General features: G+C 61.1%; 43 protein-coding genes. 41 read left to right on the forward strand and 2 right to left on the reverse strand.

Translation table 11 applies throughout. The annotated features are described in order from the left end of the window. The first annotated feature begins 234 nt into the window (after positions 1–234). The 40 genes from aspS to hemW all read left to right on the forward strand — a co-directional run bounded on the left by aspS (position 235) and on the right by hemW (position 47,599). A complete protein-coding gene (aspS, locus tag HMPREF2712_RS06875; RefSeq protein WP_049354685.1) occupies positions 235–2,007 on the forward strand; it encodes an aspartate--tRNA ligase in 1,773 nt (590 codons plus the stop codon). A 191-nt stretch (positions 2,008–2,198) separates the two neighbouring features. Next, complete coding sequence (locus tag HMPREF2712_RS06880) at positions 2,199–2,726, forward strand: P-loop NTPase family protein (RefSeq protein ID WP_070634028.1); 528 nt, start codon at positions 2,199–2,201, stop codon at positions 2,724–2,726. A 106-nt stretch (positions 2,727–2,832) separates the two neighbouring features. After that, on the forward strand, positions 2,833–3,267 hold the full coding sequence (dtd, locus tag HMPREF2712_RS06885) for a D-aminoacyl-tRNA deacylase (RefSeq protein WP_049327228.1): 435 nt from the start codon (positions 2,833–2,835) through the stop codon (positions 3,265–3,267). A gap of 164 nt (positions 3,268–3,431) precedes the next feature. Further along, the gene (locus HMPREF2712_RS06890) at positions 3,432–4,946 is read left to right on the forward strand and encodes a replication-associated recombination protein A (RefSeq protein ID WP_070819591.1); all 1,515 of its coding nucleotides are present in this window, start codon (positions 3,432–3,434) and stop codon (positions 4,944–4,946) included. A 696-nt stretch (positions 4,947–5,642) separates the two neighbouring features. Next, positions 5,643–6,275 carry a 30S ribosomal protein S4 gene (rpsD, locus tag HMPREF2712_RS06895; RefSeq protein ID WP_005505914.1) on the forward strand — a complete coding sequence of 211 codons (633 nt, stop codon included), beginning with the start codon at positions 5,643–5,645 and terminating at the stop codon, positions 6,273–6,275. 306 nt (positions 6,276–6,581) lie between these two features. Further along, positions 6,582–7,019: a DUF948 domain-containing protein gene (locus HMPREF2712_RS06900; protein ID WP_012903480.1), complete on the forward strand. Its 438-nt coding sequence runs from the start codon at positions 6,582–6,584 to the stop codon at positions 7,017–7,019. Further along, positions 7,019–7,516: a peptide chain release factor 4 gene (locus HMPREF2712_RS06905; protein ID WP_070616387.1), complete on the forward strand. Its 498-nt coding sequence runs from the start codon at positions 7,019–7,021 to the stop codon at positions 7,514–7,516. Before HMPREF2712_RS06900 ends, HMPREF2712_RS06905 begins: the two co-directional genes overlap by 1 nt. Before the next feature lie 132 nt (positions 7,517–7,648). Next, positions 7,649–10,336, forward strand: a complete 2,688-nt coding sequence (gene alaS / locus HMPREF2712_RS06910; RefSeq protein WP_070604321.1) for an alanine--tRNA ligase — start codon at positions 7,649–7,651, stop codon at positions 10,334–10,336. 2 nt (positions 10,337–10,338) lie between these two features. After that, positions 10,339–10,902 carry a Holliday junction resolvase RuvX gene (gene ruvX, locus HMPREF2712_RS06915; RefSeq protein ID WP_012903482.1) on the forward strand — a complete coding sequence of 188 codons (564 nt, stop codon included), beginning with the start codon at positions 10,339–10,341 and terminating at the stop codon, positions 10,900–10,902. After that, the gene (gene mltG, locus HMPREF2712_RS06920; protein ID WP_070819592.1) at positions 10,899–12,092 is read left to right on the forward strand and encodes an endolytic transglycosylase MltG; all 1,194 of its coding nucleotides are present in this window, start codon (positions 10,899–10,901) and stop codon (positions 12,090–12,092) included. The genes ruvX and mltG overlap by 4 nt, the downstream gene beginning before the upstream one ends. A gap of 224 nt (positions 12,093–12,316) precedes the next feature. Continuing rightward, positions 12,317–13,252 carry a shikimate dehydrogenase gene (locus HMPREF2712_RS06925; RefSeq protein WP_070819593.1) on the forward strand — a complete coding sequence of 312 codons (936 nt, stop codon included), beginning with the start codon at positions 12,317–12,319 and terminating at the stop codon, positions 13,250–13,252. Between the two features lie 119 nt (positions 13,253–13,371). Continuing rightward, entirely contained in the window at positions 13,372–14,589 is a 1,218-nt protein-coding gene (gene aroC / locus HMPREF2712_RS06930; protein WP_070819594.1) for a chorismate synthase, read from the forward strand. Continuing rightward, positions 14,589–16,151, forward strand: a complete 1,563-nt coding sequence (locus HMPREF2712_RS06935; protein ID WP_070819595.1) for a shikimate kinase — start codon at positions 14,589–14,591, stop codon at positions 16,149–16,151. Before aroC ends, HMPREF2712_RS06935 begins: the two co-directional genes overlap by 1 nt. Before the next feature lie 25 nt (positions 16,152–16,176). Then, entirely contained in the window at positions 16,177–17,307 is a 1,131-nt protein-coding gene (aroB, locus tag HMPREF2712_RS06940; protein WP_049352486.1) for a 3-dehydroquinate synthase, read from the forward strand. Between the two features lie 211 nt (positions 17,308–17,518). Beyond that, the gene (gene efp / locus HMPREF2712_RS06945) at positions 17,519–18,082 is read left to right on the forward strand and encodes an elongation factor P (RefSeq protein WP_005505932.1); all 564 of its coding nucleotides are present in this window, start codon (positions 17,519–17,521) and stop codon (positions 18,080–18,082) included. Then, positions 18,082–18,492, forward strand: a complete 411-nt coding sequence (gene nusB, locus HMPREF2712_RS06950; protein WP_005505934.1) for a transcription antitermination factor NusB — start codon at positions 18,082–18,084, stop codon at positions 18,490–18,492. Before efp ends, nusB begins: the two co-directional genes overlap by 1 nt. A gap of 560 nt (positions 18,493–19,052) precedes the next feature. Next, complete coding sequence (locus tag HMPREF2712_RS06955) at positions 19,053–19,748, forward strand: hypothetical protein (protein WP_005508727.1); 696 nt, start codon at positions 19,053–19,055, stop codon at positions 19,746–19,748. Between the two features lie 238 nt (positions 19,749–19,986). Next, positions 19,987–20,655 carry a bifunctional pyr operon transcriptional regulator/uracil phosphoribosyltransferase PyrR gene (gene pyrR, locus HMPREF2712_RS06960; protein WP_070819596.1) on the forward strand — a complete coding sequence of 223 codons (669 nt, stop codon included), beginning with the start codon at positions 19,987–19,989 and terminating at the stop codon, positions 20,653–20,655. Further along, a complete protein-coding gene (locus HMPREF2712_RS06965; protein ID WP_049352494.1) occupies positions 20,652–21,653 on the forward strand; it encodes an aspartate carbamoyltransferase catalytic subunit in 1,002 nt (333 codons plus the stop codon). Before pyrR ends, HMPREF2712_RS06965 begins: the two co-directional genes overlap by 4 nt. 30 nt (positions 21,654–21,683) lie before the next feature. Beyond that, the gene (locus HMPREF2712_RS06970; RefSeq protein ID WP_070506251.1) at positions 21,684–22,985 is read left to right on the forward strand and encodes a dihydroorotase; all 1,302 of its coding nucleotides are present in this window, start codon (positions 21,684–21,686) and stop codon (positions 22,983–22,985) included. 144 nt (positions 22,986–23,129) lie between these two features. After that, complete coding sequence (locus HMPREF2712_RS06975) at positions 23,130–23,669, forward strand: PH-like domain-containing protein (protein ID WP_070819597.1); 540 nt, start codon at positions 23,130–23,132, stop codon at positions 23,667–23,669. A 165-nt stretch (positions 23,670–23,834) separates the two neighbouring features. Beyond that, a complete protein-coding gene (carA, locus tag HMPREF2712_RS06980) occupies positions 23,835–25,022 on the forward strand; it encodes a glutamine-hydrolyzing carbamoyl-phosphate synthase small subunit (RefSeq protein WP_049327218.1) in 1,188 nt (395 codons plus the stop codon). Next, complete coding sequence (gene carB / locus HMPREF2712_RS06985) at positions 25,023–28,343, forward strand: carbamoyl-phosphate synthase large subunit (RefSeq protein WP_012903495.1); 3,321 nt, start codon at positions 25,023–25,025, stop codon at positions 28,341–28,343. Then, on the forward strand, positions 28,343–29,218 hold the full coding sequence (pyrF, locus tag HMPREF2712_RS06990; RefSeq protein ID WP_070819598.1) for an orotidine-5'-phosphate decarboxylase: 876 nt from the start codon (positions 28,343–28,345) through the stop codon (positions 29,216–29,218). Before carB ends, pyrF begins: the two co-directional genes overlap by 1 nt. Before the next feature lie 391 nt (positions 29,219–29,609). Beyond that, entirely contained in the window at positions 29,610–29,990 is a 381-nt protein-coding gene (mihF, locus tag HMPREF2712_RS06995; RefSeq protein ID WP_005508715.1) for an integration host factor, actinobacterial type, read from the forward strand. Between the two features lie 41 nt (positions 29,991–30,031). After that, positions 30,032–30,589 carry a guanylate kinase gene (gmk, locus tag HMPREF2712_RS07000; RefSeq protein ID WP_005505951.1) on the forward strand — a complete coding sequence of 186 codons (558 nt, stop codon included), beginning with the start codon at positions 30,032–30,034 and terminating at the stop codon, positions 30,587–30,589. Positions 30,590–30,856: 267 nt separating this feature from the next. Next, entirely contained in the window at positions 30,857–31,315 is a 459-nt protein-coding gene (gene rpoZ / locus HMPREF2712_RS07005) for a DNA-directed RNA polymerase subunit omega (protein ID WP_005508713.1), read from the forward strand. Between the two features lie 30 nt (positions 31,316–31,345). Continuing rightward, positions 31,346–32,770, forward strand: coding sequence for a bifunctional phosphopantothenoylcysteine decarboxylase/phosphopantothenate synthase (locus tag HMPREF2712_RS07010; RefSeq protein ID WP_070819599.1), 1,425 nt, complete (start codon positions 31,346–31,348; stop codon positions 32,768–32,770). Positions 32,771–33,109: 339 nt separating this feature from the next. After that, positions 33,110–34,024 (forward strand): RNase adapter RapZ, encoded by a 915-nt coding sequence (gene rapZ / locus HMPREF2712_RS07015; RefSeq protein ID WP_005505957.1) that lies wholly within the window; start codon positions 33,110–33,112, stop codon positions 34,022–34,024. A 109-nt stretch (positions 34,025–34,133) separates the two neighbouring features. Beyond that, complete coding sequence (gene yvcK, locus HMPREF2712_RS07020) at positions 34,134–35,186, forward strand: gluconeogenesis factor YvcK family protein (protein WP_049345462.1); 1,053 nt, start codon at positions 34,134–34,136, stop codon at positions 35,184–35,186. Positions 35,187–35,293: 107 nt separating this feature from the next. Continuing rightward, the gene (gene whiA / locus HMPREF2712_RS07025; RefSeq protein WP_005505961.1) at positions 35,294–36,259 is read left to right on the forward strand and encodes a DNA-binding protein WhiA; all 966 of its coding nucleotides are present in this window, start codon (positions 35,294–35,296) and stop codon (positions 36,257–36,259) included. Between the two features lie 221 nt (positions 36,260–36,480). Then, positions 36,481–37,728 (forward strand): ComEA family DNA-binding protein, encoded by a 1,248-nt coding sequence (locus HMPREF2712_RS07030; RefSeq protein WP_070819600.1) that lies wholly within the window; start codon positions 36,481–36,483, stop codon positions 37,726–37,728. 77 nt (positions 37,729–37,805) lie between these two features. Continuing rightward, positions 37,806–39,761, forward strand: a complete 1,956-nt coding sequence (locus HMPREF2712_RS07035) for a ComEC/Rec2 family competence protein (protein ID WP_246828691.1) — start codon at positions 37,806–37,808, stop codon at positions 39,759–39,761. A gap of 155 nt (positions 39,762–39,916) precedes the next feature. Then, a complete protein-coding gene (holA, locus tag HMPREF2712_RS07040) occupies positions 39,917–40,951 on the forward strand; it encodes a DNA polymerase III subunit delta (protein WP_070819602.1) in 1,035 nt (344 codons plus the stop codon). Between the two features lie 15 nt (positions 40,952–40,966). Next, positions 40,967–41,638 carry a type II toxin-antitoxin system PemK/MazF family toxin gene (locus tag HMPREF2712_RS07045; RefSeq protein WP_070819603.1) on the forward strand — a complete coding sequence of 224 codons (672 nt, stop codon included), beginning with the start codon at positions 40,967–40,969 and terminating at the stop codon, positions 41,636–41,638. 260 nt (positions 41,639–41,898) lie between these two features. After that, positions 41,899–42,162, forward strand: coding sequence for a 30S ribosomal protein S20 (gene rpsT, locus HMPREF2712_RS07050; protein WP_005505969.1), 264 nt, complete (start codon positions 41,899–41,901; stop codon positions 42,160–42,162). Positions 42,163–42,662: 500 nt separating this feature from the next. Beyond that, positions 42,663–42,998, forward strand: a complete 336-nt coding sequence (locus HMPREF2712_RS07055) for a hypothetical protein (protein ID WP_049341900.1) — start codon at positions 42,663–42,665, stop codon at positions 42,996–42,998. A 157-nt stretch (positions 42,999–43,155) separates the two neighbouring features. Continuing rightward, on the forward strand, positions 43,156–44,178 hold the full coding sequence (locus tag HMPREF2712_RS07060) for a PAC2 family protein (protein WP_070616369.1): 1,023 nt from the start codon (positions 43,156–43,158) through the stop codon (positions 44,176–44,178). Positions 44,179–44,274: 96 nt separating this feature from the next. After that, positions 44,275–46,116, forward strand: coding sequence for a translation elongation factor 4 (lepA, locus tag HMPREF2712_RS07065; protein WP_371260001.1), 1,842 nt, complete (start codon positions 44,275–44,277; stop codon positions 46,114–46,116). Positions 46,117–46,312: 196 nt separating this feature from the next. After that, positions 46,313–47,599, forward strand: coding sequence for a radical SAM family heme chaperone HemW (hemW, locus tag HMPREF2712_RS07070; protein WP_070629736.1), 1,287 nt, complete (start codon positions 46,313–46,315; stop codon positions 47,597–47,599). Between the two features lie 640 nt (positions 47,600–48,239). On the opposite strand, the gene HMPREF2712_RS07075 is transcribed toward hemW, so the two are convergent. After that, positions 48,240–48,659 carry a DUF4870 domain-containing protein gene (locus HMPREF2712_RS07075; RefSeq protein WP_005508694.1) on the reverse strand — a complete coding sequence of 140 codons (420 nt, stop codon included), beginning with the start codon at positions 48,657–48,659 and terminating at the stop codon, positions 48,240–48,242. 263 nt (positions 48,660–48,922) lie between these two features. Continuing rightward, positions 48,923–49,792: a DUF3097 domain-containing protein gene (locus tag HMPREF2712_RS07080; RefSeq protein ID WP_070629734.1), complete on the reverse strand. Its 870-nt coding sequence runs from the start codon at positions 49,790–49,792 to the stop codon at positions 48,923–48,925. A 279-nt stretch (positions 49,793–50,071) separates the two neighbouring features. On the opposite strand from HMPREF2712_RS07080, the gene dnaJ reads away from it, so the two are divergent. Next, a complete protein-coding gene (gene dnaJ / locus HMPREF2712_RS07085) occupies positions 50,072–51,208 on the forward strand; it encodes a molecular chaperone DnaJ (protein WP_049337409.1) in 1,137 nt (378 codons plus the stop codon). Positions 51,209–51,263: the final 55 nt, after the last annotated feature.

The raw sequence follows: 51,263 nt of genomic DNA on the forward strand, positions 1-51,263 counted from the left end.
AAAGACCCACGGCGAAGACACTAACCTATCGACCGCAGACACCCACGAACCTGCCGCCCTACCCGCATCCCGCCTCCGCGCCCCATTTTCTGGTGCCTGACTTGCCCCGACCCGCCATCGACCTGCCCGGAGGGGATACAATATATGAGGCGCACGCAGTGTGCGCATATCATCAACCGCGTGTACCCGGCTACTGTCTATAGTCGTGAGGTGCCCGCTATGAAAGGAATGTCTGTGCTTCGCACTCACACCAACGGCGAGCTGACCGCCGCAAATATTGGAGAGACTGTTACCCTGACCGGTTGGGTGGCTCGCCGCCGCGACCACGGTGGCGTCGCCTTCGTTGACCTGCGTGACCGTGAGGGTGTCACCCAGTGTGTTTTCCACAATGAGGCTGATTTTGAGCACCTGCGCAACGAGTATGTGCTGCGTGTGACCGGTCTGGTGACTAAGCGCCCGGAGGGTAACGAGAACCCGAACCTGGCGACTGGCGAGATTGAGGTTGAGGTGTCCGCCGTTGAGGTGCTGAACACTGCTGCTCCGCTGCCTTTCCAGATTGACGAGCACGTTGAGGTGGGTGAGGAGGCGCGCCTGCGCTACCGCTACCTGGACCTTCGCCGCCCGGAGCCGGCTCGCATCATGCGCCTGCGTTCGGACGCGAACCGTGCGGCACGCAACCTGCTGGCTGAGGACGGCTACATTGAGGTTGAGACCCCGACCCTGACTCGTTCCACCCCTGAGGGTGCGCGTGACTTCCTGGTGCCGGCTCGTCTGGCTCCGGGTTCTTGGTATGCTCTGCCACAGTCCCCGCAGCTGTTCAAGCAGCTGCTGCAGGTGGGCGGTATTGAGAAGTACTACCAGATTGCTCGTTGCTACCGTGATGAGGATTTCCGTGCGGACCGTCAGCCTGAGTTCACTCAGCTGGACATTGAGGCGTCGTTCGTTGATCAGGAAGACATCATTGAGCTGGGCGAGCGCATCGTTGAGGCTGTGTGGAACCTGATTGATGTGAAGGTTCCCCGCCCGATTCAGCGCATGACCTACAAGGATGCGATGGAGAAGTACGGTTCGGACAAGCCTGACCTGCGTTTTGGTCTGGAGCTGACTGAGCTGACCGAGTACTTCAAGGACACCACTTTCCGCGTGTTCAAGGCTCCTTACGTGGGTGCTGTTGTGATGCCCGGTGGTGCTTCTCAGCCTCGCCGTACCCTGGACGCTTGGCAGGAGTGGGCTAAGCAGCGCGGCGCTAAGGGCCTGGCGTATGTCCTCATTCAGGAGGATGGTGAGCTGACCGGTCCGGTTGCTAAGAATATTACTGACGCTGAGCGTGCTGGCCTGGCTGAGGCTACCGGCGCGAAGCCCGGCGACTGCATCTTCTTCGCTGCTGGTGAGGCTAAGGCTTCCCGTGCGCTGCTGGGTGCTGCTCGTGTTGAGATTGGTCACCGTACCGGCCTGATTAAGGACGGCGAGTGGTCCTTCGTGTGGGTTGTTGATGCTCCCATGTTCGAGTCTTCTGCTGAGGCTACTGAGTCCGGTGACGTGGCTCTGGGCCACTCCGCGTGGACCGCCGTGCACCACGCCTTCACCTCCCCGAAGCCCGAGTTCCTGGACACCTTCGATACTGACCCGGGCTCGGCTCTGGCGTACGCTTACGACATTGTCTGCAACGGTAACGAGATTGGTGGCGGTTCGATCCGTATTCACCGCCGTGACGTGCAGGAACGCGTGTTCGCTGTGATGGGCATTGGTGAGGAAGAGGCTCAGGAGAAGTTCGGCTTCCTGCTGGATGCGTTCAAGTACGGCGCACCGCCCATGGGTGGTATTGCGTTCGGTTGGGACCGTATTGTGTCTCTGCTGGCTGGCGTTGATTCGATCCGCGAAGTTATTGCGTTCCCGAAGACCGGTAATGGTTTCGATCCGCTGACTGCGGCTCCTGCACCGATTACTCCGGAGCAGCGTAAGGAAGCTGGCGTTGATTTCAAGCCGAAGAAGAAGGACGAGGAGTAATCTTCTCTAGTCTTTGGTCGTGCGCCCCGTAGGGGGTGCGGGCTGTGCGGCGTGGGCCCGGCGGGCGTTGAGTTGTGCCGGGGTCGCCGTTGAGGGTGGGCTGTGTATTCTGCTGGTGCAGGGTCGCAGCCCACCTTTTGTATCAACTGGCGTGCGTGCCGATTTGTGTACTATCCAAGGGGGAGGGGAGCATGCGTATTCTGATTGCCGGCCCGAGCGGTAGCGGTAAGACGACGTTTGCGGCGCGGTTGGGGCGCCTCCTGGACATTCCGCATACGGAGATGGACTCGTTGCATTGGGGGCCGAACTGGACTCCGCGCCCTAGTTTTGAGGCGGATGTTCAGGCGCTCATTGAGCGGCCTGCGTGGATTACGGAGTGGCAGTATCCGCAGGTGCGCGGCCGCCTGCTGGAGCGTGCGGATGTGGTGATTTACCTACGCTATAGCCGTGCGTTGGTCATGTGGCGTGTGGTTCGCCGGACGGTGCGCCGTGCGGTGACGGGTCAGAGGCTGTGGGCTGATAATGTGGAGCCGCCGCTGAAGAATATTCTGCGCGACCCGGACAACATGATTCGGTACACGTGGAGGAGCTACCCGCACGTCGGGGAGTTGCTGGCGGAGGCTCGCGGGCAGCATCTGCAGAAGCGTTTTATTGAGTTTCGTACCCCGCGGGCGGCGAACCAGTTTTTGCGTGCCGTGCAGCTGCGCGGTGTGCTCTGAGGCGGTTGCCTCTAGAACTGCGGCTCCCCTAAACCAGCCGCCGAGAGTGGCGTCGAAAGAGATGTATGAGCCCGGTGAAGGCCGGCTCCAAGTTGAAAGGTGAACGATGCGAGTAGTTATTCAGCGCGTGACCCGCGCGGCGGTGCGCGTGGCGGGTGAGACGGTCGGCGCGATTGAGCAGCCCGGCTACCTGGTGCTGGTCGGTATCACGCACGGTGACGGTGCGGCGCAGATTGCGAAGCTTGCCGATAAGACCGCGAACCTGCGCCTGCTGGAGGGGGAGAAGTCCCTGCTCGATGAGGGCGCACCCGTGCTGGCGGTCAGCCAGTTCACCCTGTACGGGGATGCGAAGAAGGGCCGCCGCCCCTCCTGGTCTGCCGCTGCGCCCGGCGCGGTGAGTGAGCCGCTGTTCAACGACTATGTTCAGGCGCTGCGTGAGCGTGGCCTGCACGTGGAGACCGGCGTGTTCGGTGCGGACATGCAGGTGGAGCTGGTCAATGACGGCCCGGTGACCCTGATTCTCGATAGTGAGACCCTCTAGGCCGGCGCTTTCGATAGGTTAGTGGATTGTCCCGGGGTTTAAAACCCACGGCGAAGACACTAACCTATCGAAAACCCGTGTGGCGTCACGCCGCGAGCTAAATCCGCACCCGTAAGTCCATACCCCGCGCCCACCTCAAGCCTGTGAAACGATAGAGTAAGACTATGGCTGATTCCCTCTTTGATCTTGAGTTGCCCGATGACGGGGACCGCGTGAGCCTGATTGGTGCGCCCGCTGAGGAGCCCGCCTCCTCGCGTGCCTCTGCGTCGCGTGCGCGCTCTGCCCGTTCGGCGTCTCGTGCGCCGTTGGCGGTGCGTATGCGTCCGCGCACGATTGATGAGGTCCTCGGCCAGGAGCATCTGCTGACTCCGGGTGCGCCTCTGCGCGTGTTGGCGGGGGAGAATGCCGGCCCGGCTGGCCCGTCCTCGGTGATTTTGTACGGCCCGCCGGGTACGGGTAAGACCACCCTGGCGCATGTGATTGCGCGCGCGCCGGGTCGTAAGTTCGTGGAGCTTTCGGCGATTACCGCGGGCGTGAAGGACGTGCGTGCGGTCATGGATCAGGCGCTACTCGACCGCGACATGTACGGCACGACCACCGTGCTCTTCCTCGACGAGATTCACCGTTTTACGAAGGCTCAGCAGGATGCGCTCCTGCCCGGCGTGGAGAACCGCTGGGTGATTCTGGTGGCGGCCACGACGGAGAACCCGTCGTTCAGCATTATTTCGCCGCTGCTCTCGCGCTCGCTACTGTTGCGGGTTCATTCGCTGGAGCAGTCCGATATTGAGCGTCTGATTGATCGTGCATTGGCTGATCCGCGTGGTTTTGGTGGCGCGGCGGTCATTGATGAGGATGCGCGTGCCCACCTCGCGGCGGTTTCTGGAGGCGACGCTCGCCGCTCCCTGACCTCGCTGGAGGCGGCAGCTGCGATTGCGTTTAGCGAGGCTGAAGCTGCGGGAAATGCCCCTGCAGAAACTGGCCCCGCAGAAACCGGTGCCGAAGAGGCTGACCCTGCCGCGCCCGTGCGCATCACCCTGGCGCATGCTACGGAGGCGGTGGACCGCGCCGCGATTCGCTACGACCGTTCGGGTGATCAGCATTATGACGTGGTCAGCGCTTTCATTAAGTCCATGCGCGGCTCTGATGCGGATGCCGCGGTGCACTACTTGGCGCGCATGCTGGAGGGCGGCGAGGATCCGCGTTTCGTGGCGCGTCGCATCATGATTTTGGCGAGTGAGGATATTGGTCTGGCTGATCCGCAGGCGTTGCAGGTGGCGACGGCTGCGGCGCAGTCGGTGGCGCTGGTGGGCATGCCGGAGGCGCGTATTATCCTCTCGCAGGCGGTGATTTATTGTGCGCTCGCGCCGAAGTCAAACGCGGCGTATAACGCGATTAACCGCGCGATTGCGGATGTGCGTGCGGGCGCTTCGGGTCAGGTTCCGGTGCATTTGCGTGATGGTCATTATGCGGGGGCTAAGCAGTTTGGTCACGGCGTGGGGTACATTTATGCGCATGATGAGCCGGGGCATGTGGCGGCACAGCAGTACCTGCCGGATACTCTGCGCGGCACGGTCTACTACGAGCCGACGCAGCACGGTTTTGAGCGTACGTTGACGGAGCGTCGTGAGCGTATCCGCCGTATTTTGGATGCGGCTCCGGTGCAGGATACGACCCGTTAGCTTACGTGGCTCCCATCGAGCCGTCTACTACTTTGAGTGCTGACCACCGGGGGAGTGGCGCGCCTCGGCAGGCAGGTAGCCGTATAGAGCAAGCAACCGTATAGGGCTGAGCGCAAACAGAAAGCGGTGCGTAGTACCTCGGTAGTACTGCGCACCGCGTCAGAGTTTTGAGTTGTGATAGACGTCTTGGCTGTCGGCCTTCCCGGAAGGGCGGACGCCAAGCTTGTTATGGTTTCTAGTCTAGGCGATATGGGGGTCTGATTCAAGCTATTCCCATAAAGACACAGGTTAAAAATAACGAAATGATTACAATCCAACATCTTAGCGCCGCAATTTTTCGGGGAAGTCGCACCTAAATAGCTCTGACTGGCATAAATAATTCCTGTGGGGTCGTGTGGGTAAGTGTCGAAAACCCACACGCACAGTGATTTGAACCAAAGATTTCCCAAAAGGCTGGTAAAGCCCGGGTGTATCCGGTAAGCTTGACGGGTCTGGCAATTACTATGCCCGCATTCGTGCGAGCGTCAGTAATGTAGCTGCGGGGTACTCTGCCCCGAGCTCTCCGCCCCACCGCCGTACAGCAACGACCGAATCGGTCGCGTACGGATTCCGGCGGGGTCAACCGAGGAGGCCAGTATTCAACAGACCGAGGCCCCACCCGTGAGGGTGCAGGAGCCTCACATAGAAAGGTAGATTGTGGCTAAGCACAACCGCACCCGCCGTACCGTGCGTCAGTCCCGTGCCCTGGGCATTGCACTGACCCCGAAGGCAGAAAAGTACCTCGAGCGTCGTCCTTACGGCCCCGGCCAGCACGGCCGTGCCCGCAAGAAGGCTGACTCCAACTACGCTACCCAGCTGAAGGAAAAGCAGCGTCTGCGCGCTCAGTACAACATCCGCGAGGCACAGATGCGCCGCGCATACCTCGAGGCAAAGCGTACCGAGGGCCAGACCGGTAAGAACATGGTCGAGCTGCTCGAGACCCGCCTCGACGCTCTGGTTCTGCGTGCAGGCTTCGCCCGCACCATTGCACAGGCACGTCAGATGGTTGTTCACCGTCACATCATGGTTGACGGCGTTCGCGTGGACCGCCCCTCGTTCCACGTCAAGCCCGGCCAGCTGATCCACGTTCACCCCAAGGCTGAGAAGACCACCCCCTTCCAGGCTGCGGCTGCAGGCGAGCACCAGGCAGTTCTGCCCGAGGTTCCCGCATACCTGAACGTTGAGATCGAGAAGCTGCACGCAAAGCTTGAGCGCAAGCCCAAGCGCGAAGAGATCCCCGTGATCTGCGACGAGCAGCTGGTCGTTGAGTACTACTCGCGTCTGGCATAATCTCGATTTTTCGAGAAGCAACCCGTCCTGCACCGTTCGGTGGGGGCGGGTTGTTCCCGTTTAACGCGCGGGTTTTTTGGGGTATATACACTACAGGGCAGTGGTGCCGCTGAACCTGTGAATCTTCCGTCGCTGGGAGTTTCATGAGAGTTTAGGGGGCGCTTGAAGGATTTTTCGACTAAAATAGGGGATTGAGCTGTGTATACAGTCCTGAACTGTATGCACGATCCGGCTGTACGCCACGGTGGCGTCCAGCCTTGTACGACTATTGATAAGCATCATGCATTGAGCGGAATGGGGTTATAGATGACCGGCGGAGATATTGCGGGCCTGATTGCAGCAGGAGTTTTTGCGATTCTGGTGGCTCTTCTTGCGTTACCCATTATTCGCCTGACTAAGGTGTTTGATGAGCTTATCGTGACGATTCGTTCGCTGAACCAGAGCACCGGCCCCCTCATTGAAGAGGTGACCCGCACTGTGGTGACCACCAATGAGCAGCTGGAGAAGGTTGACGACATCACCTCGAACGTTTCGGATGCGTCCGCGAACGTTTCTGCGCTGTCCTCGCTGGTGACCTCGACTGTGGGTCAGCCGCTGATTAAGGTTGCGTCCTTCTCGTACGGTGTGCGTCAGGCGTTCCGCGGCGGCAAGACCGGCGATGCACACGGCACCGCTGGCAACACCCACGCTGGTGGTCAGTACGGTTCGGCACAGTCCTCTTACTCTGCAGGCGGTGAGAACTAATGGGTCTGCTTCGTTCAGCTCTTCTGCTCGGCGCCGGAGCGGCGGTTGGTTACTTCGCTTCCAGGCGTGCCACCACCTCCGAACCTGCTCAGCGTACCCCCGGCAGCGCCCTGCTCATGCGTGAGCATGGTGAGCTTGCCCTCAACCCGGAGTCTCAGATGGGAAAGTTCTTCGATTCGCCGATTGGCAAGCCCCTGCAGCCGTATGCGTTGCGTGCTGTTGAGTTCGCCGCCCGCGTGCGTGAAGGCATGCAGGAGAAGGAGATGGAGCTCAACGCTAAGGTGGAGCGCCAGAAGCAGGATCTGCGTCCTGGCTCCCTGGATACGTGGGACCGCCAGATGAGCTCGGCTGAGATTGAATCCACGAACCGCCGCCTGGCTGAGCGTGAACTCATTGAGGTGGAGGCTGAGATTGCCTCCTTGGAAGAGGCTCAGAAGCGAGCGCGTGAGCAGCGTATTGCGCGTGACCGTCAGCTCGGCGACGGCTTCTTCAACTAGGTTTTTAAAGGTGGTGCTTTTGTCCGTTAACCACGGTACGAGACTGGCTCGATTAGCCATTTTGCTCTCGGACAGGCACCATAGGTCAGTAGACTAATTTAGAATTTCGCACAGATTACTCTAAGGAACGAGATGCTCTCACAGGAGATTTCTAAGCGCTGGATCGATTTCTTCGCTTCCCGCGGCCATACTGTGGTGCCTTCGGCATCGCTGATTTCGAACGAGCCCGGCGCTATGTTCACCATCGCCGGTATGGTGCCGTTCATTCCCTACTTCCTGGGCCGTGAGACCCCTCCGTTCTCCCGCGCGACCAGCGTGCAGAAGTGCATCCGCACCCTGGATATTGAAGAGGTCGGTAAGACTGCGCGTCACGGTACCTTCTTCCAGATGGCTGGTAACTTCTCGTTCGGTGATTACTTCAAGGAGCAGGCGATTCCGTTTGCTTACGAGCTGCTGACCACCCCTCAGGATAAGGGCGGTTTCGGCCTGGATCCGGAGCGCCTGTGGGTCACCATTTATGAGGGTGACGATGAGGCCTTCGACATTTGGCACAACAAGGTGGGCTTCCCGGCTGAGCGTATTCAGCGTATGGGTATGAAGGAAAACTACTGGTCCACCGGTCAGCCCGGCCCCGCAGGCCCCGACTCGGAGATCTTCTACGACCGTGGCCCCGCCTACGGTAAGGAAGGCGGCCCGGCGGCTGACGACGACCGTTACATTGAGATTTGGAACCTTGTGTTCATGCAGTACCAGCGTGGCGAGGGCATCGGCAAGGATGACTTCGAGATTCTGGGTGATTTGCCGAAGAAGAACATCGATACCGGTCTGGGCGTTGAGCGTCTTGCCATGTTGCTGCAGGGTGTTGAGAACTTCTACGAGACCGACCAGGTTCGCCCCGTTCTGGACGCTGCTTCTAAGCTGTCCGGTAAGAAGTACCACGGCTCCGAGTCCGCTGAGGACGAGGGCTACGAGGATGACGTGCGTATGCGCGTGGTGGCTGACCACATCCGTTCCTCGCTGATGCTGATTGCTGATGGCGTGACCCCCTCCAACGAGGGTCGCGGCTACATTCTGCGCCGTCTGATGCGCCGTGCGATTCGTGCGATGCGTCTGCTGGGCGTTACTGAGCCCTGCCTGCCCGTACTGTTCCCGGCTTCGCGTGATGCGATGAAGGGTGCGTTCCCGTATGTTGCTGACGACTTCGAGCGTATTTCGCGCATTGCGTACGCTGAGGAGAAGGCGTTCCTGCACACCATTGAGACCGGTACTGAGCGTCTGGAAGAGGCTGTTGCTGCCGCTAAGAAGGACGGCTCCAACGCTGTTTCTGGTGCTGAGGCGTTTGCTCTGCACGACACCTACGGCTTCCCGATTGACCTGACCCTGGAGATGGCTGCTGAGGCTGGCGTGAAGGTGGATGAGAAGTCCTTCCGCGAGCTGATGGCTGAGCAGCGTCACCGTGCGCAGGCTGACGCTAAGGCGAAGAAGGGTGCGTTCGCTGACCTGTCCGAGCTGCGTAAGCTTGTGGACGAGCGCGGCTCCATCTTCACCGGTTACACCGAGCTGCGTACTGAGACTAAGCTGCGTGCAATCCTGGTGGACGGCGTTTCGGTTCCCGCCGCTAAGGCTGGCGACAAGATTGAGGTTGTTCTGGACGAGACCCCGTTCTACGCGGAGGCTGGTGGCCAGGCAGCTGATACCGGTGTCATTACCGGCAACGGCTTCATCATTGACGTTCAGGACGTTCAGCAGCCCGTGAAGGGCCTGAGCGTTCACCGCGCCGTTGTGCGTGAGGGTGAGGTTCACACCGGTGCCGATGTTGTGGCACAGGTTGATGTTCAGCGCCGCCGCGACGGTGAGAAGGCACACTCCGGTACCCACATCATTCACGCTGCCCTGCACCAGGTGCTCGGCAACGAGGCTACTCAGCGTGGCTCTTTCAACAAGGAAGGCTACCTGCGCTTCGACTTCGCGTGGGGCGAGGGCCTGTCCGAGTCCGCTAAGCGTGAGGTTGAAGAGGTTGCTAACCTCGCGATCCGCGATAACCACGAGGTGATTACTCGTGAGATGCCGCTGGCTGAGGCTAAGGCTCTGGGCGCTATGAGCCTCTTCGGCGAGAAGTACGGCGACGTGGTGCGTGTTGTTGAGATCGGCGGCGAGTTCTCCCGCGAGCTGTGCGGTGGTACCCACGTTGGTTCGTCCGCTGAGATTGGTTCGCTGACCCTGCTGACCGAGGGCTCTGTTGGCTCCGGTAACCGCCGTGTTGAGGCTCTGGTGGGTCTGGATTCCTTCAACCACCTGGCTGCTGAGCGTACCCTGGTGAACCAGCTGACCGGCCTGATGAAGGTTCAGTCTTCCGCTGATCTGCCGGAGAAGATTAACCAGACTCTGGCTAAGCTGAAGGCGGCTGAGAAGGAACTGGCTCAGCTGCGCCGCGAGAAGCTGCAGGCTGAGGCTGGCAAGCTGCTGGAGAACGCACAGACCATCGGTTCTGTTCGCGTTCTGGCGCATGACGCTGGCGAACTGGACGCTAACGGCGTTCGTGACCTGGCTCTGGATCTGCGTTCGCGCTTCGGCTCCGAGGCTGCTGTTGTCGCCGTGGTGGGTGTGGCTAATGGCCGCCCCGTCGTCCTGGTGGCAACCAACGAGGGTGCTCGTGAGGCTGGCGTGAAGGCTGGCGCTCTGGTCCGCGTTGCTGCCGGTGTTCTCGGCGGTGGTGGCGGCGGTAAGGACGACGTCGCTCAGGGTGGTGGCCAGGACGCATCCAAGATTGGTGCTGCACTGGACGCTGTCCGCGACGCTATCGCACAGGCTCAGGCCTAAACATGGCAGAATTCCAGCGCGGAGTGCGGATGGGTGTCGATGTGGGTAATGCCCGCGTCGGCACCGCCCTCAGCGACCCCGACGGCATTCTCGCCACCCCGCTCAAGACGCTGCGTCGCGACGCGAAGAAGAACTCTGACCGCCGCGTTCTGCGTAAGCTGATTGAGGTGAACGAGGTGGTGGAGGTTTTCGTCGGGCTTCCGAAGACCATGCGTGGTGGGGATTCTCCCTCCACGGAAATGGCTCGGGAGTACGCTCAGGCTCTGCGCTCCGAGCTGGATGCCGAAGAGAAAACACACATTAACATTTGGCTGGTGGATGAGCGACTCACCACCGTGAGCGCTCACCGTGCACTGCACGAGGCTGGGGTTTCCAGCCGAGATTTCAAGACTATGGTTGACCAGGTGGCGGCTGTGAACATTTTGCAGTACAGCCTGGATGCCCTCAAGGCGGGGCAGTCCGTAGCCGGGTACAAGGTGAGCGATCCGGCCCACGAAGAAAACCGACCGTCCGAGTCAGAAGGGACCACGGTCGGTGCCGTCAACGAAACGGAGAACCTTCAGTGACCGAACAGAATAAACAGCCCGAAGAGAGCGGGCTCGACCTCTTTAGGCCGACAGCCGAGGATGAACGTAAGGGCATCACCGGCATCACGATGGAACAGGAAATCGTGTCGGTGGCTACGTTGCGTGCGCGTAAGCGCCGCCGCCGCGCCATCATGCTGAGCGCAATTTCCCTGTTTGTCGTGGCTCTGGTCATCATTTCGGGTGCCCTGATTACTCGCTACGACCCGTTCAAGACTCGTGACTACTCGGGTGGCGGCAATGGTACGACCGTGACCTTCACGATTCGTTCCGGCCAGTCCACCGCGCAGGTGGCGCAGGAGCTTGAGGCGGCGGGCGTTATTGCTGATGCTGATAAGTTCATTGAGGTGTACACCAAGGAGAGCAAGGGTAAGTACTTGCAGCCTGGCACCTATGAACTGCAGCAGCACATGAGCAGCTCGAGCGCGATTACGACCATTATTGATGCGAACAGCAACGTACTGTACCTGGCGATTCCGCAGGGTAAGCGCGTGAGCGAGACCATCGATCTGATTGTTTCTGGCTCCGATGGTGCGTTCACCCGTAAGCAGGTTGAGGACGCGGTCAGCAACTACACCCAGTACGGTGTGCCGAGCAACTTCCCCTCGATTGAGGGTTGGCTGCACCCGGGTGAGTACCGCTTCCCGAAGGGCACCGACATCAAGAAGGTCATCCAGACCATGGTTGATAAGACCAAGGCTGACCTGAAGGAAGCCGGCGTGAGCGGCGACCAGAAGATCTTTGAGGTTCTGACCATCGCCTCCATCGTGGAGCTTGAGGCTCAGCCGAAGGACTACGTGGCGGTTGCAGGCATCATTGAGAACCGCCTGAACAACCCCGATGGTGAGACCTCCGGCCTGATTCAGTCGGATGCGACCGTGACCTACGGTCTGGGTGTCCGTTCGTACCACCTGACTGAAGAGCAGAAGGCCGATAAGAGCAATAAGTACAACACTTATGCGAATAAGGGTCTTCCGAAGGGTCCGATTGGTTCCCCGCAGCTGGCTTCGATTAAGGCTGCTGCGGCTCCTGAGAAGAACCCGTACTACTACTGGGTGACTGTGGACCTGGACTCCGGTGAGACTAAGTACTCCCGCACGTACGCTGAGCACCAGCGTTACGTTGAAGAGTACAACCAGTGGTGTTCTAAGCACCCGAACCGCTGTAGCTAAGTTGTAGCTCATTGGTTTAGCTGGTAGCTACGATTTGGTAGCTTTGGACTGAAGGTTCCTTGCTGAGGCGGGTACCGCCTCCACGAGAGTGGGGGAGGTGCCCGCCTTTGCTGTACCCGAATATTGGTTTGTCCCTTAAAATGGGTAGAGTGCGCCTATGACCGCGGGTTCGTGGCGTGCGTGTCCGCAAGCCCCAAGCGTTGAGAGCGAAAGAGTATCTATCGATGAAGACTGAACCGTACCGTGAGGCCCCGTATCTTCGCCGCGCCTACGTGCTGGGGCACCCGATTGCGCATTCGCTGTCGCCTGCACTGCATCGTGCCGCGTATGACTTTTTGGGTGAGCAGAATTTGGGTTATAATCGCCGCGATACTCTGCCCGATGATTTGCCGGCGATTATGCACGGTGTGCGCCACCCGGACGGTACGGAGGACGCCCCGTATATTGCGGGTCTGTCGGTGACGATGCCGTTGAAGACCGCCGTCATCAAGTATTGCGATGAGCTGAGTGAGACTGCCCGCGTGACCGGTGCGGTGAACACGGTGTATCCGCGCGGTGAGAAGGTGCTGGGTGATAACACGGATGTGATCGGCATTGTGAACGCGCTGCGCCACGCCGGTTTGGAGCCGCAGCCGCTCAAGGATTCTGCCGCGATTGTGGGTGGGGGAGCGACCGCTATTTCCGCCCTGACCGCTCTGCATCAGCTGGGGTATTCCCGTGTGAGCGTGTACGCCCGTTCCCTGCATAAGCTCGGTAGCGTGCAGGAGGCGGCGGACCGCCTGGGCGTTCAGCTGGAACAGGTTTCTCTGGCTGATTTGCCGCAGAACCTTGCGGAGCGCGGCCATCACCCGGTGATTTCTACTCTTCCTGCCCATGCGGCGGACGAGTGGGCGAGCCAGCTGAGCGGGCTGAAGGGCGCCTCCGCAACGCACCGGCGGGTACTGCTCGATGTTGCGTATAACCCGTGGCCTTCGGTGCTGGCGAGCGCTTGGGAGGCTAACGGCGGCACGGTGGTTTCTGGTCTGGAGATGCTGCTGTATCAGGCGGTGGAGCAGGTGCTGCTGTTCACCGACTGCACCCTGTCTGAGGGTGAGCTGCTGGGCTTGGTGAATGCGATGTGCGCGGCGGTTGATCTTGCGCCTCGTGCTTCCGTTTCGTGAAAAAAGCGTGCTTTCACTCGCTCAGTAAACAGGCATTTTATACACTATTTATACACGTGAAGAATTATTATTCCTTCCTCCTGCGCTGCGGTGCGGGTGCGATGAAAAGAGGTTAACCTATGGCCCTGCGTTGGCTCACTGCCGGAGAATCCCACGGCGAGGCGCTCGTCGGCATTATTGAGGGCGTACCCGCCGGTGTGGAACTCACCAGCGACATGGTGCGTGACGCCCTGGCTCGTCGCCGCCTCGGCTACGGCCGCGGTGCCCGCATGAAGTTCGAGGAGGACCGCGTGCGCATCCTGGGCGGTGTGCGTCACGGCCTGACTCAGGGCGGCCCGGTCGCGATTGAGATTGCGAACACCGAGTGGCCCAAGTGGACTGACGTGATGAGCTCCGACCCGGTGGATCCGAAGCTGATTGAGGGTCGTGCGCGTAATGCTGCGCTGACCCGTCCGCGCCCCGGTCACGCCGATTTTGCGGGTATGCAGAAGTACAACTTCTCTGAGGCTCGCCCGGTGCTGGAGCGCGCCTCCGCACGTGAGACTGCGACCCGCGTGGCTCTTGGCGTGGTTGCCGCCCAGATTTTGAGGGCTCTGGGTGTTGAGCTGGTCTCGCACACTGTTGCTGTGGGTGGCGTGCACGCTCCCGAGGGTGCCCCGGTGCCTTCGCCCCGCAATGTTGACCAGCTGGATGCTGACCCGCTGCGTTGCTTCGACAAGGCAACCTCCGACGCGATGGTTCAGCGCGTGGATGAGGCGCACAAGGACGGCGAGACTCTCGGCGGCGTGGTTGAGGTGCTCGCGTACGGTATGCCTCCCGGACTGGGTTCGTACGTGCACTGGGACCGCCGCCTGGACGCGCGCCTTGCCGCAGCCCTGATGGGTATTCAGGCTATTAAGGGTGTTGAGGTTGGCGACGGTTTCGCGACCGCTGACCGCCCGGGCACTGCCGCTCACGACGAGATTTCCATTGGTGAGCACGGCGTTACCCGCGATACCAACCGTGCAGGTGGTATTGAGGGCGGCATGAGCATTGGCGACCTGCTGCGTGTGCGCGCGGCAATGAAGCCCATTGCGACCGTGCCGAAGGCCTTGAAGACCATTGACACTTCCACCGGTGAAGAGGCTCGCGCCCACCACCAGCGTTCGGACGTGTGTGCTGTTCCCGCCGCTGGCGTGGTGGCGGAGGCTATGGTCGCCCTGGTGCTCGCTGAGGCTGCACTGGAGAAGTTTGGCGGCGACTCGATTGGTGAGACTCGCCGCAACATGGATTCCTACCTGGACGCTATTCCGGCGTCTCTGGCGTGGGAGTCTAACGTGGCTGGTTGGGACGCGTAGTGCCCCTTCCGGCGGAGTCTGAGGGCCGCGGCGCGAAGGGTCGCGGTTCCGGGGAGGTTTCTGTGGAGCAGGGTGTTCGCCCGGTCGCTTCGAGCCCCCTTGCGCGTATTGCTGCGGCAACGCAGCGTGCGCGAGGGGGCGCTTCGCCGCGCCCGGAAACCGGCGCAGAATCCGGTGCGGAACCCGGTGTACCTGCTGCGGCTGAGCAGAGTGTTGAGGCTGCGGGCGCTGGGGCTGTTGAGGTTGCGGGCGCTGGGGTTCGTGAGACTGTTGCGCGTGAGGCTGCCGCCTCGGTTTCTTCTGCGTCAGTTTCTTCTGCGCGCCCGGCTTCTCGCGTACCCACCCCCGCTGACCTGATGCGTTCTGGCGCCCGCCCCCTGCCCGCCGCCGCTGCGGCGAGCACGCAGGGTGTGCGCCTGTACGCCTCCTCGGTATCTGAGGACGCCGACCCGGCGCTCGGCCTGGATGAGGACCTGCGCCTGAAGCTGCTCAGCGCCCTGCAGGGCATGGGCACCGCTGAAGAGGAACCCCGCAAGGAACCCGCGAAGGCGGAAGCACCCAAGCCGACTGCTCCGAAACCGGCCGCGCCGTCAGTAGTCGCTACGCCAAAGCCTGCCGCGCCCAAGCCGGCACCTCCGAAACAGGCTCAGCCTGCAGAGGCGGCGGGGGAGAGCGCTACCGCTTCTGCTCCCGTAGCCGCACCTGCACATCCTGTAGCTGTGCCCGCGGCTGAACCCGCCAAGCCGGTTCGTCCGACTCCGGCGCTGTTCGGTAAGGTTCAGGTTGCTGCGCCCGCAGTATCCGCTGCGCCCCCCGCGGAAGAAGAGAACCAGGCGGGGGAGAAGCCCCTCGACGCTTCCGAGCTGCCCGCAACCCCGGCTGGATCTGTGGCACCCGCAGAGCTCACCGTCCCCACAGAGCTTGCCGCCCCCGCAGAAGCGCTCGCAGAAGACGAGTCCGCCGGCGCTCGCATCCACCCGCAGCAGGTGCGTGAAATGCACGAGAACTTCGCGGAACGCTCCCGACCCATCGTGCTCATTGGCCCCATGGCGGCAGGTAAAACCTACATTGGTACGCACCTTGCGCGTTTCTATGGCTACGAGTTCCTCGACGCCGACCAGCTCATCGTGGAACGCTACGGCGAAGTCTCCGAAATCTTCGAGATTTTTGGTGAGGCGTATTTCCGCGAGCTCGAACGCAAAACCATCGAAGAGGTCCTCACCTCGCCCGTGTACCGCAACACGGTGTTCTCCCTGGGAGGCGGCGCGCCCATGACCGACTCGGTCGCGGAGCTGCTCAAAGACGAATGCGTGGTGTACATCCTCGTTGATGCTGACACCGTCACCCCGCGCATTACCGGCAATAAGACCCGCCCGCTGCTGCAGCCGAACCCGGTCGAGCGGTGGACCGAAATTTTTGAGCGCCGCCGCAGCCGATACGAAGAGCTGGCGCACTTCACCCTGGACGCACGAGGCGGCCGCCCCATCACCGAGATGACCGCCGAAATCCAGGCGTACGTGACCGCAACCCGCGCCTCCCGCGCGCAGCGCCCCCAAGCATAACCCCTCACCTGTGAAAGGACACATGATGAGCACTCAGCCCACCCCCACTTTCGGTGCCTCCGGCGCGGAAGATATCACCCGCATCCCGGTGACCGGCAGCTCCCCGCGTGAGAACTATGAGGTTCTCATCGGCCACAACCTGCTCGGTAAAATCCCCGAAATTCTGGGCAACCGCGCCAAGAAGGTGCTCGTGATTCACCCGCGTGCCCTGCGTTCCACCGGTGAGCTGGTCATGGAAGACCTGCGCGCCATGGGCTACGAATCGTTCAGCGCCGAAATTCCGGACGCTGAGGAGGCAAAGCACTACCAGGTAGCGGCGTTCTGCTGGCAGGTACTCGGTCAGAACGACTTCACCCGCACCGACGCGATCATCTCCGTGGGTGGCGGCGCTATTACCGACGTTGCCGGATTCGTCGCGGCAACCTGGCTGCGCGGCGTGCGCGTCATCCACATTCCGACCACCCTGCTCGGCATGGTGGACGCTGCCGTGGGCGGTAAGACCGGCATCAATACCGCTGAGGGTAAGAACTTGGTTGGCGCATTCTGGCCGCCCGCAGCGGTGCTCTGCGAGATTGGCACCCTGCGCACCCTGCCTGAGCATGAGCTGCTGACCGGTATGGGTGAGGTCGTCAAGTGCGGCTTCATCGCAGACCCCGAAATTCTCGACCTGATTGAGGCGAACCCGAACGCCGTACGCGACTCTCAGTCCGCCGTGATGCGTGAGCTCATTGAACGCAGCGTGCGCGTGAAGGCGGAGGTCGTCTCCGAGGACCTGCGCGAATCCGGCCGCCGCGAAATCCTGAACTACGGCCACACCCTCGCCCACGCCATCGAGCGCAACGAACGCTACCAGTGGCGTCACGGCGCGGCAGTGTCCGTCGGCATGGTCTACGCCGCCGAACTGGCGCTGGCAACCGGCCACGCCGACGAAGAACTCGTGGCACGCACCCGCCGCATCCTCGAATCCCTGGGCCTGCCCACCTCCTACAAGGCAGACGCATGGCCCCAGCTGCTCGAAGCGATGCGCCGTGACAAGAAGGCACGCGGCAACCTGCTGCGCTTCATCATTCTTGACGGTTTGGCTCGCCCGCGCGTCTACGAGGTGCCGGACGACTCGATTCTGTACATGACCTACCAGGAGATCATCTCCGAGTAGGCGTGAGTCCCATATATTCACCGGATGCACCCGGCGCGTGTTTGCTAATACGCGCCAGCCGGGCGGGGTGCCACAGAAAATGTGGTGCCCCTGCTAGGCAAATTCGTGCACATCCTGTAGAATGTACGGGACATATTTTTGCTCATTGAAAACTTAGCGCCTCGCCGGGTACCACTACGGCGTGAGCGTCGATGACACGAAGGAGAGCCCCATGGCATCCACTACCGATATTAAGAACGGCGCCGTCCTGAAGATTGACGGCAACCTCTGGTCCGTCGTTGAGTTCCAGCACGTTAAGCCCGGTAAGGGTGGCGCGTTCGTCCGCACCAAGCTGCGCAACGTTACCTCCGGTAAGGTCGTCGACCGTACCTTCAACGCTGGCGCTAAGATTGAGACCGCAACCGTTGACCGCTCCGACTACCAGTACCTGTACCAGGACGGCGACGACTACGTCTTCATGGACATGAAGACCTACGACCAGATCAACGTTCCCGCAACCGTTGTTGGCGACGCAGCAAACTACATGCTCGAGTCCCAGACCGCAACCATCGCAATGCACGAGGGCAGCCCCCTGTACATCGAGCTGCCCGCATCCGTGGTCCTCGAAATCACCTACACCGAGCCCGGCCTGCAGGGTGACCGCTCCACCGGCGGCACCAAGCCCGCAACCGTTGAGACCGGCTACGAGATCCAGGTTCCCCTGTTCCTGGAGACCGGCACCAAGGTCAAGGTTGATACCCGCACCGGTGAGTACCTCGGTCGCGTGAACGACTAATGAATTCGCGTACGAAAGCCCGATTGCGCGCCCTCGAAGTGCTCTTCGAGGCGGATCAGCGCAACGAAGATTATATTGAGGTACTCCGCCGCCGCCGACTGTACACGGTAGCGCAGATTTCTGCTTACTCTGAGGAAATCATTCGTGGCGTCCGCGACCACGACGAAGAGATTCGCGAGTTTGTGGAGACTTACGCCCGTGACTGGTCCTTCGAGCGTATGCCCGCCGTGGACCGTGCCGTGCTGCGTATTGGCACGTGGGAGCTTCTGTACAATGACGAAGTTCCGGATGCTGTCGCAATTTCTGAGGCTGTCGGTCTGGCGCGTGTGCTGTCCACGAATGAATCTCCGAAGTTCGTGAACGGTCTGCTGGATAAGCTCCGTCAGGTGAAGCCGACCCTGCTCGCGTAAGACGTCCCGCCGCGGTCTGCCCGCCAGCTTTTATGGCTGGTTGGTTTGTTGCCGTTGAGGATGCGCCCGCAGGGGAGCGTACGTGAAACCCCCGCCGTACTGTAGTTCGCTACAGGACGGCGGGGGTTTTCTGTGTCTAGGTTGCGTTTGGTTGGTGCAGTTCTGCGTGGGGTTCCGTATTGGGTGCGGATGCGCTCGCGTGGTTTGGAAGGTAGGCGAGGCTTCACCGGAGCCCGTGGGTAGGGGCTGGTGGCAACAGCTGAGGCTTCACCGGACAACGCAGGCGGGGGAGTGCCCCCTCTGCGGCGCTGAGCGCCTTGAGGACGGAGCCCCCGCCCGGCGTGCCCGGTATGCGCCTCTATGCATACCTCAGATATGCCCTTGTCTGCACCTATATGAACGGAACATTGCCAAAATGGACAAATAGCGAGCCAGGGTGTGTGCTCCGTGGGTATATGTTAGGGTAATGGCATCAACCGATAACATTCCGCTGAATTCCACACGTTGTTGCGTGGATAATTCTGCGGTTTACACAACCACACACCAGAAAAGAACCAACAATGATGTTTAACCGTAGTTCTATTGCCGCGCTCTCTGCGGCGATGATGCTCGCCCTGTCCGCTTGTTCCGGCGGCGCGCAGGTCAACGCAGAATCGAGCGCTTCCACTTCCGCGAGCGCTGAATCGGCAAGTGCTGAGGCTTCCGCAACCCCTACTCCTTCACACACCCCGACCGGTTCTGAGGTTGTCGAAATCCGTGCCGCCGTTGATACCACTGTTGACTCAGAAGAAGCACGAAAAGCTGCAGGAGAAGCAGCTATGCAAGTGTTGGAACAAGACGTGCGCCTTCGGAATGCCTGGATGCAGGGGGATCTGGAACATACCAGTGAAGAGGAGCTCGCTAAGTATATGGAACCGAAGGGCGTTAAAAGCACCCTGGATGGTTTTGCGGACTTACGTGAAACACTTCAGGAAGGGTCGTTCAGTGGGCAGATTGAAATCCGCGATGTAGAAGTAGTCGAAGTATCTGCCTCAACGGACCAAAACGGGCAGAGCACCCCTAACGCCATTGTGCGTGTGCAGTATTGCGAAGACTGGGGAAGCATTCGCTGGCCAACCGGCGAACCTATTGTTCTTGATGATTCTCTCGCAACAGAGGAAATGCGCGAGAACATTATGATTCGTCGACCTGACGGTGTGTATGCGCTTCAAAAGGGACGCAAAATCCAAGGTGACTGCAAGCCCTCGCGGCACTAACGCTTTCAGAAATGGGAAGGTATTTGAAGTATATCTGAGTGTGCTTCAACTACCTTCCCACTTCTATTTTTATCTCGTGCTACAGGTGTGCGCCTTCAAGAGGCACCCTCAATATCCCCGCAACCCTCTCACCGTGAGCGGTCTCTCGCCGAACCTGAACGTAGCCTGTGAACTGTGGTACCCTACTAGAAGCACAAAACCTTTAAATCCGTCCCGTGAGGCGGGGAAGGAGACGGCTATGCCTGGGTCAACTGTACCCACATCCGGCGCGAATCAGGGGCGAAATCTAACCGCAGCCCCCCATTCGGCAACCCCTCAAAGCACCTCAGAGGACGCGACCACCGTCGGCCGCACCATCCTCAGCGAGGACGAAATCCGCCGCGCCCTCACCCGCATCGCCTACGAAATTATTGAAACCAATAAAGGCGTAGAAAACCTCGTACTCATCGGCATCCGCTCCCGCGGCGTGCCCCTCGCCGTACGACTCGCCGCTCGCATCCAAGCCATCGAGCCGAACTTCAACGCAGAAACACGAATCGGCGCCCTGGACATCACTGCCTACCGCGACGACCAGCGAACCGGCGGCACCACCTCCCCAGGAACCGCAGGGGAAAGCATCATGCCCACCATTGGCATTGAAGGCAAAACCGTAGTCCTCGTTGACGACGTCCTCTACTCCGGCCGCACCGTACGCGCCGCCCTCGACGCACTCAACGCCCACGGACGACCCGCCCTCGTACGCCTGGCAGTCCTCGTAGACCGCGGACACCGGCAACTACCCATCCGTGCCGACCACGTGGGCAAAAACCTGCCCACCAGCGCCAGCGAAACCGTGCGCGTCGTACTGACTGAAACCGACAACGCAACAGACCGAGTTGACATTATCCAGCTGGGAGGGCTCTCATGAAGCATCTGCTCGACACCCGCGAACTAACCCGCGAAGAAGCCATCGAAATCCTTGACGTCGCCGACTACATGGCGCAGGTCAAAGCCGAAAACCGCACCCTCAACGTGCTCAATGGCAAGACCGTCGTCAACCTCTTCTTCGAGGACTCCACCCGAACCCGCCTCTCCTTCGAAGCCGCAGAGAAGCGCCTGGGCGCCGCCGTCACCAACTTCTCCGCATCTGGCTCCTCCGTGTCTAAGGGTGAGTCGCTCAAGGACACCGCGCAGACCCTCAAGGCGATTGCCGCGGATGCGTTCGTGATCCGCCACTCGGCATCCGGCGCACCGCAGCGCCTCGCCGAGGCAGGCTGGACCGACATCCCCGTACTCAACGCGGGCGACGGCACTCACGCACACCCCACCCAGGCACTGCTCGACGCCGTATCCCTGCGCCAGTACAAGGCAGAACGCGACGGCCTCGACAGCCCCCGCGGCACCGACCTGTCCGGCATGCGCGTGCTCATCGTCGGCGACATCCTGCACTCGCGCGTGGCACGCTCCAACCTCTGGCTGCTGCACACCCTCGGCGCGCAGGTCGTCTTCGTCGCACCGCCGACCCTGCTGCCGCTGAACACCGCCTCCTGGGTTGAAGAAGCCGGCCTGGAAATCTTCCACGACTTCGACGAAGCCATCGCCACCAACCCCGACGCCGTCATGCTGCTGCGCATCCAGAAGGAACGCATGAACGCCGCGTACTTCCCCTCCGCAGAGGAGTACACCGAGCTGTGGGGCCTGACCGCCGAACGCTTCGCAACCCTGCAGGCGCAGCCGCAGCCGGTCGCAATCCTGCACCCGGGCCCCATGAACCGCGGCCTGGAAATCTGCACCGAAGCCGCCGACGCCACCAACTCCTGGGTCCTGCGCCAGGTCAGCAACGGTGTGGCGTTGCGCATGGCGGTGCTCTACCTGCTTCTGACCGACGGCTCCAGCGCCAAGCTCTACGCCGGCGATGAATCCTAAACGACCTTCCTAACGAGAGGAACCAACACCATGAGCAAGTACCTGATCAAGGGCGCAAGCCTCTACGGCGAAAAGGTCGCCGACATCCTCATCGAGGACGGCGTGATTAGCCGCATCGCAGAGAACATTGACGCCGCAGACGCACAGGTCGTCGAGGCGGCAGGCCAGGTGGCGCTGCCCGGCCTGGTCGACATCCACACCCACCTGCGTCAGCCCGGCTACGAGGCATCCGAAACCGTTGAGACCGGCACCCGCGCAGCAGCCCTGGGCGGCTACACCGCAGTGTTCGCCATGGCAAACTCCATGCCCGTGGCAGACACCGCCGCAGTCGTTGAGCAGGTTGACCGCCTCGGCAAGGAATCCGCATGGTGCCGCGTGCAGCCCATCGGCGCAGTGACCGTGGGTCTGAAGGGCGAGCGCCTCTCCGACATCGGCGGCATGGCGAACTCCACCGCGAACGTACGCGTTTTCTCTGACGACGGCATGTGCGTGTACGACCCCGCCGTGATGCGCCGCGCCCTCGAATACGTCAAGACCTTCGACGGCGTTATTGCGCAGCATGCGCAGGAGCCGCGCCTGACCGAAGGCGCCCAGATGAACGAAGGTAAGGTGTCCGCTGACCTGGGCCTGACCGGCTGGCCCGCCGTCGCTGAAGAGGCAATCATCGCCCGCGACGTGCTGCTGGCTGAGCACCTGGACTCCAAGCTGCACATCTGCCACCTGTCCACCAAGGGCTCCATTGAGGTTGTGCGCTGGGCTAAGTCCCGCGGCGTGAAGGTGACCGCGGAGGCAACCCCGCACCATCTGCTGCTCACCGATGAGACCGCACGCACCTACGACCCGATTTTCAAGGTGAACCCGCCGCTGCGCACCGAAGAGGACGTCATGGCGCTGCGTCAGGCAGTTGCTGACGGCATCATCGACGTGATTGGTACCGACCACGCACCGCACCCGGCAGAGACCAAGGAATGCGAGTGGGCGTGCGCCGCGAACGGTATGACCGGCCTGGAGCAGGCACTGTCCATCATCCAGATGACCCTGGTTGACACCGGCATGATTACCTGGCGCGATGTGGCGCGCATCCTCTCCGAGGAGCCCGCGAAGATTGGTCGCCTGGACCACGAGCAGGGCCGCCCGCTTGCCGAAGGCGAACCGGCAAACATTGTGCTGGTCGACCCGAAGGCAACCCGCGTGATTAAGCCGGAGGAGCAGGCTACCAAGGGTAAGAACAACCCCTACCGCGACATGGAGGTGCCCGGCTCGATCCGTGCAACCTTCTACGCTGGCCACCCGACCGTGCTGAACGGCGAGCTGGCAACCCCGCGTCGCTAAACCCGCGAGGCGAACGTACGTGGTGACCGTGCCTGGCGGTGGTAGGTTCACGCCTGCCACCGCCTCGCCGGGAGCACCGCCCCCAACCTCACCAACCCAGGCCGAGATAATCGGCCGAGACCCCAACCGAAAGAGAGAACCTTCGTGGGAAAGTTCCTGACCGCCGTCATCTGCATCGCCCTGGTCGCCCTGTGCATCTACGGCATGTGGCACGGCTGGCGCTCGCGCCTGGCACGCCAGGCGAACATGTTCGGCTCCCTCAAGGAAGTTCCCGAACGCTACGAGGGCATGACCGCTGACGCCGCTTTCGAGGGCGAGTACGTCAGCACCACGATCTTCGGTAACTGGCTGGACCGCGTGGGTTTCGATTCGCTCGGCTTCAAGAGCAAGTCCACCCTGCTGATTTACCCGGACAGCATCATCTTCACCCGTAACGGCGCGAAGGACCTGTGGATCCCGGCGAAGAAGCTCGCAGTCATCACCACCGACCGTGGTATGGCGGGTAAGGTTGTGGAGAAGAACGGCCTGGTCGTGATTGGTTGGACCCTGGACGGTCACCGCGTGCAGACCGGCTTCCGCACCCGCTACGCTGAGGACAAGCAGGCGGCACTGCGGGAGCTGCGCCGCATCGCCCCGAACGCTGTGGATGCGCCTGAGAAGTGGGCGGCAGAACCGGAAGCCTAAAACCCGGCGCAATATCGCGGTGCAATATCCCGGCGCACCCACACCCATAGATTTTGCCTGAGGTCAGGCGAACACCCGCCGAAGGCACCATAGACTACCCCGGAACCTGCACGGTAGAGGCCGTACAGGAAGCGGGGGAGAACACCAGAGAAAAGGAAGAAGAGCATGACTGACATGACACGATCCGGCGCCCTGCGTACGGACCGCGCGCTGCTCGTCCTGGAGGACGGCACCGTCTACCGCGGCTACGGCTACGGCGCAACCGGCGCGTCCCTGGGCGAGGCGGTTTTCTCGACCGGTATGACCGGCTACCAGGAAACCCTGACCGACCCCTCCTACGCGGGTCAGATTGTGGTTCAGACCGCTCCCCATATCGGTAACACCGGCGTGAACACCACCGACGCTGAGTCCCGCAAGATTTGGGTTGCCGGCTACGTGGTTCGCGACGCAGCACGTGTGGCATCCAACTGGCGTTCTGAGCGCACCCTCGACGAAGAGCTCATCGAGCAGGGCATCGTCGGTATTCAGGGCATTGACACTCGCGCCCTGACCCGCCGCCTGCGTTCAAGCGGTTCGATGCGTGCGGGCGTGTTCTCCGGTGAGCACGCAGAACGCCCCGAAGCTGAACTGCTGGAGGAGGTGCGCGCCTCCGAGCCGATGGCTGGCCGTAAGCTCGCTGACTCCGTTTCGGTTGACACCGCGTACACCGTTGAGCCGCACCAGTTCAACTGGTTCGCACCCCCGGTCGCAACCATCGTCGCCCTGGACCTGGGCATCAAGTCGATGACCCCGCAGCGTTTCGCTGAGCGTGGCGTGCGCGTGCACGTGCTGCCCGCAAGCGCAACCCTCGAGGACATCTACTCCCACAACCCTGACGGCGTGTTCTTCTCCAACGGCCCCGGTGACCCGGCAACCGCTGACGAGCAGGTTGAGCTGCTACAGGGCGTGCTGCGTAAGGGCACCCCGTTCTTCGGCATCTGCTTCGGTAACCAGCTGCTCGGCCGCGCCCTGGGCTTCGGCACCTACAAGCTGCCCTTCGGTCACCGCGGCATCAACCAGCCGGTCATGGACAAGACCACCGGCAAGGTTGAAATCACCGCGCAGAACCACGGCTTCGCTGTGGACGCGCCGATTGGCGACTACGTGACCGCACCGAACGCCGAGTTCGGTCAGGTCATGGTCTCCCACGTGGGTCTGAACGACAACGTGGTTGAGGGCCTGACCTGTAAGGACATCCCCGCGTTCTCCGTGCAGTACCACCCCGAGGCTGCTGCGGGCCCGCACGATTCCGCCTACCTCTTTGACCGTTTCATCGACCTGATGGTCGCAACCAAGACTGCAAAGGAAGCATAAATGCCTCGTCGTACTGACCTTAATAGCGTCCTCGTCATCGGTTCCGGCCCCATCGTCATCGGTCAGGCAGCGGAATTTGACTACTCCGGCACTCAGGCGCTGCGCGTGCTGAAGGAGGAGGGCGTGCGCGTCATCCTCGTGAACTCGAACCCGGCAACCATCATGACCGACCCCGAGTTCGCGGACGCCACCTACATTGAACCCATCACCCCCGAGGTGATTGAGAAGATCATTGAGAAGGAAAAGCCGGACGCAATCCTGCCGACCCTGGGTGGTCAGACCGCGCTGAACGCGGCTATCTCCCTGGATGAGCGCGGCGTGCTCGCCAAGTACAATGTTGAGCTGATCGGCGCGAACATTGAGGCGATTAACCTCGGTGAGGACCGTGAAGCATTCAAGGGCGTGGTGGAGCGCGCCGGCGGCGAGTCTGCACGCTCGGTGATTGTTCACTCCATGCCGGAGGCGCTGGAAGCCGCTAAGGAGCTGGGCTACCCGATGGTGGTTCGCCCCTCCTTCACCATGGGTGGTCTCGGCTCGGGTATGGCATACAACGAGGAAGACCTCTACCGTATTGCCGGTGCCGGTATTCAGTACTCGCCGACCAGCGAGGTCCTGCTGGAGGAGTCCATCCTCGGCTGGAAGGAATACGAGCTGGAGATGATGCGTGACACCAACGACAACGTCGTGGTCGTCTGCTCCATCGAAAACTTTGACCCCGTGGGCGTGCACACCGGTGACTCCATCACCGTGGCACCCGCACTGACTCTGACCGACCGTGAGTTCCAGAAGCTGCGCGACATCGCGATCAACGTGATTCGTGAGGTTGGCGTGGACACCGGTGGTTGTAACATCCAGTTCGCGATTGACCCGAAGACCGGCCGCATCATCGTCATTGAGATGAACCCGCGCGTGTCTCGTTCCTCGGCGCTCGCGTCGAAGGCTACCGGCTTCCCGATTGCGAAGATTGCGACCAAGCTGTCCCTGGGTTACACCCTGGATGAGATTCCGAACGATATCACCCAGAAGACCCCGGCGTCCTTCGAGCCGACCCTCGACTACGTGGTCGTGAAGGTTCCGCGCTTCGCGTTTGAGAAGTTCCCGGCTGCTGACCCGACCCTGACCACCACCATGAAGAGTGTTGGCGAGGCTATGGCTCTGGGCCGTAACTTCACTGAGGCTCTGCAGAAGGCGATGCGTTCGCTGGAGCAGAAGGGCGCGTCCTTCTCGTTCAAGCCGCTGTCTCTGTCTGAGGCTGAGCTGGCTGAGCTGATTGAGAAGACTAAGGTTCCGACCACTCAGCGTATTTACCAGGTTCAGCAGGCTCTGCTGGCTGGTGCTACCGTGGAGCAGCTGCACGAGGCTACCAAGATTGACCCGTGGTTCCTGGATCAGCTGGTGCTGCTGAATGAGGTTGCCGGCGTGGTTCACGCTAAGCGTGACAACCTTGACCCGGAGACCCTGAAGCTGGCTAAGCGTCACGGTTTCTCGGACGCTCAGATTGCTGAGATTATCGGCTCTTCTGAGGATGTTGTGCGCGGTGTTCGCCACGCTCTGGGTATCCGCCCGGTCTTCAAGACTGTTGACACCTGTGCTGCCGAGTTTGAGGCGTTCACTCCGTACCACTACTCCTCCTACGACCTGGAGGATGAGGTTGCGCACCACGAGAAGCCCTCGATTATGATTCTGGGTTCGGGCCCGAACCGTATCGGTCAGGGTATCGAGTTCGACTACTCCTGTGTGCACGCTTCGCTGGTGCTGCGTTCGCTCGGTTACGAGACCGTCATGGTCAACTGCAACCCTGAGACCGTTTCAACTGACTACGATATTTCGACTCGCCTGTACTTTGAGCCGCTCACCCTTGAGGATGTGCTTGAGATTGTTGAGTCGGAGCGTCGTACCGGCGGTCTGATGGGCGTGTTCGTGCAGCTGGGCGGTCAGACCCCGCTGAAGCTGGCTCGTGCCTTGAAGGATGCGGGCGTGCCGATTCTGGGCACCACCCCCGAGGCTATTGACCTGGCCGAGGACCGCGGCGAGTTCTCCCGCGTGCTGGAGGAGGGCGGCCTGATTTCGCCCAAGAACGGTACCGCGTTCACTTTCGAGGGTGCTAAGCGCATCGCTGATGAGATTGGTTACCCGGTTCTGGTTCGTCCTTCGTACGTGCTGGGCGGCCGTGGCATGGAGATCGTCTACGATGAGGCGAACCTGGCTCGCTACCTGGAGAACGCTACCGAGGTTTCGCCTTCGCAGCCTGCTCTGATTGATAAGTTCCTTGAGGACGCTATCGAGATTGACGTTGACGCCCTGTTCGACGGCGAGGAGCTGTACTTGGGTGGCGTCATGGAGCACATTGAGGAAGCCGGTATTCACTCGGGTGACTCTTCTTGTACTCTGCCTCCGATTACTCTCGGCCCGGACATCATTGCGAAGGTGAAGGACGCTACCGAGAAGATTGCTCGCGGCACCGGTGTGCGCGGTCTGATTAACATTCAGTTCGCGTACGTGTCTGAGAACCTGTACGTGATTGAGGCGAACCCGCGTGCGTCTCGTACTGTTCCGTTCGTGTCGAAGGCTACCGGCGTGCAGATGGCTAAGGCTGCTGTGCTGATTGGTCTGGGTAAGAGCATTGCTGAGCTGAAGGCTGAGGGCTACCTGCCGTCGAACATGGATGGCGCATCCCTGCCGGAGGAGACCGCGATTGCTGTGAAGGCTGCGGTTCTGCCGTTCGCTCGTTTCCGCACCCCTGAGGGTGTTGTGGTGGATTCGCTGCTGAGCCCGGAGATGCGTTCGACCGGTGAGGTCATGGGTCTGGATAAGCACTATGACACCGCGTTCGCGAAGGCTCAGGCTGGTGCTGGTTCGCCGCTGCCCACCTCCGGTAAGGTGTTCATTTCGGTGGCTAACCACGATAAGCGTAACGTCATTATTTACGCGAAGATGCTGGAGTCGCTGGGCTTTGAGATCGTTTCGACCGGTGGTACCGCTGAGATTCTGCGCCGTAACGGCCTGAACTCGGTGATTGTGGCTTCGAAGTTCGCTGAGGCGAATGGCGACCACTCGATTGTGGACATGGTCCGCAACGGTGATATTGACCTGATTCTGAACACCCCTGCCGGTGGTGCTGCTCGTAGCGATGGTTACGAGATTCGTGCCGCTGCGGTTTCGGTGGGCTGCCCGGTCATGACTACCATTTCTGAGTTCGCTGCGGCTGTTCAGGCGATTAATGCTCTGCGTGAGCACAGCTGGGACATCATGAGCCTGCAGGAGCACGGCGTTCAGCTGGCTGCCGCTGTGGATGCTCGTTCTGAGGGTGGCGAGGCGTAATGTCCGCTGCTTTTGGTGATCGTCTGGCGAAGGCGATGGCGGAGCGCGGCCCGCTGTGTGTGGGTATTGACCCGCATCCGAATCTGCTGGAGCAGTGGGGTCTTGAGGATTCTGCTGCTGGTCTGGCTGCTTTTACTGAGGCGGTCTATGAGGGTTGCGCCCCGTTTGCGGCGGCGTTGAAGCCTCAGGTGGCGTTGTTTGAGCGTCACGGTTCGGCTGGTCTTGCTGTGCTGGAGGCGCTGTTCGCCCGCGCTGCCGCTGATGGTGTGCTGATTGTTGCTGACGCTAAGCGCGGCGATATCGGTTCGACCATGAAGGCGTACGCGGATGCGTGGCTCGGCTCCTCGTCGCCGCTGGGTACCGATTCGGTGACTTTGAGCCCGTACCTGGGTTTTGAGTCGCTGCGTCCGGCGCTGGATTTGGCCGCCCAGAATGACCGCGGCACGTTCGTGTTGGCGTTGACCTCGAACCCTGAGGGTAAGAGCGTTCAGCACGTGGGCGCGTCGGAGTCTGGTCATTCCGGTGAGTCTGAGGGCGCTGTGGCTAAGCGTATTATCGCTGCGGCTACCGCTGAGAATGCTTCCCGCCAGTGGGAGCAGATGGGCCCGTGCGGCCTGGTGGTTGGCGCGACCGTTGGTCAGGCCCTGGTTGATTTGGGTATTGACCTGAGCGTGTTCAACGGCCCGATTCTGTCGCCGGGTTATGGTGCGCAGGGCGCTTCGGCGGCTGACCTGTACCGCGTATTCGCTGGCGTTGAGTCGCAGGTGCTGGTGAATTCCAGCCGTGGCGTGCTGGCTGCTGGTCCCTCGGTTGAGGGCCTGGCGAAGGCTGCGCAGGCGGCTCGTGATGACCTGTTGGCGGCTCGCTGCGCGTAGTTCGCGTGTTGCGTGAGGGGCGTGTGCTCCGGGTGGATTCTGTTGAGGGTCTGCTCGGGGTGCGCGCCCCTTTTGCGTGTTTTATCGCATTTTTTGGGTACACCCGCATGCATAATTTTTTCCCCCGCCCGCTCGCGCCGATGCGAGTTTTCTCACCTCTGTAGTGGGGGAGTGTGTTTCCGTCAAGACTCACGCCCGCGGTTCCGCTTTTGATAGGGCGAATACTCCGCTATGCTATAGGGGTACTCCCTGATATTTACGTGCTGACGTGCGTAGACGCATTGTTGGTGCGAGGGGGAGTGCCGCGGGTGGAACGAGGGTTCTCGTGCTATCCGTGTTACATTAGTTGATAAGTAAAATTCTATAACTCGCAGAAATGGGGGACCCAACCATGCCGCTGACTCCGCTAACTGAGGATGCGCGCGCCTCCGCCCGCGAGAAGGCAGTACTTGCCCGAGCACACCGCCAGGAAATTAAGCGTGCACTGAGTGAACGTGAACTTTCCGTGCGTCAGGTGCTCGATATGGTCGATTCCGACCCTGCACTGGCTAAAATGCCGGTGGGGCAGATGCTGCGCGCACTTCCGGGCATTGGTGCCGTTCGCGCTGAACGCATCATTGAAGAACTTCATATTGCACCGACTCGCCGCCTTGGCGGCCTTGGTGTACACCAGCGTCGCAAGATGGTGGAGTACTTCAACCGTAATTCGCGGTATTTGAACCGTGCACGTCGTAAGACTGCTGGTCAGTCTTCCGAGTCTTCTCAGTCCTAACACATCGTGCCTTCAGCCGATGAAGGCACAGTAAGGAAGCTATGTCTCAGCCGACTCTCACCGTACTGGCTGGCCCCACTGCTGTTGGCAAGGGTACGGTGTGCCAGTACATTCGTGAGAACTACCCGAACGTGTGGTTCTCTGTTTCCGCTACCACTCGTGATCCTCGCCCCGGTGAGGTTGACGGTACTCACTACTATTTCGTTTCGATGGAAGAGTTTGACCAGATGATTGCTGACGGTCAGATGCTTGAGTACGCTGTGGTGCACGGTAAGAACAAGTACGGTACTCCGCGCGCTAAGGTTCAGGAGGCTCTGGACGCTGGCCGCCCGGTGATTCTTGAGATTGACCTGCAGGGTGCTCGCCAGATTCGCGAGACCATGCCTGATGCTCGCCTGATTTTCTTGGCTCCTCCGAGCTGGGATGAGCTGGTGTCGCGTCTGGTGGGTCGAGGTACCGAGAGTGAGCAGGAGCAAGCTCGTCGCCTTGAAACCGCGAAGGTTGAGTTGGCTGCTGAGAAGGAATTTGACGTCACGGTCGTCAACGACTCTGTTGAGCGTGCAGCGAAGGAGATTGCTGAGCTGATTGGCGCCGCCTAATCTGCATGCTTTGCGTTTGCGGTGGGGCTAGAGTTTCTTCCGACCTGTAGTTCTGCCGTGAGGCGTTGTGAAAGGTGGGGGTTTCGAAGAGTTTTCTTCGGGCCCCCACCTTTTTATATAGGCTGGTACGTGCGTTTTAGCCGTTGAGAGGGTAGAATAGTTCTTTAGTTTTGACCGTGCCCTCAGTGTGCCCGGTTTGCGCCATAGCGCGAACGGTGTGCGGGGGCGTTCGGTACGTACATTCCATCAAGCTATTTGGAGTTTTTAGTGGCAAACGAAATCAAGGAACACGAGGACTACAACTTCGTTGACGGTGTCGCTCCCGAGGGCATCGTGAGCCCCAGCGCTGACGCGCTGATTGAGAAGGCGGAGTCCAAGTACGGCCTGGTGATTTTCGGTGCCCGCCGTGCACGCCAGATTAACGCGTACTACGCTAACCTGCAGGACAATACTGCTGCGCACGTTGGCCCGCTGGTTGACGCTGAGTCGAACGAGAAGTCCCTGTCGGTAGCAATGCGTGAAATCATTGCTGACCGTGTTGTGGCGGAGCACCGCCCGGACGCTAAGTTCGATGAGGACGGCTACCCGGTTCCCGAGGATCTGTCCGCTGTGATTGATTTCAGCGCGGCTGAGTTCTCTGGCGCTATCGAGGAGGAGTACATCCCCGCAGGTAGCGAAGAGGTTATTGCTATCGAAGAGGTTATCCTCGACGAGTCCGCTGAGTAATCTGCTTCTACAAGGATTCTTTGACGTACCATGCGCATTATCGTTGGTATTGGAGGGGGCATTGCTGCGTATAAGGCGGCGATGCTCCTTCGTCTTTTTGCGAAGGATGGCGACGAGGTAATCGCCATGCCCACCCCGAACGCGACGAAGTTCGTGGGTGTTCCCACTCTGGAGGCGCTGAGCGGCAACCCCGTCTCAACGGACGTGTTTGACCGTGTGCCTGAGGTGAACCACGTGCGCCAGGCTGAACAGGCTGACGCTGTGGTGATTGCCCCGGCGACTGCTGATTTGCTGGCTCGTTTGGCGGCTGGTCGTACGGATGATCTGTTGTCCTCTACGGTGTTGACGACGCACGCCCCGGTGATTTTGGCGCCTGCGATGCACACCCAGATGTGGGAGCATCCGGCGACTCAGGCGAATGTGCAGACTCTGCGTTCGTGGGGTTATCACGTGATTGAGCCTGCGATTGGGCGTTTGACGGGCCCGGATTCTGGTCCGGGCCGCATGCCTGAGCCGGAGGACATTTTCGCGGTCGCGCTGGATGTGATTGCCCGCTTCCCGAAGGGTCAGGTGCACCCGGTGTACACGCCCGGTTACGCGCCGACTGAGCCCCTGTACACGGGTACGGAGCAGGAGCGTATGGCGGCGGCGCGTGCGGCGACGCTGACTTCGGCGCTGCTGGGGCAGGTTGATGCAGGCCAGGGTGAACCCAGCCAGGCAACTGGCGCATCCGAATCGCTGCGTGGTCCTCTGGCCGGCCGCCTCGTGGTCATTACCGCTGGCGGCACCCGTGAGGCACTGGACCCGGTACGTTTCCTCGGCAACCGTTCGACCGGCAAGCAGGGCGTGGCGCTCGCGGAGGCGGCACGCGACCTGGGCGCGACCGTGCACCTGATCGGTGCGAACCTTGAGGTTCCCGCGCCGGAGGGTGTGCAGGTGACCCGCGTGGTGAGCGCCCTGGAGCTGCGTGAGGCGACCCTTGAGGCGAGCACGGCGGCGGATGTGCTGATCATGTCTGCGGCGGTGGCTGATTTTAGGCCCGCCGAGTTTGCCGAGTTCAAGATTAAGAAGAGCGCCGATTCTGAGGATGCGCCGGTGATTCAGCTGGTGCGCAACCCGGATATTCTGCGTGAGGTCGTGGTGCGCCGCCAGCAGGCTCGTGAGGCAGGGGAGAGCACCCTCGGTCCGAAGCTCATTGTTGGTTTTGCGGCGGAGACCGGTTCGGCGGAGAAGACTCCGTTGGAGCTGGGTCGTGAGAAGTTGCAGCGTAAGGGCACGGACTTCTTGGCGGTCAATACGGTGGGTGTGAATCGTGGTTTCGGCACGGACGATAACACGATTACGCTGCTGTCGACCCTGGTTGATGAGGCGCCGGTGTTCTCCGGTTCGAAGAAGGAGCTGTCGGTGCGTCTGTTGGAGCATGTGGCGGCTTTCCTGCCTGAGCTTTCTGCCTAAGAATCCTCATGCGTCCGCGTAGCTACTCAGCTGGTGCGCGCTTGCTTACGTATCTTCAAAGCCCGTGCGGTACTTCCTGTGGGAGGTGTCGTGCGGGCTTTGCTGTACCCTCCGTAGCTCTGCCGCCCGCCTCCTTCTGTAGACCCCTCGGGGAGCATTATGCGCAAGCACTTGTGATGCGGGTTTCTTTCTTCTGGGGTTCCTTCCGGGGTTCCGCCGGGGGCAGCGTCTCATATTTCTGTCATAGTGGTGAAATTTCTGACCGTACCCCTGAACCGTCAGATAAAGGTCTTGTATCATGGCATAGAGAGTATTTCGCGTTGAAGGGGAAGAAGCACCATGCCCGAGAATCAGAGCAAGCCCGCCACGGTACAGTCCGCCCAGAGTGAGGAGCGCCCTCAGATTCTGGTGATTACCGGTATTTCCGGTGCAGGCCGCAGCACTGTCGCAAATGTACTGGAGGATGAGGGCTGGTACGTTATCGATAACATCCCGCCGCAGATGCTCGGTTCCCTGGCAGAGCTGGTGACCCGTGACGGTGCGCGAGTTCCGAAGGTGGCGCTCGGCATTGACGTTCGCGCCCGCGCACTGTTCTCCGATCTTCCCGCTGCGATTGAGACTCTGCGCAAGTCCGATATTGACTTCTCCATGCTCTTCCTTGACGCCAAGGACGAGACCATTATTGCCCGCTACGAGGCTCAGCGCCGCCCGCACCCGCTGCAGGGTGAGGGCCGCGTCCTCGACGGTATCCGCGCTGAACGCACTCTCTTTGAAGGTCTGCGCCTCGCTTCTGACCGCACCATTGACACCACCGGCATGAACGTTCACGAGCTGGCTCGTACCGTGCGTGAAATGTTCGCTGAGGGTGCGGATAAGAAGCTGAACCTGACCGTGATGAGCTTCGGCTTCAAGTACGGTGCGCCTTCGGACGCTAACTACATGGCTGATATGCGTTTCATCCCGAACCCGCACTGGGTTCCGGAGCTGCGCCCCCTGACCGGTCAGGACGCCCCGGTGCGCGACTACGTGCTGGAGCACGCAGGCACCGAGGAATTCATCAGCAACTACCTTGCGGCTCTTCGCCCCGTGCTTGAGGGCTACCGCCGTGAGGGTAAGTACTATGCCACCATCGCAATTGGCTGCACCGGTGGTAAGCATCGTTCCGTGGCTGTGACGGAGGAACTGGCTCGTCGTCTCTCTGCTTTCGGTGAGCTGAACGTGAATGTTCAGCACCGCGACAAGGGTCGCGAGTAAGTTCCGCCCGGCGCGTCCCAACCACCGCGTCGTGTTTCATTAGCCGCCGTCCGGCCCCGCACACCGTGGGGCCGGCATACCATTCCTTCCGGGTATGTGAGGTATTACTATGTCCACCCATTCGACCAGTTATGACACTCAGGGTATTCCGCGCCTGCCGGCTTTGCCGACTCAGGCTCTGCGCCTGTTGAAGACCACGCACCGTTCGCCGAAGGTCACGGCGATGGGCGGCGGCCACGGGCTGTACGGTTCCCTGTCTGCGTTGCGCCACGTCACGCCTGATTTGACGGCTGTTGTGACGGTTGCTGACGATGGCGGTTCGTCGGGTCGTTTGCGTGAGGAGATGGGTATTCTCCCTCCGGGAGATTTGCGTATGGCGCTTTCTGCGCTGTGTGATGACACCGATTGGGGTCGCACGTGGCGTGATGTGATGCAGCATCGTTTTAGCGCGCCCGAGGGTTACGAGGGCGAGTTCCCGCTGGATTACCATGCTCTCGGTAACCTGCTGATTGCGACTCTCTGGCAGTTGCTGGATGACCCGGTTGCCGGCCTGGACTGGGCGGGTGCCCTGCTGAATGCGCGCGGCCGCGTGCTGCCGATGGCGCTGGATCCGATGGTCATTTACGGCACCGTGCTGCGTGAGCATAACGGTGGTGGTATTGAGCGTGTGAAGGTGGTCGGTCAGGTGAACCTCTCGAAGGAGGAGCGGGTTCACGATATTGGTCTATCTCCCGCAAATGCGCGTCCTTGCCCGGAGGCGCTCTCCGCTATTGAGGAATCCGATTGGATTGTTTTGGGCCCGGGTTCGTGGCGTACGTCGGTTCTGCCGCATCTGCTGTTGGATGCTCAGCGTGAGGCGATTATCCGCACGGAGGCGCGCCGCTGCGTGGTCATGAACCTCTCCGACGATAAGGAGACGGTCGGCTTCACCCCGGCAACGCACCTGGATTTGTTGCGCCAGTACGCCCCGAAGCTTCACCTTGACGCGGTGATTGCTGACGCTGACATGCAGGCTGATCACCGTTCCGAGCTGGAGCGTGAAGCTTCTGCGATGGGTGCGAAGGTTGTGTGGGCGCATCTGCGTTCGAGCTCCCAGCCGAATGTGCACGACCCACTGAAGCTTGCGGCTGCGTACAACGAAGCGTTTGAGCTGAGCTCCTAGGTTTACTGGCTTGGGTTTGCTGCTCAAGTGTGTTGCTTGAGCTGGCTGTTATGTGCGCCCCTTTTCTGATTTTTAGACTTAAACACTACGCCTAGAAGGACCTGTTCATGGCATTAACCACGCTCGTCAAGGACGAACTCGCCAACTACGAGGCAACGAAAGTCTCTGCTCGTAAGGCAGAAATCTCTACGATTCTGCGTTTTACCGGAGGCCTGCACATTGTCTCGGGGCGAATCGTGGTGGAGTCTGAGGTCGACCACGAGGCAACCGCCCACCGCATGCGCCGCACCATCGCGGAGATTTACGGCCACGATTCTGAGCTGACCAGCGTCAGCGGTGGTGGTCTGCGTCGAGGTGGCAGGTACATCGTGCGTGTGGATCATGGCGGTGAGGCGCTGGCTCGCCAGACCGGTCTGCTGGATCTGCGTGGCCGCCCGGTGCGTGGCCTGCCGCCGGCCGTGGTGAACGGCTCCCTGCAGGACGCTGAGGCGGTCATGCGCGGTGCGTTCTTGGCGCACGGTTCGCTGACTGAGCCGGGTCGCTCCTCCTCCCTGGAAATTACCTGCCCCGGTCCGGAGGCGGCGCTCGCGCTGGTGGGTGCGGCTCGTCGCCTGGACATTATTGCGAAGGCACGCGAGGTGCGCGGCACCGACCGTGTGGTGGTGCGTGACGGCGAGACGATTTCGCAGCTGCTGGAGCGTATGGGCGCGACCGGCACCCTGACCACGTGGCGTGAGGCACGCACCCGCAAGGAGGTTCGTGCGACCGCGAACCGTCTGGCGAATTTTGATGATGCGAACCTGCGCCGTAGCGCTCAGGCTGCTGTTGCGGCGAGCGCCCGCGTGGAGCGTGCCCTGCAGATTCTGGGTCATGAGGCGCCGGATCATCTGCGCTATGCCGGTGAGCTGCGTGTGTTGCATAAGCATGCGTCGTTGGATGAGCTGGGTCGTCTGGCTGATCCGCCGATGACGAAGGACGCGATTGCGGGCCGTATTCGTCGCCTGCTGGTGATGGCTGATAAGCGTGCTTCGGAGCTGGGCGTTCCGGGTACTGAGCTGCCGCGTGAGGACTAAGCGAAGGCTAGATTCTGCTCTTAAACGGTGCGGGTAGCTCGTGTGGCTGGGGTGTTTGTGACGGTTTTATGACAGACCAAACCCCTCCGTTTTTGAACAAAAACCGCATATTTTTCAAAAATGAGCCTGTGGATGGCCCCTTTCGCACTATGCGAGGGGAGTTATCCACAGGTTCTTTGCGTGTGCTCGTGCGTTCGCGCGCGTGAGCCTAGGGTAGGGGTATGACGAGCATGACCCCCAACCACGAGCAGAACAACCTGCAGAACCCGAGTGCTGCACCGAACAACGGTGCTTTGCAAGACAACGCACCCCAGCAGGGCGGCGCGCAGCGTAGCGCCCGCTCCCTGATGAACAGCCTCTACCGCAGCCCCCGCGCCCGCAAGAACGGTACGCCGGATGCCGAGGACACCGTGCCGCTGGCTATTGCCGCTGAGGTAACGCCCGCGGAGGCGCCTGCCGAAGAAGCTGAGGCACCGCAGCCTGAATCTTCGCTGCCTAATTCTTCTCAGTCCGGCACCGCACAGCCCAGGGCGAGCCAGCCCGTACCTACCAGCAAGCCCACGGCATCCCAGCCGGAGTCGAATGGTTGGGCTGACTGGGATCAGCAGCCCGATTGGAACGAGGTGGACGACTGGGCGGAGTGGGAGCAGGCTGATCAGCCCGGTACCACCCGCAGTGCCCGTTGGGGCTTGTCGCCGCGCGTACTGCTTCTGGTGGCGGTGTTGGCGTTGGTTGCCGTGGTGTGGGGTGTGACCCAGTTTTCGGCGGCGCCGCGTGCCGAGCAGGTCGCCTCCCCGAGTGCTTCCGCAGAGTCGGTGCAGGCGGTGGGCGCCCAGCAGAGCCCCGGTGCTCAGTCCGGAGCCCAGTCTGCTGTCCAGCCGGGCGCTCATCCGAGTGAATCCGCGCAGGGTGGTGGCGCCTCCGGTGAGGCTACCGTGCGGGTACACGTGGCGGGTGCCGTGAACAACCCCGGCGTGTACACGCTGCCCGCGCAGGGTCGTGCCGTGGATGCGATTGCCGCCGCCTCCGGTGCCGCAGCGGATGCTGACCTGGACCGCGTGAACCTTGCCGGTGCGCTCAGTGACGGGGTGCAGATTTATGTGCCGCATCGTGGTGAGACGGCTGCTCCGGCGCAGATTCAGCCCAACGGTGGCACGGCGAATGCGGGTCAGGGTAACGCGGCGAATGGTGCATCGCAGAACGGCGCTTCGCAGGGTGGCACTCAGCCTCATCCTGCACGCACGCTAACTCCTGCAGGCAGCGCGCAGAAGGGCTCAACCCCGGTGAACATTAACACCGCCACCGCTGAGGAGCTACAGACCCTGCCGCGTATTGGTCCGGCAATGGCTCAGCGCATTATTGCCTGGCGTGAGGCGCACGGCGGTTTCCATAGCGTGGATGAGTTGGATGCGGTGCCCGGCATTGGTCCGTCGATGCTGGAGAATTTGCGCCCGCTGGTGACGGTCTAATGCCCCGGCAGAACCGCAGGCCGAGCCGTTTGCAGAACCGCCAGCACGCAGGGGAGCGGGAACTCTTTCCCGGTTCCTTGCGCCTCACCCGGCGCCTCACCCGTTCCGCGGCTACGGCGTATGACCGTGCCCGCTACCGCTGGAGCATCGGCGCTGAACGGTGGCGTACCCACCGTGATGAGCAGGAACTGCGCGCCCAGGGAAGCCTCATTCACCTGGACTTTCGCCTGAGTTTCACGGTGCTGGCGCTGTGGGCTTTTACCGCGGCGGCGCTGACCGTGGGCACGTGGCGGGTGGTGCATCCGCTGGCGTGCGTGCTCATTGCTCTGCTGGGGTGCCTGGCGATTCTGCTCTTCTTTCCGCCGCGTGCGGTGATGCCCTACAGCCTGCTCTTTCGCACGACCGGTCAGCTGGTTTTTCTGGCGTGTATCGTGACGGTTCAGGCGGTGCTTTTGTGCGCTACGGGGGTGGATGCATCCCGCGCCACCCTACAGCAGGCGCAGGGTGCTTCGCTTCGTCTGAATGGCACGGTGGAGCAGGTTCGCCGCGTGGATCCGCGCACTACTCTGGTGGTTATTAAGCTGGAGGAAATTCAGGGGCGGAGCGTGCGTGCGCTGGTGAATGAGCGGGTGCGCGTGTATCGGCGTGACGGTTCGGCAAAGAGTACTGTGCAGCGTCTGGAGGCACGTTCGGCGGCGAGCTCGGCCGCTCAACAGCAGGGGAGCGGTACCGCGCGCTCGCAGGCGATTTATCCGGGCATGAAGGTGACCGCCCTCGGCACGGTGGAATTCAACGGTTCCACGGCAAAGCTGAGCAGCGCAACTATTTTTCCTGCGCCCGCCTCCGGTGCTGGATCGAACGCTACCACCCAGACGGCGGCGGAGCCGTACCTGTCCACGCTCAAGGAGCAGCTGCGTACCCGCGCCCTGGACACCCTCGGCACGGAGTCCGCGGCGCTAGTTTTGGGTACCGCCTACGGGGATGATTCACTGATGAGTTCCACCGCGCGGGAAGAGTATAAGCTCAGCGGGCTCAGCCATATTACGGCGGTATCCGGGGCGAATATTGCCATTGTGTTTTTGGGTGCCTACCGGCTGGTGTTGGCGGTTCGCCCGTACCGCCTTGCCAGCGCATACCTGCTGTTCCGTTCCTGGATGCAGCGGTTGCGGGGGAGAGGGGCGGCTCGTTCCCGCCGCCCCGCCCATTCTCAACAACCTACCCCGCCAAATGCCCACGCCCTGCCGCCGCTCGTGCACCGGTTGAGCACCTTCGCCATTCCGCACCGCGTCATGGTGCTGTGCGGGGTTGCGGCGGTACTCGCCTACGCCATGCTGCTGGACTCTGAGGGTTCCGTGATTCGTTCCCTCGCCATGGGTCTGCTCGGTGCCTACGCGATGCTACGCGGTTCGGGTCGCCAGTCCTTGGCGGCGCTGCAAACAACGGTGCTGATGTGTCTGCTTGCCGCCCCGCACCTCGCCGTGGATATGGGGTTCGCCCTGTCGGTGACGGCAACCTCCGCGCTGATTCTGCTGGGCCCGCCGCTGATTCGTCTGCTCATGCGCGTCATGCCGGTGTTCTGCGCGGAAATGCTCGCCGCGCCGATTGTAGCGTCCCTGTGGTGCACTCCGCTGATTTTGGCGATGAGCGGTAAGGTGCCGCTCTACTCGGTTCCGGCGAATCTGGTTGCGGCTCCTTTGGCGCCGTTGAGTATGCTCGCCGGGCTGGCGGCGCTCGGATTCATGCTCCTGGGTCTGCCCACTGCGGCGGATGTGTGCCTTCATGCCGGTGGTCTTGCCGCGCAGGGCATCGAGTGGGCGGCACACACTGCCGCGCACGCGCCGGGTAACCCGTGGGAGCCCGGTTCGAGCGTCCTGGTGGTGGTGTGTAGTACCCTCTGCGTGCTGGCGTTGAGCGTAGCCCTCTGGTGGGTGGATGCGCGCCGCTACCGCGCGGTCACGCACCGGCAGTATTTGCGGGTGGTACCGCGCACCGCACCCTCCCATCAGCGCCCCAATCAGCCCGCCCGGTCTTAACCGACTAACCGTGACCGACTACCCCTATCCAACTCTAGGAGGCATCTGAGAAGAAAACGCTATGATGGATACTTGAGACTCTACCCGCGCAGCACCCCCGTGCGCAGCGGGGCCGAGTTCAGCCCGTACCCTGCAGATAAAGGCGAGTGATAAGCGTGTCCGAGCGTAAGCGTTCAACCCAGCGTGGTGGTTCCCGAGGCTACGCCCGCCGAGGCGGCCCCGCCCTCGACACCGCGTGGCGTACTGTCACCCCGGCACCCGCCGTCATGCTCTACGGCCCGGAGGAGTACTTCGCCTCCCGCGCTGCGGCACGCCTGCGTGAGCTGTTCCGCAGCATCCACCCGGAGGTGGACCGCGTTCAGATTAACGCCGCCACCTACACGGCGGGGGAGCTGATCCTGCACGCTTCGCCCTCCCTGTTCGGTTCGGCGAAAATCATTGAGGTTGAGAACCTCGCCTCCATGAGCGACGAGTTTTTGACCGATACGCTCGCCTACCTGAACGCCCCCGAGCCGGACATCATGCTCATTCTGAACCACTCGGGCGGTAACCGCGGCAAGAAGCTCATCGACCTGGTGCGCTCCCAGTTCGTGCTCATTAACTGCAAGGCGCTCAAGACCGACCGGGAAAAGAGCGAGTTCTTGGCGGGGGAGTTCGCCGCAGCTCAGCGCTCGATTACCGGCGGCGCCCTGGCGTTGCTGACTGCCGCCGCCTCCGACACTGCTGAGCTTGCCGCCGCATGCCAGCAGCTGCTTTCAGACGTACCCGGCGAAATCACCGAAGAGGCGGTGAACCGCTACTACGGCGGCCGCACCGAAGTCACCGCGTTCCGCGTCAGTGACGCCGCGATCTCCGGTAACGCCCCGGAGGCTCTGCCTCTGCTCCGCCACTCCCTTGCCACCGGCACGGAGCCGATTCCGATGCTGGGTGCGCTCGCCATGCGTATCCGCAATATTGCGCGCGTGCACCACGTGCGTATGAGCGCTAACGAACTGGCGCGTGAGGTGGGTATGTCACCGTGGCAGGTTGAGCAGGCTCAGCGTGACGGCCGCCGTTTTACCGGCGCCCAGTTGGCGCATATTGTGCAGCTTCTGGCTGATGCGGACGCCCAGCTGAAGGGCGAGTCGCAGGACGCGGTGTATGCGGTGGAGCAGGCTGTTTTGGCGATTGCTCTACCTCCGCGCCTGTAGTGCATAATAGAGCCCATGCTCGAAATTCTGAAGAAAATTTTCTTTGCCCTGTTGCCCTTCCTGCAGAAGGCGGCAGAGGATGCCCTTAACGACGCTACTGCGTCTAAGGGCGGCTCCGAGTCCTCCCAGAAGAGCGAGTCCCACAAGGGCGAATCTCGTCAGGGTGAGGCTCGTACCTCCGGCTCTTCGGCGCCTAAGCCGAGCGCCCCGAAGCCTTCCTCGGCAAAGTCCACGGCAAATTCCTCGGCGCCTAAGCCTTCCGCACCGGCTTCGACCGGCGCATCCGACGGTTCAGATTACCCGGGCGACTACCGCGACATGATTAACTTTGAGTACTCGCCCTCCCTGGACGGCGACGCTGACCCGGGTGAAATCGTGTGGACGTGGGTTCCTTTCGAGGAGGACCACTCGCAGGGTAAGGACCGCCCGGTGCTTCTGGTGGGTCGTGACGGTGAGTACCTGCTGGCGCTGATGATGACCAGCAAGGATCACAATAACCGTGAGCACGCTGATCCGAACTACCTTGATATTGGTTCGGGTCCGTGGGATCCGCAGGGCCGCGCTTCTGAGGTGAAGCTGAACCGTGTGATTCGTGTTCGCCCGGATTCGATGCGCCGTGAGGGTGCGATTATGCCGGAGGATACGTTCCGCCTGATTGAGTGTGCGTGGACTCGCCATAACGGCTAACGCCCTGTGCCGGTAGTTTCACCGGCGACTGGTGCCGATTATCTGCGCCGGATGTGGAGGCTGCGTGTAGCGGTTTTCACAGTATTTTTCTCTCCGCGAGGGTCTGTCGTGGAGGCTGTTCATCTGGTATTATGTGTGGTTGAGTGTCCGATGGTCATCGGGCACTGCTGGCCGGTTGCCAAGGCATCCCCACGCCGCTCAGTCGATGATCGGCCAGCGTCGCCCTCACCGACCAATAAGACAAAACAGAAAGTTTAATTGTGGCTAACATTAAGTCTCAGAAGAAGCGTATCCTCACCAACGAGAAGGCTCGCCTGCGCAACAACATTGTAAAGTCCGAGCTGAAGACCGCGACCCGCAAGGTCAAGGCTGCTGTTGAGGCACAGAACCAGGAAGCTGCTGTTGAGGCTCTGCGTTTTGTGAACCGTAAGCTGGACAAGGCTGTTTCCAAGGGTGTTCTGCACAAGAAGACCGCTGCAAACAAGAAGTCCGGTCTTGCTGCGCTGGTAAATAAGGCTTTCTAAAACTTGCGGGGTACGTGAGTACCTCTCTGGTTTAAGGGCAGAGACCCCCTGTGTTCCCCCTCCTCTAAGGGGAACGCAGGGGGTTTCTTTATCGTGTATACTTGGGCTCAAGGAGTTAAACGACCCCTCTGAAACCCTGAGCCTCACCTATTGGTGTGGCAATAACGCTTGGGCGGCCGCGGCTTTATGCTTCGGTCTAGAAGACACCGGAGGCACCACCGGTTAACTCCTCATAACTTTTGTGAAAGGCATCCTGCTAAGTGGCGGGGTGCCTTTTGCTATACCCGCACGCTGTGGTTTTATGACGCCCAGATTCCCTGCCCAGATTCGGGGAGGCGCCCGCCCGGTGACGAAACCGCTTGCGGGTCGCGTGGAAGCCCGTATAGTGGGAACTATCGGCGGTACCGCACACCGCCCGCGCCTACATGTAGCGCCCTAAGCGGCGTTGCACATAGCGCCGGTGTGGGTACACATTTTTGCATATTATCAGGAGGTTCCCCATGAGTAGCGAGATCGCAGAAGAAGCTTACGATTATCGTGAAGACCCTGAGTATTGGCGTGCTCCGTTCGATTTTACGAAGCCCACGTTTGACGTAAATACTCCGGAGGGGTGGATGCGTGCTGAGTTGATGGGGCGTTCTTTTAATGCTCCGGCTGCGCGCCCCGGTGCCGAATATGAGTGGGGTTTAGCAGAGATTAAGCGTAGGTATGAAGCTAAGGAATTCCCCTTCGACGATAGCGAAGTAACCCTTTTGTATCGTGAGAAGGTAGCTAATGGTGAGTTGCCGGATGTTTATGCTGGCACTCCATACGATTTGGCGCTTTTGCCTTTCTAACATAGTTTCCCTTTCCGCCCGGGGTCTTGGGCGGCATAACCGAATATAGAACATATTTTCTACAACACCACCCACTACACAACCACCGACAGTTCACCGGTAACTTTCCATACACCCCCATGTACCCGGTGAACCGACCACGAGCTAAGGACCAACGATGAGCCAGCCGAACTTCCCACCCGCCCGACTCTTTGACGCTTTCGCCAAGCCCGCCTCCACCGAACAGCCCGCGAAGAAGGGCCTGCTCGGCAAGCTGGGCCTGGGCGAATCCTCCGAGGAGGACAACTACACGACCGTCATGCTGGTCGGTTTCAACTCCGTGAAGGAACCCCCGGGCAACGGTGAGGACGCCCTCGACGTGATTCACCGCGCGTTCGACCCGTGCGATGAGAGCCCCGGCTTCGACATGGACGACTTCTACGACTATGCTTCCGTCGCCCCGCAGCTGCAGAACAGCGACGACTCCGATTCCACGGTTCTGGTGTGGCCCAAGATGTTCTACAACATGGTCACCATCCCGGAGCGCCGCCTGCGCCTGCTCGTGGTGACCGGCCCCGCACCCAGCCTGTGCCTGCGGCGGTTCATGACCCGCTTCTTCAAGTACGTGAAGAAGCTCCACGTGGACCACGCAATCTTCGTTGAGACCTTTGAAGATCAGGTGGCGCACACCCGCCCGTACCCGTACACGCTGACCACTTACGACGAGAAGCTGGCGGCTATCCCCGGTATTCTGCACGAGTACTTCACCGGTTCTACCTCGGTGACGATGGCAATGTCTGCGCTCGCCGCCGAGCACGGCCTGTCCTCCTCGGTCATGCTGCGTATGAGCATCCCGGGGTATCTGAGCTTTGACCAGCAGAACCCGCGCGCAGTCGTGAGCCTGATCGAGGCGCTGGAGGTCATCCTCGGCATTAAGGTCGAGTCTGAGGAGTACGACCGCCTGCGTGCCCACGCTGATGAGTGGGAGGCGGAGCTCGCCGAAGAAATGGCGAAGGACTACGAGAAGGTCGAGCTGGTGCGTGAGATTGAGCAGAAGATGGATTCGACTCTGCGCACTGTCTCCGGCGAAGTGATTGCCGAGGATATTGAGGGCTACCTGGATTCCCTCAGCGGCGCCTCCGAGGGCGTAAATCCTGCCGATGATGGTGCGGATTCCGCGGAGGATTCTTCGGAACGTTAGGTCCGTTCGCACATATGGCGCGGGTATGGGAAAATGATAGGTAACTATGCCCATACCCGCAGCCAGCATCTCGAAAGGATGATGTGATTGGCACCCATGTCGAAGAACCCGCCCGTTCCAGCGGCGACCGACCCCGCGATTATTCGCAACTTCTGCATTATCGCCCACATTGACCACGGTAAGTCCACCCTCGCAGACCGTATGCTGCAGGCCACCGGCGTGGTTGCCCCGCGCGATATGAAGGCGCAGTACCTAGACCGCATGGACATTGAGCGTGAACGCGGTATCACCATTAAGTCCCAGGCTGTGCGCATGCCCTGGGATGTTGACGGCACCTCCTACGCGCTGAACATGATTGACACCCCCGGCCATGTGGACTTCACCTATGAGGTGTCCCGCTCCCTGGCTGCGTGTGAGGGTGCGCTTCTGCTCGTGGACGCCGCCCAGGGTATTGAGGCTCAGACCCTGGCGAACCTGTACCTGGCGATGGAGAACGACCTGACCATCATCCCGGTGCTGAACAAGATTGACCTTCCGGCGGCTCAGCCCGATAAGTACGCTGAGGAGCTGGCGAACCTGATTGGTTGCGAGCCGGACGAGGTTCTGCGCGTATCGGGTAAGACCGGTGAGGGTGTTGAGGCTCTGCTGGACCGTATTGTGGAGGCGATTCCCGCCCCGCAGGGTGACGCATCCGCCCCGGCGCGTGCCATGATTTTTGACTCGGTGTACGACTCCTACCGCGGCGTGGTCACCTATGTGCGTGTTGTGGACGGTAGCCTGCAGCCGCGTCAGAAGATTAAGATGATGTCCACCGGCGCTGAGCATGACCTGCTTGAAATCGGCGTGATTTCCCCTGAGCCCGTCCCGTCGAAGGGCCTGGGCGTGGGCGAGGTGGGTTACCTCATCACCGGTGTGAAGGACGTCCGTCAGTCCCGTGTGGGTGATACCGTCACCTCCGCCGCGAAGCCTGCGCAGGAGTCCCTGGGCGGTTACGAGGACCCCAAGCCGATGGTGTTCTCTGGCCTGTTCCCGATTGACGGTTCGGACTACCCGGCGCTGCGTGACGCGCTGGATAAGCTGAAGCTCAACGATGCCGCGCTGATTTACGAGCCGGAGACTTCTGCTGCTCTGGGCTTCGGTTTCCGCTGTGGCTTCCTGGGTCTGCTGCACCTGGAGATTGTGCGTGAGCGCCTGGAACGCGAGTTCAACCTGGACCTGATTTCGACCGCTCCGAACGTTATTTACGACGTGGTGGATGAGGCTGGTAACGCTAAGCGCGTGACCAACCCGAGCGAGTTCCCCGAGGGTAAGGTCGCGACAATTCGCGAGCCCATGGTGGCGTGTACGATTATTGCCCCGAGCGAGTACATTGGCGCGATTATGGAGCTGTGCCAGGCTCGCCGCGGCCAGATTGGCGGCATGGATTACCTCTCCGAGGATCGTGTGGAGATGCGTTACCGCCTGCCCCTGGCAGAGATCGTGTTCGACTTCTTCGATCAGTTGAAGTCCCGTACCCGCGGTTACGCGTCGCTGGACTGGAAGTTCGACGGTGAGGAAGAGGCTGACCTGGTGAAGGTCGACATCCTGCTGCAGGGTGAGAAGGTGGATGCGTTCAGCGCCATTACTCACCGCGATAAGGCGTACTCGTACGGCCTGATGATGACTTCTAAGCTGCGTGAGCTGATTCCTCGTCAGCAGTTTGAGGTGCCGATTCAGGCGGCTATCGGTTCGCGTATTATTGCCCGCGAGAATATTCGCGCGATGCGTAAGGACGTTCTTTCGAAGTGTTACGGTGGCGATATTTCGCGTAAGCGTAAGCTGCTGGAGAAGCAGAAGGAAGGCAAGAAGCGCATGAAGATGGTTGGTCGTGTGGAGGTTCCTCAGGAAGCCTTCATTGCGGCACTGTCTTCGAGCGAGGAGAAGGAAAAGAAGAAGTAGCCTTTCGCTGCTGTAGCTTTTCCGGCTGTGTGCTGACCTGTTGATTGTGGAGAACCCGGCTGGTGCCTCGTGTACCGCCGGGTTCTCTGCACGCTGTCTGTTGATACTACCCGCCTGCTGATACTACCCGCGTAGCCGCATGCGCGGTGCCCATATTTGATCCCCCCGACCTCTACACCTAGTTCCAGGAGGCAGAATGCCCGCCCAGCCCACCGGCGCCCCCGCACCCCGCGACGGGCGCATCCCCGCCACCAGCGCGGCAGGATGCGAAACCCGCGACTTCAGCCTCTACGTACACATCCCCTTCTGCTCCGTACGCTGCGGCTACTGCGACTTCAACACCTACGCCACCGAAGACTTCGGCGACGGCATCGGCCTCGGCACCTACGCCGACGACGCCATCGCAGAAATCCTCTTCGCCGCCCGCACCCTCGAAGCCTCCGGCGTCGCAAAACGCCCCATGCACACCGTCTTCTTCGGAGGTGGCACCCCCACCAAACTGCCCGCCCGCGACCTCGTACGCATCCTGCAGGCAGCCATCGACGTATTCGGCCTCGTCGAGGGTGCAGAAGTCACCACCGAAGCGAACCCCGACTCCGTCACCCGCGAAGACCTGCAAACCCTCAAGGACGGTGGCTTCACCCGCGTCTCCTTCGGCATGCAATCCGTCGTCCCCGAGGTGCTACAGGTACTCGACCGCACCCACATACCCTCCAACGTGCCGAAGGTCGTCGCCTGGGCCAAGGAGGTCGGCCTGCAGGTGTCCGTGGACCTGATTTACGGTTCGCCGGGGGAGAGCCAGCAGCAGTGGGAGCAAAGTGTTCGCGCCGCAATTTCCTACGAGCCGGACCATATTTCCGCGTACTCTCTGATCGTGGAGGACGGCACCAAGCTTGCCGCGCAGATCCGCCGTGGCGAATACACCATGCCCGATGAAGACCTCATGGCGGATATGTACCTGCTCGCCGAGGAGCTACTCACCGAAGCCGGCTACAACTGGTACGAGGTCTCCAACTACTCGCGCAGCGCGGACACTCGCAGCGACCACAACCTCGCCTACTGGCGCAACCAGGACTGGTGGGGCATTGGCCCCGGCGCGCACTCGCACGTGAACGGTACCCGCTGGTGGAACGTGAAGCACCCGGTGCCCTACGCGCAGAAGGTGCGTGCGGGGGAGTCCCCGGCGGCGGCACGTGAGGTGCTGGACACCGCCACCCGTGCTTTTGAGACGATTATGCTCATGATCCGTGTGCGTGAGGGTTTGGCGATGCGCGAGCTGCTCGCGGTGCACGATGAGGCGCAGCTGGGCGCCTCGTTGCGCTGGCTAGTTTCTCAAGCTCTGATTGAGCCTGATGCTTTGAATTCTCAAGCTGAACCTGACCCTGAAGCCCACGTGCGACTGACCCTCAAGGGGCGACTTCTGGGCGACGCTGTGACCCGTGAGCTGCTCCCGGAGGTCTCTGACGAGCACGAGGAACACTAAGAAGCATTGGTCTGACAAGGGGCTTTTCAATCGGGGCGGCGTTCCGGTTCTGGTCTGTCGCAGCTCCACTTGATGCTTTTCTCTGACGCTGCCTGCGAATGGCGTGCACCCCGGTATTGCCGTAATATTTCGGTGATTTCGGGGTGTTTTTGCGGGTCTTAAAAAACTTTTAAAAAATTTTTCGGGGCTGTTTGGGGGTACTTTAGGGGAGCGCCAAACCTTACATTGGCGTGCTAATTGTTTGCATTTGTGCTGGACTAGCCGAAAGAATTTTCCACTCCTTCATGCCGCTTTTAGGGTGCGTATTTTTCGAATACTTTCCTGAGAAAAAATTTTCCAAAACACCCAATTTCAAGTTGTGGTTGAAGGTTACGCTGTGCCATAATAGGTCATGGCAGGACGGTATATGTCTAACAGCGTGTTCTCGTCTTTGCTGAAGTTGAGTGAATACGGTTGTGGGCTCCTGGTAACAGGGGCCCACGATCGTTTAACAACGATTATCTACAGCACCATTCGGTAGAATTTGCAGTAATTCACGCGCACTAGGCAAAGAAGCCCCACTTAAACGTAGAACGCCCCACACACAACGTGCGGGGCGTTCATCGTAAAAGCTATCAGCGCGGTTTAGGACCGGCAGTTCTTAGGATTCTGCGGATTCTGCGTTCTCGGTGGAGTAGAAGCGGTCCAGCAGACGCGGGTTCATACGGTAGCTGTACGGCTCACCGCGGTTCACCTCAATACCAGCGCGCAGCGATGCAATAGCCATGAACAGCCACACGAGCGCACCCAGAACCATGGCAATGTTGCCCATGCCGGGCAGGAACGACACAACCCACAGAGCCACCAGAGCAATGGAGGGCAGGAGGGTGAAGTTCATCGCCTCGCGAGCCTCCTGCTCAGCGAAGGGCGCGTTATTGCGGCTGACGTAGAAAACCGCAGCGGAAGGGATGATGCCGAGAATGCCGCCGAAATGCGCGAAAGTCGCACGGTTGCGGTCCTGAATCACGCTAATCTTACGGGTTTTCTGAGGCCCGGTTGCCGGGCGAACATCGTTAGTCACGAAAATCCTGGTTCGATAGAAGTTTCTTGTGGTGATCACCTAAGCCGGTGGAAATACCCTCCGAAGAGGCAAATCGTTTGAGCGGTGGTGACCTAAGAGTGTAGTGATGGTGCAACATAAACCCACAGGGTCAATGCCACATACTCAACTATTGTACCGCTTTAGGGGACGAAACCCACAGGATAATGCCCTCGAGGGAAAGGTTCTGAGCAAATTCACACCTGCGCCCGCAGACGGGGGCGCAATAGCGGGTTTCCGTGTGGTTAGGCACCCGGCTCGGTGAGAAAATCGATGAGCGATTCGACCGGACCGAGCAGCGTCGGATCCAGGTCAGCGTATGAGTCAACGCGGGAGAGAATATGCTTCCACGCCTGCGCCACATCCGCTTGCGTTTCGTGCGGCTGACCCAGACGACGCAGCGTGCCCTTCTTGAAGTCCTCACCGCGCGGAACCTGCGGCCACGCCTTCAGACCCAGCACCGAGGGCTTGACCGCCTGCCAAATATCGATGAACGGGTGACCCACGATCTTCACGTGCCCGGCGGCACCCGGCACGGCAAGCGCCTCGGCAACAATGCGCTGCTCTTTCGTGCCCTCAATCAGGTGGTCGACCAGAATACCCAGGCGGCGGCCCGGGCCCGGCGCGAACTCACGAATAGCGCCGGCAAGATCATCCACGCCGTGCAGCGGCTCCACAACAATGCCCTCAACGCGCAGATCGTGGCCCCAGACCTTCTCCACGAGCTCGGCGTCGTGCAGACCCTCAACCCAGATGCGGGAGGCGCGCGCCACCCGAGCCGGGGCGTTCTTCACCGCGATAGAACCGGAACGAGAAATCGTGCGCTTCGGCTCCTTCGCCGCCACCGGGGCGACAATCTCAACGGGCTCACCCTCAATCAGGTAGCCCGGACCCAGCGGGAAATTCTTTACGCGACCCTTCGCGTCTTCGAGTCCGAAGAACAGGGCACCGCCGATGCGTTCAGCCTTCACGACCTCACCCACCCAGCCGTTAATATCCTCAATCAGCAGGCCGCGGCGCAGCGGCACCTTACGTGGGGCCGGCGCCTGGCGGCTCATGCGGGCGGCGTTTAGATCCTGGGCACCCCAGCCGTAGGGGGAGTGGTGGGTACTCAACGTATTCTCCTTTGGGGCGGTAGGGGCAGCAGAGCCAGTAGGGGCGGTGACCGCGCCGGAACCGTGAGACAGAACAATCAGACGGAACCGTGAGACAGAACCGGCGGGGGAACTAAAACGGGGTTCGGAGCGCACCGCAGATTAAGCGGATAGCGGGAGCGACCCCCTTTCAGCCTAGCCATTGTATCGGGTCGGGGGTAGTATCCCCTAGAATTGATACGACCATTATTGGCGGTGCACTCATCGAGCACCGCCATCGTCTCGAGAGGAAGGAAACGCATGAGCCACTACGATACTCTCGGCGTATCGAACGACGCCAGCCCCGAAGAGATCAAGAAGGCGTACCGAAAGAAGGCACGCCAGCTGCACCCGGACGTGAACCCCTCCGAGGACGCAGCCGAAGAGTTCAAGCGCGTCACCCTCGCCTACGAGGTGCTCTCCGACCCCGAAAAGCGCCGCAACTATGACACCACCGGCGACGAACAGGGCCGCGCAGGCTACCCCGGAGGCGGCGGCTACCCGGGCGGCGGATTCAGCGGCTTCGGCGGTTTTGAGGACCTGCTGAACATGTTCACCGGCGGCGCGGCGGGTGCCCGCGGCCCCGCATCCCGCATGCGTCAGGGCCAAGACGACCTGATTACCGTCTCCATCAGCCTGCAGGACGCCGTGTTCGGTGTTGAGAAGACCATTGAGCGTCGCTCCGCCGTGACCTGCAAGTCCTGTAACGGTGAAGGTACCGCAGAGGGCACCCAACCCGAAACCTGCACCACCTGCTCCGGTCACGGTTTCATGCAGCGCCGTGTGCAGTCCATCCTCGGTACCGTCATGCAGCAGGTCGAATGCCCCGACTGCCACGGCTACGGCACCGTCATCAAGACCCCCTGCCCTGAATGCCACGGTCAGGGCCGCGTACGTGAAGACGTGCCGCTGACCTTCAACGTTCCCGCCGGCGTGCACGACCAGGCGCGTATCCGCCTGCGCGGCAAGGGCGAGGCAGGCCTGTACGGTGGCCCCAACGGCGACCTGTACATTGACCTGAACGTCAAGCGCGACAAGTACTTCAGCCGCGAGGGCGACAATCTGGTTACCACCGTGAACATCCCCATGGTTGCGGCGGCACTGGGCACCACCATCCCGCTGAAGACCTTCGACGGCGACCAGGAAGTTGCAATCCCCGCAGGCACTCAGAGCGGTGACGTAATCACCCTCAACGGCCTGGGCGCAACCGTGCTCGGCACCGAGCGTCGCGGCGACCTGCTGGTGCGTATCCAGGTGGTCACCCCCACCGACATGACCGAAGAACAGCGTGAGCTGCTGCGCCAGTTCGCAGCCCTGCGCGGTGAGTCCCTCACCGAAGGTTCGCAGGTCAAGCACCGCGGCGGTCTCTTCTCCCGCTTGAAGGACCAGTTCAAGTAGGATCCCTACACCAAGCTGAGGATGCGGCGGGTGCGGTACTCAACCCGCACCCGCC

It is taken from the genome of Rothia sp. HMSC064F07 (assembly GCF_001837265.1).
GTDB classification, from domain to species: Bacteria; Actinomycetota; Actinomycetes; order Actinomycetales; family Micrococcaceae; genus Rothia; species Rothia mucilaginosa.

Bases quoted from the DNA above. Each gene is read 5' to 3' on its own strand.
- HMPREF2712_RS06880 (WP_070634028.1), top strand. From the start codon at position 2,199: ATGCGTATTCTGATTGCCGGCCCGAGCGGTAGCGGTAAGACGACGTTT.
- dtd (WP_049327228.1), top strand. From the start codon at position 2,833: ATGCGAGTAGTTATTCAGCGCGTGACCCGCGCGGCGGTGCGCGTGGCG.
- HMPREF2712_RS06890 (WP_070819591.1), top strand. From the start codon at position 3,432: ATGGCTGATTCCCTCTTTGATCTTGAGTTGCCCGATGACGGGGACCGC.
- HMPREF2712_RS06900 (WP_012903480.1), top strand. From the start codon at position 6,582: ATGACCGGCGGAGATATTGCGGGCCTGATTGCAGCAGGAGTTTTTGCG.
- HMPREF2712_RS06905 (WP_070616387.1), top strand. From the start codon at position 7,019: ATGGGTCTGCTTCGTTCAGCTCTTCTGCTCGGCGCCGGAGCGGCGGTT.
- alaS (WP_070604321.1), top strand. From the start codon at position 7,649: ATGCTCTCACAGGAGATTTCTAAGCGCTGGATCGATTTCTTCGCTTCC.
- ruvX (WP_012903482.1), top strand. From the start codon at position 10,339: ATGGCAGAATTCCAGCGCGGAGTGCGGATGGGTGTCGATGTGGGTAAT.
- HMPREF2712_RS06925 (WP_070819593.1), top strand. From the start codon at position 12,317: ATGAAGACTGAACCGTACCGTGAGGCCCCGTATCTTCGCCGCGCCTAC.
- aroC (WP_070819594.1), top strand. From the start codon at position 13,372: ATGGCCCTGCGTTGGCTCACTGCCGGAGAATCCCACGGCGAGGCGCTC.
- aroB (WP_049352486.1), top strand. From the start codon at position 16,177: ATGAGCACTCAGCCCACCCCCACTTTCGGTGCCTCCGGCGCGGAAGAT.
- efp (WP_005505932.1), top strand. From the start codon at position 17,519: ATGGCATCCACTACCGATATTAAGAACGGCGCCGTCCTGAAGATTGAC.
- nusB (WP_005505934.1), top strand. From the start codon at position 18,082: ATGAATTCGCGTACGAAAGCCCGATTGCGCGCCCTCGAAGTGCTCTTC.
- HMPREF2712_RS06955 (WP_005508727.1), top strand. From the start codon at position 19,053: ATGATGTTTAACCGTAGTTCTATTGCCGCGCTCTCTGCGGCGATGATG.
- pyrR (WP_070819596.1), top strand. From the start codon at position 19,987: ATGCCTGGGTCAACTGTACCCACATCCGGCGCGAATCAGGGGCGAAAT.
- HMPREF2712_RS06965 (WP_049352494.1), top strand. From the start codon at position 20,652: ATGAAGCATCTGCTCGACACCCGCGAACTAACCCGCGAAGAAGCCATC.
- HMPREF2712_RS06970 (WP_070506251.1), top strand. From the start codon at position 21,684: ATGAGCAAGTACCTGATCAAGGGCGCAAGCCTCTACGGCGAAAAGGTC.
- carA (WP_049327218.1), top strand. From the start codon at position 23,835: ATGACTGACATGACACGATCCGGCGCCCTGCGTACGGACCGCGCGCTG.
- carB (WP_012903495.1), top strand. From the start codon at position 25,023: ATGCCTCGTCGTACTGACCTTAATAGCGTCCTCGTCATCGGTTCCGGC.
- pyrF (WP_070819598.1), top strand. From the start codon at position 28,343: ATGTCCGCTGCTTTTGGTGATCGTCTGGCGAAGGCGATGGCGGAGCGC.
- mihF (WP_005508715.1), top strand. From the start codon at position 29,610: ATGCCGCTGACTCCGCTAACTGAGGATGCGCGCGCCTCCGCCCGCGAG.
- gmk (WP_005505951.1), top strand. From the start codon at position 30,032: ATGTCTCAGCCGACTCTCACCGTACTGGCTGGCCCCACTGCTGTTGGC.
- HMPREF2712_RS07010 (WP_070819599.1), top strand. From the start codon at position 31,346: ATGCGCATTATCGTTGGTATTGGAGGGGGCATTGCTGCGTATAAGGCG.
- rapZ (WP_005505957.1), top strand. From the start codon at position 33,110: ATGCCCGAGAATCAGAGCAAGCCCGCCACGGTACAGTCCGCCCAGAGT.
- yvcK (WP_049345462.1), top strand. From the start codon at position 34,134: ATGTCCACCCATTCGACCAGTTATGACACTCAGGGTATTCCGCGCCTG.
- whiA (WP_005505961.1), top strand. From the start codon at position 35,294: ATGGCATTAACCACGCTCGTCAAGGACGAACTCGCCAACTACGAGGCA.
- HMPREF2712_RS07030 (WP_070819600.1), top strand. From the start codon at position 36,481: ATGACGAGCATGACCCCCAACCACGAGCAGAACAACCTGCAGAACCCG.
- HMPREF2712_RS07045 (WP_070819603.1), top strand. From the start codon at position 40,967: ATGCTCGAAATTCTGAAGAAAATTTTCTTTGCCCTGTTGCCCTTCCTG.
- HMPREF2712_RS07055 (WP_049341900.1), top strand. From the start codon at position 42,663: ATGAGTAGCGAGATCGCAGAAGAAGCTTACGATTATCGTGAAGACCCT.
- HMPREF2712_RS07060 (WP_070616369.1), top strand. From the start codon at position 43,156: ATGAGCCAGCCGAACTTCCCACCCGCCCGACTCTTTGACGCTTTCGCC.
- lepA (WP_371260001.1), top strand. From the start codon at position 44,275: ATGTCGAAGAACCCGCCCGTTCCAGCGGCGACCGACCCCGCGATTATT.
- hemW (WP_070629736.1), top strand. From the start codon at position 46,313: ATGCCCGCCCAGCCCACCGGCGCCCCCGCACCCCGCGACGGGCGCATC.
- dnaJ (WP_049337409.1), top strand. From the start codon at position 50,072: ATGAGCCACTACGATACTCTCGGCGTATCGAACGACGCCAGCCCCGAA.